Origin of the sequence: Saccharothrix obliqua (genome assembly GCF_019375475.1) — a bacterium.
GTDB classification, from domain to species: domain Bacteria; phylum Actinomycetota; class Actinomycetes; order Mycobacteriales; family Pseudonocardiaceae; genus Actinosynnema; species Actinosynnema obliqua.
Window position 1 is genome coordinate 1 of record NZ_JAHXGQ010000007.1, and the last position, 57,671, is coordinate 57,671.

Below are 57,671 nucleotides of genomic sequence, written 5' to 3' on the forward strand. Positions count from 1 at the left end.
TTACTGGCTATTCGGCACGCTGTTGAGTTCTCAAGGAACACGCGCTCATCATCACTCACCGCTCGCGCGGCTCGATCCGAGGCTTGTGCTTCAGAAAGTTGTTGGTGAAACCAGACGCCCTGGCCGGAGCGGCCACTCGGTGGCCTCGGCTGGGTCTTCCCGTTTCGCGGTCACCCACTCTACCACACTGGGCGGGAGCTTGGTTCGTGACCTGCCGCGCTCCGTTCCGGTTTTCCCGGCCCGTTCCGCGCTGGCAGAGAGAAAGTTACACGCACCCGACGTGGAGGTCAAATCGGGGGCGCAGGGCGGCCGCACGGGCTGAAACCGCAGGTCAGCAGCCCGTGCAGCACTCGCCACCACGCTATCCGACCCACCCTGCGCACAACAGTGTGACCGCGATCACACCCGAACGCGCACGCCGGCCGTGTTCCGCTTGCCGCGACGCACCACGAGCCACGTCCCGTGCAGCAGGTCGGCGGGGGCGGGCCGCCACTCCTCGTCGGTCACCTTCACGTTGTTCACGTACGCGCCGCCCTCCTTGACGGTGCGCCGCGCCGCGCCCTTGCTGTCCGCCAGCCCGGAGACCACCAGCAGGTCCACGACGGTCGGCCCGTCCGCCAGGACGACCTCGCCGGTCGGCGCCTCCGCCATGGCCGCCCGCAGCGTCGCCTCGTCCAGCTCCCGCAGCTCGCCCCGCCCGAACAGGGCCTGGCTCGCCGCGATCACCTGCCGCGTCTCGTGCTCGCCGTGCACCAGGTTGGTGAACTCCTCGGCGAGCCGCTTCTGCGCGGCGCGCAGGTGCGGCGCCTCGGCGGTCTGCCGCTCCAGCTCCGCGATCTCCTCGCGCGTCAGGAACGTGAACAGGCGCAGGTAGCGCACGACGTCCGCGTCGCCGACGTTCACGAAGAACTGGTACCAGGCGTACGGCGAGGTCATCTCCGGGTCGAGCCACACGTTGCCGCCGCCGGTGGACTTGCCGAACTTGCGCCCCTCGGAGTCGGTGACCAGCGGCGCGGTCAACGCGTGCACCGACCGGCCGTCGACCTTCCGCACGAGGTCCACGCCGCCGACGATGTTGCCCCACTGGTCGGAGCCGCCCACCTGGAGCCGCGTGCCGTACTCGCGGCTGAGCCGCAGGTAGTCGTGCGACTGGAGCAGCAGGTAGCTGAACTCGGTGTACGACATGCCGTCGCCGTCGAGGCGCCGCTTGACCGTGTCCCGGGCCAGCATCACGTTGACCGAGAAGTGCTTGCCGACGTCGCGGAGGAAGTCGAGCACGGACAGGCCCCTGGTCCACTCCAGGTTGTTGACCACGATCGCGCCGGTGTCACCGCCGAACTCCACGAACCGCTCCAGCTGGCCGCGGATGCGGTCCGCCCACTCGGCGACGGTGTCCAGCGGGTTGAGGGCGCGCTCGGCGCTGTCGCGGGGGTCGCCGATCGTGCCGGTCGCGCCGCCCGCCAGGACGATGGGCCGGTGCCCGGCCCGCTGGAAGCGCCGCAGCATGAGCAGCGGGACGAGGTTGCCGGCGTGCAGGCTGGGCGCGGTCGGGTCGAACCCGGCATAGAGGGTGAGCGGACCCGCGTCGAGATCCCCGCGGAGGGCGTCGAGGTCGGTGGACTGCGCGATCAGGCCGCGCCAGGACAGCTCGTCGAGGATGTGCTCACTCACGGGGAGCCATTCTCCCCTACCTGGTCAAAGCGGTTTCCGGCGGTGCGGCGGCGGTGGGGCCCGGCACGGCCGGCGCTACCCAGGGTCACCGCAAGATTCACTCGGGTGAGGAAAAATCGCCCCGGTGGCCAATTGTCGTGGAGCGCCGAGGACGCCACGTTGGCGTGGTGGCGAGCGACTTGCAGAAGCGGAAGAGCGCCATCGTGTTCCGCGCGATGGACGCCAACGACGACGGTTACCTGGAACGAGCGGACTTCGAGGCGCTCACCGAGCGGTGGGCGGGCATCCGCGACGGCGACGGCACGCGCCTGCGCGAGCTGGTGATGAACTGGTGGGACACGCTGCGCTCGGCGTCGGACGAGAACCGGGACGACCGGGTCACGTTCGACGAGCTGCTGTCCGTGGTGGACAACCTGGGCACCATGCTGGACCTGGTGGTGGCCACGGCGGAGTCCATGTTCGAGGCGGTGGACGAGGACGGCGACGGGGAGATCTCGGCCCCCGAGTACGGCCGGTTGATCCGGGCGTGGACGGGGGCGGACACGCCGACCGACGCCGTCTTCGCCCGGCTCGACCTGGACGGCGACGGGCACATCTCGAAGGGCGAGTTCGCCCGGCACTGGGTGGAGTTCTGGGCGGGTGACGACGAGGACGCGCCGGGCACCCACGTGTTCGGCGAGGTCTAGCCGACGCGGGTGCGGCGCGTCCCCCGGCGGTAGGTGCTCACGGCGGGTGAGTCGACCCAGAACCGCCACGGCACGTCCACGGCGACGGCGACGCCCACGCGCGGCCCGGTGCGGATCTCGGTCACCGGGTCGCCCGCGAGCAGCCGCACCGAGGAGTCGGGCGAGGTCAGGTCGACGCCGTTGTGCGCGCGGTCGAGGCCCAGCACGCTGGTGAGGCGTGCCGGGCCCTTGGCGAGTTCGGCGGTGCTGCGGGCGGAGGGGCGGCGCAGGCGCGCCAGCTCCTCCCCCGCGACCACCTCGCCCGCGCGCAGCAGCACGGCGCCGGGCACGCCGTCGGTCAGGCAGACGACGTTGGCGCAGAAGTGCATCCCGTACACGAAGTACACGTACAGGTGACCTGCCGGACCGAACATGACGTCGTTGCGCGGGGTGCGGCCCCGGTAGCAGTGCGACGCCGGGTCGTCGCCACCGCGGTACGCCTCGACCTCCACGACCCGGACGCCGACCACCCCGTCGGGCGTGGTGCTCTCGATCACCGAGCCGAGCAGCAGCCGTGCGGCGTCGACGGGGTCGATCGACAGCTCCTGCTCGGTGAGCAGGTCACCCACGGCGGGCCGACCGGGCCTTGGCGCGCAACCGCGTGAGCTGTTCGGCGACGCGGGCGGGCGCGGTGCCGCCGTGCCCGTCCCTGGACGCGATGGAGCCCGCCACGGTCAGCACGTCGCGCACCTCGGGCTTGAGGTGCGGCGAGATGCCCTGGAACTCGTCGTCGGTGAGCGCGTCGAGGCCGACGCCGCGTGCTTCGGCGACGCGCACGCACTCGCCCGCGGCCTCGTGCGCGACGCGGAACGGCACGCCCTGGCGGACCAGCCACTCGGCGATGTCGGTGGCGAGGGTGAACCCGGCGGGGGCGACCTCGGCCATCCGGTCGGTGTCGAACCGCATCGTGGCGATCATGCCGGTGAGCGCGGGCAGGAGGAGTTCGAGCTGCTCGACGGAGTCGAACAGGGGCTCCTTGTCCTCCTGGAGGTCGCGGTTGTAGGCCAGCGGCTGGGCCTTGAGGGTGGCCAGCAGGCCGGTGAGGTTGCCGATGAGGCGGCCCGCCTTGCCGCGGGTCAGCTCGGCGACGTCGGGGTTCTTCTTCTGCGGCATGATCGAGCTGCCGGTGGCCCAGGCGTCGTCCAGGACGGCGAACCGGAACTCGGCCGTGGTCCAGATGATCACCTCTTCGGCGATCCGGGACAGGTCGACGCCGATCATGGCCAGCACGAACGCGATCTCGGCCGCGAAGTCGCGGGACGCGGTGCCGTCGATGGAGTTCTCGACGGACGCGGTGAAGCCGAGTTCGGCGGCGACGGCGGCGGGGTCGAGGCCGAGCGAGGACCCGGCCAGCGCGCCGGCGCCGTAGGGCGAGGAGTCGGCACGCGCGTCCCAGTCACGCAGGCGGTCCACGTCGCGCAGCAGGGCCTGGCCGTGCGCGAGGAGGTGGTGCGCGAGCAGCACGGGCTGGGCGGACTGGAGGTGCGTGCGGCCGGGCATGACGGCGGCGGGGTGCGCGGCGGCCTGGTCGGCGAGGGCGTCGACCACGTCCAGCACGCCCTCGGCGAGGCGGCGCGCGGCGTCACGCAGCCACATCCGGAACAGGGCGGCGACCTGGTCGTTGCGGGACCGGCCGGCGCGGAGCTTGCCGCCCAGCTCGGGGCCCGCGCGCTCGATGAGGCCGCGTTCGAGGGCGGTGTGGACGTCCTCGTCGGCGAGCACGGGCGTGAACGCGCCGGACGCCACGTCGGCGTCCAGGGCGTCCAGCGCGGCGAGCATCCGGTCCAGTTCGTCCGCCGTGAGCAGGCCGGCGCGGTGGAGGACGCGGGCGTGCGCGCGGGAGCCCCTGATGTCGTAGGGGGCGAGTCGCCAGTCGAAGTGGGTCGACGCCGACAGCAGGGCCATGGCGTCGGCCGGTCCGCTGGCGAACCGCCCGCCCCAGAGTGCAGTCACTTGTCCGGATTCCTGTTCGCGGCGGCCCAGGCCGCCCTGGTCGTGGGTTGCGGGTTCGGCACGCGCGGTGGTCGACGCGACCGCGCCGGGGAGCTTCGCACACGGCGCGGGTCCGGCCGTCGCCGGGGCGGGGGTCAGTCGCCCTCGGCCAGTGCGGACACGCGGGCCGCCAGCTCGGCGCCGGTGAGCGGTTCGCGGGCGACCACGAGGATGGTGTCGTCGCCCGCGATGGTGCCGACGATGTCGTGCAGCGCGGCCCGGTCCAGGGCGCTGGCCAGGAACTGCGCCGCGCCCGGCGGCGTGCGCAGCACGGCGAGGTTGGCCGAGGAGTCGACCGACACCAGCAGCTCGGCGAGGACCCGCTCCAGCCGGGAGGTGCCGCCCTGCACGCCGCGCACGGGGCTGCCGTCCTCGGGGATCACGTAGACCGGCGCGCCGCCGTCCGCGCCGCGCAGCTTGACCGCGCCGAGTTCGTCCAGGTCGCGCGACAGCGTGGCCTGGGTGACCTCGATGCCCTCCGCGGCCAGGGTCTTCGCCAGCTCGGACTGGCTGCGGATGGCGCGCTGCCGCACGAGTTCGACGATGCGGGCCTGGCGGGCGGTGCGGGTCACCGCGAGTGCTCCAGCAGCCACACCAACAACGCCTTCTGGGCGTGCAGGCGGTTCTCGGCCTCGTCCCACACGGCGCTGTCCGGGCCGTCCAGCACCTCGTCGGTGATCTCCCAGCCGCGGTGCGCGGGCAGGCAGTGCAGCACGGTGGTGCGCACGCCGGTGGCGGCGACGAGGTCGGCGTTGACCTGGTACGGCCGGAACGGGCCGACGCGGTCGCGGCCGTCGTTCTCCTGGCCCATGGACGTCCAGGTGTCGGTCACCAGCACGTCCGCGCCGTCCACGGCGGCCTTCGGGTCGGTGATCACCTCGACGCCGCCGCCGGTGTCGGCGGCGCGCTTGCGGGCGTCGTCGAGGACCCACGGCGCGGGCAGGAAGTGCTCGGGCGCGGCGATGCGGACGTTCATGCCCGCGGTGACGCCGCCGAGCAGGATCGAGTTGGACATGTTGTTCGCGCCGTCACCGAGGTAGGTGACGGTGAGGCCGGCGAGCCCGCCGTGCACGCGCCGGATGGTCTGGAGGTCGGCGAGCACCTGGCACGGGTGGAACTCGTCGGTGAGCGCGTTGATGACCGGGATGCGCGACACGGACGCCATGGCCTCGATGCGCTTCTGCGCGAACGTCCGCCACACCACGGCGTCCACGTACCCGGACAGGATGCGGGAGGTGTCCTCGATGGTCTCCTCGCGGCCGAGCTGCATGGAGCGGCCGTCTATGATCACCGGGTTCCCGCCGAGCTGGGCGATGCCGACCTCGAACGACAACCGGGTGCGGGTGGAGTTCTTCTCGAAGATCACCGCGACCGACTTCGGCCCGGCGAGCGGTTTCGGGCTGAACCGGTCGGCCTTGAACTCGTCGGCGAGGTCGAGCACCGCGGTCTGCTCGTCGGGTGACAGGTCGTCGTCGCGCAGGAAGTGCCGCACCATGGCTCAGGACTCCTCGGCCGGGGACAGGAACGACGGGAGGTCCGCCACCAGCCGGTGGGCGTCCTCTTCCGCCAGCACCAGCGGCGGCGCCAGCCGCAGCACGTCGGGTTGGATGGGGTTGACCAGGTAGCCGGCCCGCCGCGCGGCCGCCGCGGCCTTCGCCGAGACCGCCTCGCGCAGCGTGATGCCGAGCAGCAGGCCGGCTCCCCGCACACCGGTGACCAGCGGGTGCCCGAGGGCCTCCACCCCGGCGGCGATCTCCTTGCCGACGGCGGCGGCGTGCTCCAGCAGGCCGTCCGCCGCGATGGTGTCGAGCACGGCGAGCGCGGCGGCGCAGCACACCGGGTTGCCGCCGAAGGTGGTGCCGTGGTGACCGGGTTCGAACAGGTCCTTGGCCGGGCCGAAGGCGAGGCACGCGCCCAGCGGCAGCCCGCCGCCGAGGCCCTTGGCCAGCGTCATCACGTCCGGCGTGATGCCGACCTGCTGGAAGGCGAACCAGCTGCCGAGCCGGCCGACGCCGGTCTGCACCTCGTCCAGCACGAGCAGCGCGCCGTGCCGGGCGGTGATCTCGCGGGCGGCCTGGAGGTAGCCCTCCGGTGGCACCACCACGCCCTGCTCGCCCTGCACGGGTTCCACGATGAACGCGGCGGTCTCGTCGTCCACGGCGGCGGCCAGCGCCGCCACGTCGCCGTACGGCACGTGCCGCACGCCCGGCACCAGCGGTTCGAACGGGGTGCGCTTGCCGGGTTGGCCGGTGAGCGCGAGCGCGCCCATGGTGCGGCCGTGGAAACCGCCCTCGGTGGCGACGACCTTGGTGCGGCCGGTGCGCCGGGTGAGCTTGAACGCGGCCTCGTTGGCCTCCGCGCCGGAGTTGCAGAACACCACGCGGCCGTCGAGGCCCGCGAGGTCGAGCAGGCGTTCGGCGAGCTTGAGCGCGGGCTCGTTGATGTAGAGGTTGGAGGTGTGGCCGAGCTTGCCGATCTGCGTGGTGACGGCGGCGACGACGGCGGGGTGCGCGTGGCCGAGCGCGTTCACCGCGATGCCGGTCACCAGGTCCAGGTAGCGGTTGCCGTCGGTGTCCCAGACGTACGCGCCCTCGCCGCGGTCCAGGGTGAGGTCCGGGGTGCCGTAGTTGTTCATCATCGCGGCCTGCCACCGCTGCTGGTCGCTCATCAGCCATTCACCCCATCGGTCGCGTGCGGGGTCACCATGGTGCCGACCCCTTCGGACGTGAAAACCTCTAGCAGCACGGAGTGCGCCAGCCTGCCGTCGATGACGTGCGCCTCCGGCACGCCGCCGCGGACCGCGCGCAGGCACGCCTCCATCTTCGGGACCATGCCGCTGTCCAGGCGCGGCAGCAGTTCCTCCAGGGCGTCCGCCCCGATCCGGTGCAGCAGCGAGCCGCGGTCGGGCCAGTCCGCGTAGAGGCCCTCGACGTCGGTGAGGACCACCAGCTTCCGGGCCCGCAGCGCGACCGCGACCGCGCCGGCGGCCGTGTCGGCGTTGACGTTGTGCACCACGCCGTCCGCGTCGGGCGCGACGGTGGACACGACCGGGATGCGGCCCGCCGCGACGATGTCCAGCACGGCCTCCGGGTTGACGCCCACGATGTCGCCGACCAGGCCGATGTCCACGGGTTCGCCGTCCACCAGCGCGGGGCGGCGGACGGCGGTCAGCAGGTGGGCGTCCTCGCCGGACAGGCCGACCGCGTACGGGCCGTGGCCGTTGATCAGGCCGACGAGTTCGCGCTGCACCTGGCCGACCAGCACCATGCGCACCACGTCCATCGCCTCGGGCGTGGTCACCCGCAGGCCGCCGCGGAACTCGCTCTCGATGCCGAGCCTGCCCAGCATGGCCGCGATCTGCGGTCCGCCGCCGTGCACCACGACCGGGTGCAGGCCGGCGAGCTTCAGGAACACCATGTCCTGCGTGAACGCCCGCTTGAGCCGGTCGTCCACCATGGCGTTGCCGCCGTACTTGATGACGACCGTCGCGCCCCGGAAGCGTTGCAGCCACGGCAGCGCCTCGATCAGCACCTCCGCTTTGGCCCGGGCGTTCACGAGCTGTACGCGCTGTTCTCTTCGACGTAGCCGTGCGACAGGTCGGTGGTGAGCACGGTGGCCTCGCCGGCGCCGAGGTTCAGGTCCACCACGATCGCCACCTCGGGCCCGGACAGGTCGGCCTCGCTCCGGTCGGCGGCCTTGTGGCCGTCCCGGAACAGGGTGACGCCGTTGATCGTGATGCCCAGCGCGTGCTGGTCGACGGTGGCGGGCGCGCGGCCGACGGCCATCGCGACGCGGCCCCAGTTGGGGTCGGAGCCGAACAGGGCGGTCTTGACGAGGTTGTCCTCGGCGACGGTGCGGGCGACCGCGACGGCGTCCGCCTCGGACCCCGCACCGCGCACGGTGATCGCGACCCGCTTGGTGACGCCCTCCGCGTCGCCCTGCAACTGCCGCACCAGGTCGCCCGCCACGGCGGTGAGCACGGCCGCGAACTCCTCCGGCGCGGGCGCGACGCCGGACGCGCCGGACGCCAGCACCAGCACGGTGTCGTTGGTGGAGGTGCCGCCGTCGACGTCGAGCCGGTCGTAGGTCCGCGCCGTGGTGGCGCGCAGCGCCTGGTCGAGGGTGTCGCCGTCGACGACCGCGTCGGTGGTGATGACGCTGAGCATGGTGGCCATGTTCGGCGCGAGCATCCCCGCGCCCTTGACGAACCCGCCGACCGACCAGCCGCCGGGGTGCGCGAGCCACGCCTGCTTGGGGTGCGTGTCGGTGGTCATCACGGCGGTGGCGGCGGCCAGGCCGGCCTCGTCCGTGGCGGCCAGTTCCGCGGCGGCGACCTCGACGCCCGCCGTCAGGCGGTCCATGGGCAGGCGTTCGCCGATGAGGCCGGTGGAGCACACGGCGACCTCGATCGCGCCGACGCCCAGCACCTCGGCCACCTTCTCGGCGGTGGCGTGCGTGTCCTGGAAGCCCTCCGGCCCGGTGCACGCGTTCGCGCCGCCGGAGTTGAGCACGACGGCGGTCAGCTTGCGCTCCTTGAGCACCTGCTGGGACCACAGCACGGGCGCGGCCTTGACCTGGTTGGTGGTGAACACGCCGGCGGCGGCCTGCCCCGGGCCGTCGTTGACGACCAGCGCGAGGTCCGGCGCGCCGGACTCCTTGATGCCGGCGGCCACGCCCGCGGCCCGGAAGCCCTTGGGCGCGGTGACGCCGCGCTCGCGCGTCGGTGCGGTGGGACGGTCGGTCGTCACGGGGCAACTCCAACGGTGGACAGGCCGGTGGTCTCCGGCAGGCCGAGGGCGAGGTTCATGCACTGCACCGCGGCGCCCGCGGTGCCCTTCGCCAGGTTGTCCACCGCCGCCACGACCACCAGGCGGTCCAGGTCGGGGTCGACGGTGACCTGGAGCTGCACCGCGTTCGAGCCGAGCACCGCGCCCGTGGTCGGCCAGTGGCCTTCCGGCAGCAGGTGCGCGAACGGCTCGTCGGCGTAGGCCCGCTGGTAGGCGGCGCGGACGTCGGCCGCGGTCGTGCCGGGGGTGAGCGCGGCGGTGCACGTGGCGAGGATGCCGCGCGGCAGCGGCGCGAGGACCGGCGTGAACGACACCCGCACGGGCGTGCCGGCGGCGCCGGACAGGTTCTGGATGATCTCGGGGGTGTGCCGGTGCGCGCCGCCGACGCCGTACGCGCTGAGCGAGCCCATGACCTCGGAGCCGAGCAGGTTCGGCTTGAGCGACCTCCCCGCGCCGGACGCGCCGGACACGGCGACCACGGTGACGTCGGGCTCGACCAGGCCCATGGCGGGCGCGAGGGCGAGGGACGCGACGGTCGGGTAGCAGCCGGGCACGGCGACGCGGCGCGCGCCCACCAGCTTCTCCCGGTGGCCGGGCAGCTCGGGCAGGCCGTAGGGCCAGCTGCCCGCGTGCGGGCCGCCGTACCAGCGCGTCCAGGCGTCCGGGTCGGTGAGGCGGTGGTCCGCGCCGCAGTCCACCACGAGCGTGTCGGCGTCGAGCCGCGCGGCGATCTCGGCGGAGTGGCCATGCGGGAGGGCGAGGAAGACCACGTCGTGGCCCGCGAGCCGGTCGGGGGTGGTCTCCTCCAGCACCCGGTCGGCCAGGGGCAGCAGGTGCGGCTGGTGCGCGTGCAGCGGCGTGCCCGCGTTGCCGCCCGCGGTGAGCGCGCCGATCTCCACGTCCGGGTGACCGAGCAGCAGTCTCAGCAGCTCTCCCCCGGCGTACCCGCTGGCTCCCGCGACCGCGATCCGAACCGTCATGCGGATAAGTATGCACGGTGATGCAAAGTCACTCAAACGCATTCCCGAAGCGTGATCGGACACACGACGTCGTTCGCCGTTAGCTTGGGCGGCATGCGTGCGGTGATCTTCGACTGGCGGGGCACCCTGGTGCTCGCGCCGACGTTCCGGCGGTGGGCGACCGCCGCGCTGCGCCGGTCGGGCCGCGACGAGACCGCGGCGGCCGACCTCGCCGCCGTGCTCGCCGGGTTGCCGGCGCCGCCGCCGGAGGCCGACGCGGACCCCGTGCTGCACCGGGCGTCCTACTACGGGGCGTTCGCCGCGGCCGGGTTGCCCGACGAACTGGCCGACGCGCTCTACGCGGTCGAATCCGACCCGGCGTTCACGCCGTTCGCGGACGACGCCGCCGCGACCCTGCACGCGCTGCACGACCGGGGCGTGCGCGTCGGCGTGCTCAGCGACATCCACTTCGACATCCGCCCGGCGTTCGCCGGGCTGCCGGTGGACGCGTTCACGCTGTCGTGCGAAACCGGTCTGGTGAAACCCGACCCGGCGGCCTTCCACGCGGCGCTGGCCGCGCTCGACGTCGAGCCCGACGAGGCGCTGGTGGTCGGCGACCGCGCGAGCCACGACGGCGCGGCGGTGGAGGTCGGGATGACCGCCCTGCTCGTGCCGCCGCTGCTGGACGTCGCCGAGCGCCGCCTGCACCGGGTGACGGACCTGGTGGGCCCTAACCGCGGGTGGCGCGGCCCGAGTAGGTGAGCGGGAAGACGGAGTCCTGGCAGGCGTCCGGCACGTCCGGCGAGATCCGCACGACCATCTCCACCTCCACCGAACCCTCCGGCGGGATGGTCACCGGCCGCTCCATCGGCACCACCGTCAGCACCCCGGACGGGCAGTCCGGCACGCGGTTGTGCGCCGCGTCCTGCGGTTGGCCGGGCACGGCCTGGAGGGTGATCACCACGATGTCCACGTGGTTCGGGTTCGACAACCGCACCAGCCGCGCGCCCTCGGCGCCGGGCGTCAGCTCGACCGGCGCGCCGGAGATGTCGTCGATCACGAACGGCTCCAGGTCCGCGACGCCCGCCTCGCCGTTGCTCACCGCGTAGGCCATCGGGGGCAACTGGGGTTCCGGCCACGTCAGGTGCATCGCGGCGACCACGGCGGCGCCCACGCCCAGGATCGTCATCGCGACGGCGACTTCCATCCGCGGTCCCAAGCTACGCATGAGGCAACCTCGCTACGACTGCTGCATCAGGCGGTGGGTTCGCCGCTAGCTCCCCGCCGGACCGGCGACCAGACTCGCCCGGCGGTTCATCGCTTCGCCCCTCGGCCCCAACGGGCCGCGAAGCCAATCTTGGAGAACGTTCAACCTCGGCGCAAGAACCAAGCAGACCCGGAAAGACAGGTACAAAGACCTCTTGACACATCACACCGGGCGACTTGAACAGCACGTTCCCATTAGGTCGGACACCGAGTGTTTCACTCGGCCGGACGAACCCCGGGCCCGCACCACTGCGGACCCGGGGCCGCTCGTCAGCCCCTGAGCACCGCGCCGAACCGCTCCGCCGCCTCGGCGACGGCCGCGTCACGCGCCGCCGTGGCCTCCTCGACGGTCAGCGTGCGGTCCGGTGCGCGGAACCGCAGCGCGTAGGCCAGCGACCGCCTGCCCTCGCCGACCTGGTCGCCCGCGTACACGTCGAACAGCCGCAGGTCCTCCAGCAGCTCGCCGCCACCGGCGCGCAACGCACGCGCCACCTGCTCGGCGGGCACCGAGGCGGGCACCACGACGGCCACGTCCAGCAGCACCGGCGGGTACGGCGACACGACCGGCGCCGGCCGGTGGTCGTCCAGCGGCAACGCGTCGAGGTCCAGCTCGAACGCCACCGACCGCTTCGGCAGGCCCAGCGCCTCCACGACCTTCGGGTGCAGCTCGCCCGCGTGGCCGACCGGCCAGTCGCCCACCCGCAGCTCGGCGCACCGGCCCGGGTGCCACGGCGCGAGCGCCGACGCCACGGCGGTCAGCTCCACGCCGTACGCCCGGCCGACCAGCCGCGCGGCCTCCACCGCGTCCGCCCAGTCCGCGGGCCGGCCCCTGCCCCACCAGCCCGCCTGCTCGCGCAGGCCGGTCAGCACACCCGCCACGTGCACGGGCTGCTGCGGCAGCGCGGCCACCAACGCGGCGACCTGCTCGTCCGACGGCCGCGCACCGGTGCCGACCTCGGGCACGGGCACCTGCTCGGCACGCGGCAGGGTCACCTGCGCCACGGTGTACAACGCGACGTCCTTCGCCCCACGCGCCAGGTTGCGCTGCAAGGTCTCCAACAGCCCCGGCACGAGCGTGGTGGCCAACGCGTGCTTCTCCGCCTCCAACGGGTTGAGCACGCTCAGCACGCGTCGGCGCACGTCGTCCGCGGGCAGCCCGAACGCGTCGAACACCGCGGGCGAGACGAACGGGAACGGCTTGACCTCGACGAAACCGTGCTCGGCCAGCGCGCGCGACACGGTCCGCCGCCGCCGCTGCCGCTCGGTCAGGCCGCGACCGGCGGGCACGGGCGGCAGCGTGGACGGGATCGTGTCGTAGCCCTCCAGCCGCAGCACCTCCTCCACCAGGTCCGCGGGCTGGGTGAGGTCCGACCGCCAGGTCGGCGGCACGGCGGTGACCATGGTCGAGCCGTCGTCGCCGGTGGTGACCTCCACCTGGCAGCCGATCTGGCCCAGCCGCCGCGCCGTGACGCCCCGCGCGTACCGCACGCCCGCCACCCGGTCGGGCAGGTCGATCGGCATCGTCACCGGCGACGGCAGGGTCGGCGCGCCCACGTCCGTGCGACCGGGCTTGATGCTGCCGTCGCCGAACATGTGCAGCAGCCGGGCCGCGCGCTCCAGCGCCACCGGCGCCAGCGCGGGGTCCACGGTGCGCTCGAACCGCTTGGCCGCCTCGGAGGGCAGCTTGTGCCGCCGCACGGTCCGCGCGATCGACGGCGGGTCCCAGTGCGCGGCCTCCAGCAGGATGTCCGTGCTGGTGTCGCGGACCTCGGTGGACGCGCCGCCCATCACGCCCGCCAGCGAGATCACGCCGCTGTCGTCGGCGATCACCACGTCGTCCGGGTCCAGCGCGCGCACCGCGTCGTCCAGCGTGGTCAGCTTCTCCCCCGCCGCCGCGCGCCGCACCACGAGCCCGCCGCGCACGGCGGAGGCGTCGAACGCGTGCAGCGGCTGGCCGAGTTCCAGCATCACGTAGTTGGTCACGTCCACCGGCAGCGAGATGGCGCGGATGCCCGCGAGCATCAGCCGCCGCCGCATCCACCACGGGGTCGGCGCGGTCGGGTCGACGCCGGTCACGCGGCGGGCCACGAACCGGGAGCAGCCCGACGCCGCCTCCACGTGCACGGGCAGCACCTCGCCCTCGGCCTCGGGGATCTCGGCCAGGCCGGGGTCGCCGAACGGCACGTCGAACGCGCACGCCAGCTCACGGGCCAGGCCGCGCACCGAGAACGCGTAACCGCGGTCCGGGGTGGGCGCGACCTCGATGACCGTGTCGCCCAGGCCGAGCAGCTCCACGGCGTCGTCACCGGGCTGCGCGGTGCCGCTGGGCAGCACCAGGATGCCCAGGTGGTCGTCGCCCAGGCCCAGCTCGCGGGGCGAGCAGATCATGCCCTGGCTGAGCCGGCCGTAGGTCTTGCGCTCGGCGATCGCGAAGTCACCGGGCAGCACCGCGCCGGGCAGCGCCACGACCACCGTGTCGCCCTCGACGAAGTTCGTCGCACCGCAGACGATGCCGTTGACCTGGTCCGGACCGACCTCGACGCGGCAGTGGCGGATCGGCTTCTTGAAGCCGGTCAGCTCCTCGATCTCCACCACGCGGCCCGCCACCAGCGGTCCGGTGACCGCGCCGAGCCGGTGGACGTCCTCCACCTCCAGGCCGATCCGCACGAACGCCTCGGCGATCTCGTCGGGCGTCGGGGGCTCGCGGAACTCCAGGTTCTCGACCAGCCAGGTAACCGGGATACGCACCGGTCATGCCTCCGTTCCGAACGGCTGGGTGAAGCGGACGTCGCCCTCGACCATGTCCCGCATGTCGGGCAGGCCGTTGCGGAACTGGAGGGCGCGCTCCAGGCCCATGCCGAAGGCGAACCCGGAGTACACCTCCGGGTCGACGCCGCAGTTGCGCAGCACGTTGGGGTTGACCATGCCGCAGCCGCCCCACTCGACCCAGCCCGCGCCGCCCTTCTTCTCCGGGAACCACACGTCCACCTCGGCGGACGGCTCGGTGAAGGGGAAGAAGCTGGGCCGCAGGCGGGTGCGGGACTGCTCGCCGAACATGGCGCGCGCGAACGCGTCGAGCGTGCCCTTGAGGTGGCCCATGGTCAGCCCCTTGTCCACGGCCAGGCCCTCGACCTGGTGGAACACCGGGGTGTGGGTCGCGTCCAGCTCGTCGGTGCGGAACGTGCGGCCGGGGCACACCACGTAGACGGGCGGCTCGCGGTCCAGCAGCGTGCGCGCCTGCACGGGGCTGGTGTGGGTGCGCAGCACCAGGCCGGAGTCCTGGGGCGCCACGTAGAACGTGTCCTGCATGGTGCGCGCCGGGTGGTCCTTGCCGAAGTTCAACGCGTCGAAGTTGAACCACTCGACTTCCACCTCGGGGCCCTCGGCGACCTCGTAGCCCATGGCCACGAACACGTCGCCGACGCGCTCCGCGAGCGTGGTGATCGGGTGCCGCGCGCCGCGCGGCACGCGGTCCCACGGCAGCGTGACGTCCACCGACTCCTCGCGCAGCACCCGCTCGTCGCGCTCGGCCTGGAGCACGGCGCGGCGCTCCTCGAACGCGAGCTTCACCGCGTTCTGCGCCTCGTTCACCCGCTTGCCCGCCTCGGCCTTCGCCGCGGGCGGCAGCGCGCCGATCTCGCGGCGCGCCAGCGGCACGGGGGCGCGGTCGCCCAGGTGGCCCGGCTTGGCGGCGGCCAGCTCGTCGAGGTCGGCCGCCCGTGCGAACGCCTCCCGCGCCTGCGCCACCGCCTGGTCGAGCGCCTCCGGTGAGAGCGCCGCGACCTGCTTCGGGTCGTACGGGTCGTTGGCTCCGGACATCGTTGGTGGACAGCTCCCGTCGCGTGCCGTGTGGAAGCCACCCCGCGATGGGTGCGGAGCGGCGGGTCGATCCTAGGTGATCCGGCCCGGCGGGGAGCGACCGCCGGCGGGCGGCGCCCGGCTCCGTGACGTCGGCGGAGGTCGGTGACCTCCGGCGAACCCGCGTCCAGCGGAATTGTCGGTGGTGGCCGGCAGAGTGTGGGCACGAGCCGCCGACCCGGCGGGCGGACCGCCGAAAACCGGGTCCGCCGCCGCCGGCGCAAGCCTAGAATCGATCGTCTTACGCGACCCGACCCGAGGTGACTTCCACTCCCATGGCACACACCTTCGGTGTCGACCTGCGCGGGATCATCGACCTGCTCAGCCACCACCTCTACAGCAGCCCGCGCGTGTACGCGCGGGAACTGCTCCAGAACGCGGTGGACGCGATCACCGCCCGCCGCGCGCTCCAACCGGACGCGCCCGGCGAGGTGGTGGTCGAGCCGGTCGACTCCGGCGGGGACGGCACCCTGCGCATTTCCGACACCGGCATCGGCCTGACCGAGCGCGAGGTGCACGACCTGCTGTCGACCCTCGGCCGCACCTCCAAGCGGGACGACCTGGGTTTCGCCCGGCGCGGCTTCCTCGGCCAGTTCGGCGTCGGCCTGCTGTCGGCGTTCCTGGTGGCCGACCGCATCCGGCTGGTGTCCCGGTCGGCGCGGGGCGGTCCGGCCGTGCGCTGGACCGCGGACGCGGCGGGCAACTACGAGGTCGAGGTGGACGACTCGGCGCGGGCCGAGGTCGGCACCACCATCGAGCTGGTGCCCTCCCGCGACGCCGAGCACTGGCTGGAGCGCGACGTGGTGCGCGCCCTGGTCGCCGAGTACGGCGAGCTGCTGCCGGTGCGGGTGGTGGTCGCGGGCGAGGTGCTGACCGCCGAGGAGCCGCCGTGGACGGCGGACGCCCTGGCGTACGGGGAGCGCGTGCTCGGCGTGCGGCCGTTCGACGCGATCCCGGTCGAGGTGCCGACCGTGGGGCTGACCGGTGTGGCGTACGTGCTGCCCGGCGGCGTGCACCCCGGCGCGCGCCAGTCGCACCGCGTGTACCTGAAGCGGATGCTGGTCGGCGACGCCATCGAGGGCCTGCTGCCGGAGTGGGCGTACTTCGTGCGCTGCGTGGTCGACTCCTCGGCGCTGCGCCCCACCGCCAGCCGCGAGGCGCTGTACCAGGACGAGACGCTGCTCGCGGTGCGCGAGGAGCTGGGCAGGCAGGTCCGGGACTGGCTGGTGCGGCTGGACGCGACCGACCCGGAGCGCACGGCGGCCCTGCTGGACGCGCACCACCTGGGCATCAAGTCGCTGGCGCGGGTGGACGACGAGATGCTGCGGCTGGTCGAGCGGTGGCTGCCGTTCGAGACCACCGACGGCGCGCAGTCGCTGCGCCAGTTCCAGCGCAAGCACGGCGCGGTCGCGTACGTGCCGGACGTGGACGAGTTCCGCCAGCTCGCGCCGGTCGCGCACGCCCAGGGCATGGGCCTGCTCAACGCGGGTTACGCCTACGACGCGGAGATCATGGACCGCCTGGTCGCGCTGGACGGCCCGGCGGCGGCGCGGCGGGTCGCGCCGACCGAGGTGCTGGCCGCGCTCGGCGACCCGGAGCCGGACGTGGAGCGCGCGCTGCGCGACCGGCTGGCGCAGGCGAAGGACGTGCTGGAGCGGCACGACTGCGAGGCCGTGCCGCGTGATTTCGACCCGGGCTCGCTGCCCGCGCTGCTGGTCACCAACGTGGAGGGCGAGCGCAGGCGCGACGTGGAGGAGGTCGGCGAGCAGGCCGACCCGCTGTGGGCCGAATTGCTGGGCAGCCTGGCCGCGTCCGGCTCCGGCGCGGCGCGGCGGCTGGTGCTCAACTGCCGCAACCCGCTGGTGCGGCGGCTGGCCGGGCTCACCGACCCGGCGCTGGTGGAGCTGACGGTGGAATCGCTGTACGTGCACGCCCTGCTCCAGGCGCGGCGGCCGATGCGACCGAAGGACACGGCGGCGTTGAACCGCTCCTTCCTGGAACTGCTGGACCGAGCCGTCGGGGGGCACGCGTGAGCGAGGAGAAGAGCGCCGCCGAGCAGCAGTTCGTGGAGGCGTACCACCTGCCGGAGGGCATGGCGCGGCACGAGGCGCTGGAACGCGCGGCCCGCGCCGCCGACGCGGCGGACCACCTGCCGCTGGCGGTGAGTTGCCGCATCGCCCTCATCCGCTCCGCCTACGACCTGGGCCGCTACGACCTGATGCTGGCGCCGTTCGCGTGGTGCGGCACGGCGGAGCGGCGTGACCCGACGGCGTTCGACGAGTGGGAGACGCACAGCTACGACTGGGCGCACAAGTGGATCGTCAGCGGCCTGATCGCCGACCCGCGGTTCTCGCTCGACCAGATCCGGTCGTTCGTGGACCAGCTCGCGGACCGCTACCAGCGGCACGGGTTCTCCATGCAGCCGGTGCACGGCGCGCGTGCCGACCTGGCCGAGCACGTCGGCGACGAGGCCGGCTACCGCGAGCACTTCGCCCGCTACCTGGCGACCGACCGCGGCCCGATGTCGGACTGCGCGGCGTGCGTGGTCGAGGAGCAGGCCGGTCACCTGATCCGGCAGGGCCGGTACGCCGAGGCCGTCGCGCACGCCGAGCACCAGCTCGACGAGGACACCGGCTGCGCCACCCAGCCGCAGGGCATCCTGACCACGCTCACGCCCGCGTTCGTCGCGCTGGGCGACCTGGACCGGGCCCGGCACGCGCACACCGTGGCGCACCGGCTGGTCCGGGACGACCGGTACGGCGGCTACCTGGACGACCACCTGGTGTTCTGCGCGACGTCGGGCAACGTGCGGCGTGGCGTGGAGCTGCTCCAGCGGCAGCTGCACCGCGTGCACCACTCCCCCTCGCCCGCGCAGGCCATGCGCTTCGCGGCGGGCGGCGCGCTGCTGCTCGGCCGGGTCGACCAGCCGGTCGAGTTCGCCGTGCCGCACGACGGGCGCACCGAGGTGCTGACCGGGCCCGAGCTGCGCGAGCTGCTGACCGGCCGCGCGCTGGAGATCGCGGCCCGGTTCGACCAGCGCAACGGGTCGGACGCGGTGAGCCGCCGCATCCGGGCGACGCTCGCGCTGCCCGACACCGCGCACGTGCCGCTGGCCGTGCCCGTCGCCGCGCCCGAGCCCGAGCCGGTGGCGGAGGAGGTCGTCGTGGGCGACCCGGTCGAGCTGGCGCGCGAGATGGGCGCGGCGTTCGACGCGGGCGACTTCATCACCGGCATCCGGCTGCTCGGGTCGCTGCCCGCGGACCTCGACCCGCTGCTGCCGGACGGCCTCGCGGCGGTCGTCGCGGCCCGGCGCGCGCTGGTCGGGCGGCAGGGGCGCCCGGTGGACGAGGTGCTGGCCGAGCTGGACGACGCCGTGGCGCGGCTGGTCGCGGCGGGCGAGGCCGACCTGGCCAACCGGTTCCGGTGCCGGGGCGCGGTGCTCCGCGCCGAGGCCACCGGGCCCGAGGTCGGGCTCGCGGTGGCGCGGGAGTGCCTGGCCGAGGCCGACCGGTCGGGCGGCGCGCACACGCGCGTGCTGACCCGGCTGCTGCTGGCCGACCTGCTGGCCGACGTCGACGAGTACGACGAGCAGGGCGAGCTGGTGCGCGCCGCCGTCGTGCTGGCCGACGCGGAGGCGCCCGAGCTGGCGTCGCGGGCGCGCAGCGACCTGGCACAGCACCTGGCCACCGTCGGCGCGCTGGACGAGGCCGCCGAACTGCTCGCCGAGGTGCTGGTGGACGCGCCGCCGTCGGTGCGGTTCGACGCGCTGCGGCTGCGGCTGAAGATCGAGACGGTGCAGGGCTCGCCGGCCGCGCCGGGCACGGCGGCCGAGTTCGTGACGGCGTTCGACGCGCCGCGCGGCCCGTGGACGGCGGAGGCGCACCGGCAGCGGGTGGCGTCCGTGGAGCGACTCGGGATCGAGGAGCACCACCTGGAGGAGCTGCGCGCGGCCATCGCGATCGGGCACGAGCTGGGCGTGCCGGAGGACGTGGCGAAGGCGTGCCACGCGCTGGCCGGCGGGTACCTGAAGGCGGGCCGGTTCGTGGAGGCCGCCGAGGCGCTGGAGGAGGCGGTCCGCGTCATCGAGGGGCACGACGTGCCCTACGAGGTCGTGGTGCCGGTGCGGTACCGGCTGGCGCAGGCGTGCTCGCGGCTGGACGAGAACGACGCGGCGCGGCGGCACCTGGAGGTCGCCCTGCCGCTGGTGCCGGACGACGAGCCGTGGCGGCGTGCCCTCGTGCTGGACGTGCTGGGCGGCGTGCTGCGGCGGCTGGACGAGCCCGCCGACGCGGCCCGGTCGTACGCCGACGCGGCCCGCGCGTGGCAGCTCGTGCCCGACGAGGCGGAAGCCGCCGGTTCGTGGGTCGAGTCGGCCGCGGCGTTGCCGAAGGAGGCGGGCGAGGAGTGCCGCGTGGCGCTGGCCGAGGCCGAGGCGTTGCTGCCGGCCGTGGCCGACGAGGACCACCGGACGCACCTGTCGGCGCGGATGGCCGCGATCCGGGCGTTCCAGCACTACCAGGCGGGTGAGTTCGCGGAGGCCGTCGAGCACAACGGCGTGGCCGAGGAGCTGGCCGCCCGGCTGGGCGACGTGGACTGGCAGGCGTTCCTCGCCCAACGGGGCGCGCGCTTCCTGCTGGAGTCCGGGGACGCCACGAACGCCGAGACCGAAGCCCGCCGAGCCGCCACCCTGCTCACCGACACCACGCCGCTCCAGATCGTCGGCGACACGGCCAACGTGCTGGAGGAGTCGTTGCGGGCGCAGGAGAAGCCCACGTCGGGCGACCCGCTGGTCCGCGCGTTGAACGCCCGGCTGGAGGACTGAGCACCCCGCGGGTGGCCCACCCCGGGCCACCCGCGGCGGACCTCCACGCGGTCGCGACCCCGGCGGGCATCGGCGACCACCGTCCGCCGGTGGCGACTTCGGGCACCGCTCCGCCGGGCTCGCACGGACGCCCCTGGCCGCGGCTTCCGCGCGCCCTGGCCGCGCCGTGCACCGGCGCGACTTCGACGCGGGACCACGACCCGCGCGCGAGCCGCGTGGCCCCGCCGCGACCTCAGCCCGGCGTGCGCTGGGCGCGAGCCGAGGTGTAGAGGCAGATGGCGGCCGCGGTGGCGAGGTTCAGGCTTTCCGCCGCGCCGTAGATGGGGACCTTGAGGGCGGTGTCCAGGTCGGCCACCACCTCGTCCGGCAGGCCGTGGGCCTCGCTGCCGAACACCCACGCGGTCGGTCGGCCCAGGTCGCCTCGCAGGTCGGCGGCGACCAGGTCCTCCTCGGCGTAGCCGTCGGCGGCGACCAGGCGCAGGCCCGCGGCGCGGCAGGCGGCGAACACGTCGTCCGCCGAGCGGGACCGGGAGATCGGCAGGTGGAACACGCTGCCGGTGGAGGCGCGGACGCACTTGCCGTTGTGCGGGTCGACCGCGTCACCCGCGAACACCACGGCGTCGGCGCCGGCCGCGTCGGCGACGCGCACCACCGTGCCCGCGTTGCCGGGGTCCGACACGCCGTGCAGCACCGCCACCAGCCGGGCGCCCGCCAGGTCGAGCGGGACGTCCAGCAGGTCGCACACGGCGACGACGCCCTGCGGCGTGACGGTCTCGGACAACCCGGCCGCCGCCTTGTCCGTGACGGAGCTGACCGGGACCCCCGCGGCTTCGGCGGAGCGGAGCAGTTCCGGGTTCCGGTCGGCCGCGACGGCGGTGGTGAACAGCTCGTGCACCCGTCCCCGACCGGCCGCCGCCCAGGCCAGCGCCTCGCGCACGGCCTGCGCGCCCTCGGCGAGGAAGCGCCCGGCGCGGTCCCGGCCGGACCGCCTGGTCAGGTGCCGAGCAGCAACGACCCGGGGGGTCCGTTCGGTGAACGGAGCCGCCCCGGGTCGTGGTGCGATGCTCAGGCCTTGTCCTCGACCGGCGCGTTGACGTCGGCGGGCAGCGCCGCCTTCGCCAGCTCGACCAGCGCAGTGAACGCGCCCGGGTCGCTGACGGCGAGTTCGGCCAGGATCTTGCGGTCCACCTCGATCTCGGCGAGGCGCAGGCCCTGGATGAACCGGTTGTACGTCATCCCGTTCGCGCGGACACCGGCGTTGATGCGCTGGATCCACAGCTTGCGGAAGTCGCCCTTGCGCGCGCGGCGGTCGCGGTACGCGTAGTTGAGCGAGTGGAGCACCTGCTCCTTGGCCTTGCGGTACAGCCTCGAACGCTGGCCGCGGTAGCCGCTGGCGAGCTCAAGGGTGGTACGGCGCTTCTTCTGGGCGTTCACGGCCCTTTTGACGCGTGCCACGGGTCCATCCTGTCGATCTCGTGGGGCTGGTCCAGCCCCGGGTGTTCACGGGGGAGAAGGCGGGGATCAGATGCCGAGCAGCTTCTTGATCCGCGGCACGTCGTTCTTGGCGACCTCGGTCGTGCCGCTGAGGCGACGGGTGAGCTTGCTGGACTTCTTCTCCAGCAGGTGGCGCTTGCCCGCCTTCTCGCGCACGATCTTGCCGCTGCCGGTGACCTTCACGCGCTTGGAGGTCCCGCTGTGGCTCTTGTTCTTCGGCATTTCCGTCCTCGTCTCGTGCAGCCACCGGGGATGGGGCGGCCGTGCTTGCTCCCGGCCCGGGGCCGGGAGGTCACTCTTCGACAGACTCCGCCGGTGCGTCGCCGCTCTCGTGCTTCACCGGGCGGGTCTTCGTGGTCTTGTGCGGCGCCAACACCATGATCATGTTGCGGCCGTCCTGCTTGGGGTTCGACTCGACGAAGCCCAGCTCCGCGACGTCCTCCGCCAACCTCTGGAGCAGCCGGTAACCCAGCTCCGGCCGGGACTGCTCGCGGCCCCGGAACATGATGGTCACCTTGACCTTGTTCCCGTGCGACAGGAAGCGGGCCACGTGGCCCTTCTTCGTCTGGTAGTCGTGCGGGTCGATCTTCGGCCGGAGCTTCTGCTCCTTGATGACCGTGAGCTGCTGGTTCCGGCGCGACTCGCGGGCCTTCTGCGCGCTCTCGTACTTGAACTTGCCGTAGTCCATGAGCTTGCAGACCGGCGGCCGAGCCTGCGCGGCGACCTCGACGAGGTCGAGATCCGCTTCCTGCGCGAGTCGGAGCGCGTCCTCGATGCGAACGATCCCGACCTGCTCGCCGTTCGGCCCGACCAGACGAACCTCGGGCACGCGGATGCGGTCGTTGATGCGCGGCTCGGTGCTGGCGGGGGCACCTCGGTTCGAGGGACTTGTCATTCACGTCCTTTGTGACTCGTTGTGCGCCAAAGACAAGAGGCCCCACGCCTGCCCGGCGTGAGGCCCGCTTCCGACCGATCGCACAACGAAAGGGCGCAGTCCACCCGTTCGAGGTGACCGGACCCGGCCACCTGGGACGGTGGGACGCGGGTGGGAGCGGGGCTCCACTTGCCGTCCCCACAGGTGTGGGGACTGGTCGCGGGGAGATACTAGCAGATGGCCTTGTCAACCCCCGAACCGGCGACCCGGCACGCGCGGTTGCGAGAATGGCTCCCGTGACCGACCTGCCTTCGAACAACGTCCGCGAGCTGTCCGATGTTCCCAGCGTCGAGGTGATCAGCAAGGCCGCCGTCATGCTGCTCTCGGCGGCGGCCGAACGCCTCGGCCTGGCCGACGAGGACCCGGACAACAGCCCCCACCGCGACCTCGACGAGGCCCGCCGCCTGATCACCGCCCTGGCCGGCCTGGTGACCGCCGCGGTCGAGTACCTGGGCCCCCACGCCGGCCCCCTGCGGGAGGGCCTCCAGTCCGTGCAGCGCGCCTTCCGCGAGGCGTCCGCCGTGCCGGACGAGCCCGGCCAGGGGCCGGGCGAGAAGTACACCGGCCCGGTCTACTGACGCGCACCGAACCGCCCTATCCCGCCACACGCCCGCTATCTATCAGGAAGCCTGCCTGATGGATACGCCGGCAGCCCGTCCCCCGCGCCGCCCGGCCGCAACCGCCTCGCCCCGCGATCTCGCGGTGCGGACGGCGGGCGAGCGAGCGCGGCGCGGGCGGCGGCCGAACCGCCCCCGCGATCCGCGGTGCGCACGGGACAACCCGGGGCCGCGGGTTGGCCGCGCGAGCGACACGAGCCAGGTCCCGCCCACCGCAACCGCGCCCCGCGATCCGCGGCGCAGCGCGGCGCGGGGGCCAACCGCCCGACCCGCAGGCGGGTCTCCACCCGGCGCGAGCCACCGACCGCCGGACCTCCGCGCCCCGCGGTGCGGGCGCGACAACGCGGACCCGCGGGCCGATCGCGAGCAGCGTGACGCGAGTGGCGACCGCCCCGGCCCGCGGGCGGGTCTTCCCCGGCACTCGGCACTCGGCACTCGGCACTCGGCACTCGGCACTCGGCACTCGGCACTCGGCACTCGGCGGAAGCGTGGATCAACCGCGCCCGGAGCGGAACATCGGGTGTGATCAGGTCTCGGGTGGAATTCGCCGGTAGCCGCCATCCTCCGACCACCCGCCCCTGCGCTCGTGATGCGCCCAGACGAGCACATCACGAGTGAGGACGACGAATGACACGATTATGCTTGCGTCGGTTCTCAACTCGGGGTACGCCACCACACCGGTCGGCACCCGCGGGGCCCGAGCCTTGGCGGTGTACCAGGCATCCACCGGGTGGTGGACACGCCGACGACCACGTGGCCCCCCGGAGGCGGTGACGGGTCGACCCAAGTCGCCCGACCATGAGAATTGCTCACTTTCAACGGATTACCGAATCGGCGGTCAGCCACTCACCCACCAAATTGATCACAACGTGTGGATCACCCACGCCCGATGGCCACGTTGTGTCAACAATTCGGCTGGAATTACCCTGATCAGGTCCTCTTGCGGGTATCAAATGTGTTTGTGGGAACGGGCGGCGGCTGCCTACGCTTCACCCAGTTCGCGCGAACCCACCATCAAACACCCGTGTGAGGGAGACCCGCCATGGGAGAGTCAAGCGCGTCCTGGAGACGGTTGACGGCGATCGGGGCCGGTGCGGTCCTGGTGGCCGCGGCAACGGTGGGTCCGGCCCACGCGCAACCCACCATCGCCGGCGCCGCGGACGCGATCGCGGACCGGTTCATCGTGGTGCTGAAGGACAACGGGCGGGCCGACGCGGTCGTGGACCGCGCGCCCGGCCGGGTCACGCACCGCTACCGGGCGGCGCTGAACGGGTTCGCCGCCACCATGGGCGAGGACGAGGCGAGGCGGCTCGCCGCCGACCCGGACGTCGCCCTGGTGGCGCGGGACCGGGTGTTCCGGGCGGCCGTCGACCAGTTCGACCCGCCGTGGGGGCTGGACCGCGTCGACCAGCGGGACCTGCCGCTGAACCAGCGGTTCACCGAGGCCGACTCCGGCTCGGGCGTGCACGTCTACGTCCTCGACAGCGGCATCCGCACGACGCACGCCGACTTCGGGGGTCGGGCGACCTTCGACTACAACGGCCTCGACAACGTGAACTCCGACTGCAACGGCCACGGCACGCACGTGGCGGGCACGGTCGGCGGCACGACGCACGGCGTCGCCAAGCAGGTCCGGCTGCACGCCGTGAAGGTGCTCGACTGCGAGGGCACGGGCACGCTCTCGTCCGTGATCGCCGGCGTGGACTGGGTGACCGCGAACCACGTGCGCCCGGCGGTGGCGAACATGAGCCTCAGCGGCGGCGGGGACGCGCTGGTCGACGCGGCCGTGCAGCGGTCCATCGACGCGGGCGTCACGTACGCGGTGGCGGCGGGCAACCACCGCTCCAACGCGTGCGAGCTGTCCCCCGCCCGGATCCCCGACGCGCTCACGGTCGCCGCGTCGGACGCCGCGGACCGGCGTGCGGTGTTCTCCAACCGGGGCCCCTGCGTGGACCTCTTCGCGCCGGGCACGTCGGTGAAGTCCACCTGGAACACCGGCGACTACGCGACGGCTTACCTGGACGGCACGTCGATGGCCTCGCCGCACGTGGCGGGCGCGGCGGCGCTGCACCTGTCGGCGCACCCGGACGACTCGCCGGCGGCGGTGCGCGCGGCACTCGTCGGCAACGCCACGCCGGGCCGGGTCGCGGACGCGGCCGAAACGCCGAACCGGTTGCTGTTCACCGGTGTGCCGACGCCCGCGACGCCGGGCGAGGACCGGATCACGCGTGGCGAGCGGCTCACGCCGGGGCAGAGCAAGCGGTCCCCGAACGGCGCGTTCCGGCTGACCATGCAGACCGACGGGAACCTGGTGCAGTACACGGCGTACGGCGAAGCGCTGTGGTCGACGGGCACGTGGGGCACTGACGCCGCGTACGCGATCCTCCAGCCGGACGGCAACTTCGTCCTCTACTCCGCGGCGGGCGTGCCGCGGTGGGACACCCGGACCTGGGGCACCGCCGCCGAGCGGTTCGAGGTGCAGGACGACTCGAACCTCGTGCTCTACGGCCCGTCCCGCCAGGTCTTCTGGGCCCGCTGGTCGTGACCTCGCAGTCCGCGCACGGCTAGTTCCCGCGCGGACAACGCGGCGATGACGAGCGGGTCGCGCCGCCGCCAGCCCTCGGCCGGGTCGCCGTCGAAGCGGGCGAGTTCCCGCAGCGGCAACGAGTTCAACGCGCGCAGCGCCAGCAGGTCGTGGCGGCCGGTGTCGCGCAGGACGCGGGCGGCGGTGGCGCCGCGGGCGTAACGCACCCGCAGCGGCAGCCAGGTGACGAGCAGGAACGCCACCGGCACGGCGATCAGCGCGACGGCCAGCCACCAGGCGGTGGTCTCGACGACCTCGGCCTGGTGGCGGCCCGCGTCGACCAGCGTCCCGCCCGCGTCGCGCCCCCGGTCCAGGGCCTCGGCGAGCCGCCCGCCGACCAGGGGCACGTCGCGGGCCTTCGCGGCGGCGTCGGAGAACGTGTCGCGCAGCCCGTCGCCCGCGCCGGCCAGCTTGTCGCCGGGCACGCGCAGCGCCCGCACGGTGTCCCGCGCGGTGAGCGCGACGACCACCCAGAACACCACCCACACCACCGCCGCCAGGTCGGCGAGCACCTGCCGCCACAGCCTGCCGGGCCGGTCCGCGTACCACTTCATGTGGCAAGCAATACCAGGCACGCCGCGGATCGGGCGCGATCACTAGGGTCGGACCGGTGGGGACGACGTTCGGCGATCTGCTGCGCGCACACCGGCGGCGGGCGCGGTTGACCCAGGAGGAGCTGGCGGACGGCTCCGGGGTCAGCGTTCGCGCCATCAGCGACATGGAACGCGGTCGGGCCAGAGGGCCGCAGCGGCGCACGGTGGAGGCGCTGGCCGGGGTGCTCGCCCTGGCGCCGGCGGAACTGGACGCGCTGGCCGCCGCCGCCAAGCGGGGCCGGGCGCGGCGGCAACCGGAGGTCGCGCCGTGCGCGCTGCCGCCCGACGTGAGCGACCTGACCGGCCGGGACCACGCGCTGGCCGCGCTGGGCGAGGTGGTGGCCGGCCCGGGCGCGACGTCCGTGGTCGTGGTGCACGGCCCGCCGGGCGCGGGCAAGACGTCGCTCGCGGTGCGTGCCGGCTACCGGTTCGGGCCGCGGTTCGCCGACGGCTGCTTCTTCTTCGACCTGCGCGGCATGGACACCCGGCCGGTGCACCCGGCGGAGGTGGTGCACCGGGTGCTGCTGGCGCTGGGCGTGCAGCGCCCGCCGGGCAGCGAGGCGGAGCGCTCCGACCTGTACCGGGAACTGCTGCGCACCCGTTCCACCATGCTGGTGCTGGACAACGCGGCGGACGAGGCGCAGGTGCGCCCGCTGCTCGCGACGGGCCGGGGTTCGCTGGTGCTGGTGACCTCCCGGCAGGTGCTGGGCGGGCTGGCGGCGGTGGCGCGGCTGGGGCTGGACGTGCTGGACCGCGACGCGTCGGTGGCGTTGCTGGGCGCGATCGCCGGACCGGCGCGGGTGGCCGCCGAGCGGGGCGCGGCGCAGGAGGTGGCCCGGTTGTGCGGGCACCTGCCGCTGGCGCTGCGGATCGCGGGCAACCGGCTCGCGGGGCGTCCGAAGTGGACGGTCGGGCACCTGGCGGGCCAGCTCGCCGACGAGCGCCGCAGGCTCACCGCCCTCACCTCGGGCGACCTCCAGGTGCGCACCGCGTTCGAGATGTCCTACCGGCAGCTCGCGGCCAAGGCGGCGTCGTTGTTCCGGCGGCTGTCGGTCGTGCCCGGCGCGACGTTCACGCCGGACCTCGCGGCCGTCGTGGCGGGCGTGGACCGGCACGAGGCCGAGGACACGCTGGAGGAGCTGGTCGACGCGAGCCTGCTGGACACCGCGGAAACCCCGGGCCGGTACGCGTTCCACGACCTGATCCGGGTGTTCGCCGGTGAACGGCTCGTCGACGAGGAGCCCGACCACGACGACACGCGGCGGCGGCTGGTGTCCTGGCTGATCGGCACGGCGGTGGCGGCGGCGGGCTTCTTCGGCCCGGACGCGCGTGCCACGCCCACGGGTTCCTTGCGGGACAAGGACGACGCGGGCGCGTGGCTGGCCGCGGAGACGGGCAACTGGCTCGGCGCGTTGCGGTGGGCGGGCGCGCACGGGATGCACCGCGCGGTGCTGGACCTGGCGACCGCCGTGCACTGGTACTCCGACCAGCGCGGGCGTGGCGAGACGTGGGCCGAGGTGTTCACCGCGGGTGTCGCGGCGGCCCGCGCCCTGGGCAGCGTGCGGGACGAGGCGGTGCAGCTCAACTTCCTCACCTGGACGCGGTGCGTGCTGCTGCGCGATCCCGAGCGGGCGCTGGCGCTGCACGCCGACGCGTGGCGGGCCGCCGTGGCGGCGGGCGACGTGAAGGAGCAGGCGTGGGCGGTGCACTACCGGGCCGCGTCGGAGATGCGGGCGGGTGACCTGGACTCGGCGCGGGACAGCGCGATCCGCGCGCGGGAGCTGTTCCGCGCCGCGGACTACCCGCTGGGCGAGCAGATCTCCTCGTCCTGCCTGGGTCTCGTGCTGCACGCGCTGCACCGGTACGAGGAGGCCGCGGCGGTGCACCGGGCCCTGCTGGAGACCGTGCGCGCGGGCCGGCTCGACCTGTCGCCGGTGATGGCCGACGAGATGCAGGCGAGCCTGCTGGTGCGCACCGCGGAGAGCCTGGCGGAACTCGGGCGGTGGGCGGAGGTGCGGGTGGCGGCGACCGAGGCCCTGCACCACGCGGTCGCCGCCACCGCACCCGGCAGCGCCTGCGACGCCCGGTACCTGCTCGGACTCGCCCGGTACCGGCTCGGCGACGCGGTGGGGGCGCGTGCCGACCTGGTCGCGGCGGCTGCCTCGGTGGACGAGCGCCGCCCCCACCGCGCGTCCGCGGTGCTGGGCCTGCTCGCCGACGTGCTCGACGAACTCGGCGACCCGGCCGCGGCGGTGCGGTGCCGGGAGCGGGCCGCCGGATCGCGGTCAGCCGATCGGTGACGCGTTCCTGGCCATCGCCGCCTGGTCCTTCCGTGCCGATCCGGTGGGGTTGCCACCAAGTCAACCGCCGGACGCCCCCGGGCACCACGCAGAACAACCGGCAGAAGTACACCGGTCACCCGCGTGCGCCGGGGGCGGCCACGCCGACCGGGTCAGTCGCCCACCACGGCGAGGGCGTCGATCTCCACCAGCAGGCCCGCCGGCAGGCCCACGTACACCGTGGTGCGGGCCGGGTACGGGAGCTGGGTGACGACCTCGTTGTAGGCGTCGTTCATCTCGCCGAAGTGGGCGGCGTCGGTCAGGTAGACGCGCATCATCAGCACGTCGTCCAGCGACGCGCCGCCCGCTTCCAGCACGGCGACGATGTTCGCCAGCGCCTGCTTGGTCTGCTCCGCGACGGTCTCGCCGACGATCTCGCCGGTCGCCGGGTCGAACCCGACCTGGCCCGCCACCTGGAGCACGTTGCCCTTGCGGACGCCCTGGGAGAACGACGCCACCGGGGTCGGGGCGTTCGCGGTGCGGATCTCGGTCTTGGCCATGCGCACTCCTGTGTCGTGTCGCCCCGCCCTGGTTGGCGGGGACGCGTCGGGTTTCCTCTTCCGCGTGGCGCGGGAGGCCGTCAGTCCCGCGGGGTCCAGCCGCACTCGACGGAGGCCGCGCGGGCGGTGGCCCGGAGGTCGGGCAGGTGGCCCAGCAGGCCGTCGAAGTCGAGCAGCACCTTGGGCACCGACATGGACACCGCCGCCACGACCTCGCCGCGCGCGCCGCGGATGGGCGCGGCGATGCAGTGGATGAAGTCCTCGTGCTCGGCGTTGTCCACGGCGTAGCCGCGTTCGCGGACGCGGTCCAGCTCCGCCAGGTAGGCGGCGGGCGTGGTGATGGTGTTCGCGGTCAGCGGCGGGTAGTCGAGGGATTCGGCGATCTCGCGGCGGCGCGGCTCGGGCAGGTCGGACAGCAGGACCTTGGCGACGGCCGTGCAGTGCAGCGGCGCGCGCCTGCCGATGCGGGAGTACATCCGCATCGGGTGGGTGCTGTCGTACTTGTCGATGTAGATCACCTCGCCGCCCTCGTAGGAGGCCAGGTGCACGGTGTAACCCAAGCGGGCGTTGAGGTCGCGCAACGCGTTCTCGGCCGCGCGCCGCACGTCGCGCTCCTCCAGGGCCCGGTTGGCGAGGTCGAACAGGGCCGCGCCCAACCGGTAGTGGTGCACGCCGTCACGCCGCACGAAGTGGTGCGACTCCAGCGTGCGCAGCAGCCTGAGCGCGGTCGACTTGTGCACCCCGATCACGGCGGACAGCTCGTCCAGCGTGCGGGCGCCCTTGGCCAACTCGCCCATCAGGGTCAGCGCCCGGTCCAGGCTCTGGCTCATCCAGTTCTCCTCAGGTGCGCGGCGGCCCACGTCGCCGGGTCCGCGTCCAGCAGCGGCCCGGTCACTTCGGCGGGCAGCGGTTCACCCACATCTTCGCTGGTGAGCAGGCAAGCGGCGGCCTGGAGGTGCCCGGCACGCAGTCGGCGCGTCGGCGGCAGGCCCGCGAGGTGGGCGGCGAGGTAGCCCGCGGCGAAGCCGTCACCCGCGCCGACCGGTTCCACGACGTCGACGCGCAACGCCTCCTGGTAGGTGAAGACGCCGTCCTCGACGAGGGTCACGCCCCGCGCGCCCTCCTTGACGACGATGGTCCGCGGCGTGGGCAGCAGGGCACGCAGCTTGGCCGGGTCGCCGGTGCCCCACACGGCCTCGGCCTCGTCCGCGCCGGCCAGCACGACGTCGGCCGCGTCGGCGAGTTCGAGCAGCACGGTCGGGTCCCGGTCGGCCCACAGCGCGGGCCGCCAGTTGAGGTCGAACGACACCAGGTGGTCGCGCGGCCGGGACAGGGCCGCGCGCAACAGGTCCAGGCAGCTCTCGGACAACGCGGCGGTGATGCCGCTGACGTGCAGCAGCGCCACGTCGGTGAAGTCGACCCGGCGCAACGCGTCGGGCCCGAGGGCGGACGCCGCGGAACCACGCCGGTAGTAGCGGACGGGACTGCCCGCCGCGTCGGCTTCCTTCACGTAGAGACCGGTGGGCCGGGTCGGGTCCACCCGCACCCCGGACACGTCGACGCCCGCGCCGCGCACGAAGTCCAGCACGGCGCCGCCGAACGCGTCGGCGCCCACCGCGCCCACCCACCGGCTGCGCAGCCCCAGCCGCGCCAGGTGGATGGCCACGTTGGACTCGGCCCCGCCGACGGCGCGGGTCCAGGTGCGCACGTCGCGCACCGGTCCCGGTTCGGCGGGCACCAGCACCACCATGGTCTCGCCCAGGCACACCACGCCGCCCGTTAGGTCGAACCGCATCCGCTCCTCCGAGCCCTTTGATTGACGAGGCGGCAGCCGAATGTTACACAACTCATCATCACATCGCGCAATAGCCGTTGCGAACTACGCAACGTGAGGAGCGAGACAGTGGACATCGACCGGGACGCCGTGGCCGCGATCCGCGCGGAGCGCGTGGACTGGCGCTTCAAGAGCCTGCCCGCGAACGCGTTCGGCGCGACCGTCGGCGAGGTCGCCGACCGCGGGCTGGACCTGTTCGCCGACGGGTTCGTCGGACCGCTGGTGGTGCTGGACGCCACCGCGCTGGAGCACAACATCGCCACCATGGCGGCGTGGTGCGCCGAGCGCGGCGTCCTGCTGGCGCCGCACGGCAAGACGACCATGGCTCCGCAGTTGTTCACCCGGCAGCTCGACCGCGGCGCGTGGGGCATCACCGCCGCCAACACCGGCCAACTGCGCGTGTACCGGGCGTTCGGGGTGGGCCGGGTGTTGTTCGCCAACCAGCTCGTCGACCCGGCCGGGCTCGCCTGGACCGCCGCCGAACTCGCCCGCGACCCGGAGTTCGAGTTCAGCTGCTGGGTCGACTCGGTCGCCGGCGTGGCGCGGATGACCGAGCTGCTGGGCGAGGTCGAGCGGCCGGTGGACGTGCTGGTGGAACTCGGCGCGCCCGGCGGCCGGACCGGCGCGCGTGACCACGCCACCGCCATCGAGGTCGCGCGGGCCGCCGCCGCCAGCCCCGCGCTGCGGCTGGTCGGCGTCGCCGGGTACGAGGGCGCGCTCGCCCACGACGCGTCCGAGGCGGCGTTGTCCGCCGTGGACGAGTACCTGGAGGACCTGCGCGAACTGGTCGTGGAGATCAAGGACCTGTACGAGGTGGACGTCCCGCTGGTCACCGGCGGCGGCAGCGCCTACTTCGACCAGGTGGCGACGGCGTTGCGCGGGCCGTGGCCGTTCACCGTGCGGCCGGTGCTGCGCAGCGGCGCCTACATCACCCACGACGACGGCTTCTACCGCGGCATCTCGCCGTTCGGCCGGGTCGCGGGCGAGCAGCCGTTCCGGTCCGCGTTGCGGGCGTGGGCGCAGGTCACCTCCCGGCCGGAACCCGGTCTGGCGCTGCTCACCATGGGCAAGCGCGACGCGTCGTTCGACGAGGGCCTGCCGGTGCCCCGGGTGTGGCGCGGGCGTGACGGCGTGACGCGGCCCGTCGAGGCGACCGTGACCGCGCTCAACGACCAGCACACGTTCCTCTCGCTGCCCGCGGGCTCGCCGGTCGAGGTCGGCGACTGGATCGGCCTCGGCCTGTCCCACCCCTGCACGGTGTTCGACAAGTGGCAACTCATCCCGGTGGTCAACGGCGCCGACGGCACCACCGTGGTGGACCTGGTGCGCACGTACTTCTAGAAAGGACGGCGGCGTGGACATCGTCTTCAAGGGCGCGCTCGTGGTGGACGGCACGGGTTCGCCCGGCTACCGGGCGGACGTGGGCGTGCGTGACGGCCGGATCGCCGGGATCGGGTCGGTGGGCGGGCGGCGGGAGGTCGACGCCGCCGGGCTCGTGCTCGCACCCGGTTTCATCGACATGCACTCGCACTCCGACCTGCGACTGCTGGCCGAACCCGACCACCTGGCCAAGGTCTCGCAGGGCGTCACCACCGAGGTGCTCGGCCAGGACGGGCTGTCCTACGCGCCCGTCGACGACGAGGTGCTGGCCGCGCTGCGCGCCCAGCTCGCCGGCTGGAACGGCGACCCGGACGGGTTCGCCTGGGACTGGCGGTCCGTCGGCGAGTACCTGGACCGGCTCGACCGCGGCATCGCCGTGAACGCCGCCTACCTGGTGCCGCAGGGCACGCTGCGGATGCTGTGCGTCGGCTGGGACGACCGGCCCGCCACCCCCGCCGAGCTGGACCGGATGCGCGAGGTGCTGGCGCGGTCCCTGGCCGAGGGCGCGGTCGGCATGTCGTCCGGCCTCACCTACACGCCCGGCATGTACGCGGGGTCGGCCGAGCTGACCGCGCTGTGCCGGGTGGTCGCCGAGCACGGCGGCTTCTACAGCCCCCACCACCGCAGCTACGGCGCGGGCGCGCTGGAGGCGTACGCGGAGATGGTGGAGGTGACGCGGGCGGCGGGCTGCCCCCTGCACCTCGCGCACGCCACGATGAACTTCGAGGTGAACCGGGGACGCGCGGGCGACCTGCTGGCGCTGCTGGACGACGCGATCGCGGCGGGCGCGGACATCACCCTGGACACCTACCCGTACCTGCCGGGCGCGACCTACCTGTCCGCGCTGCTGCCGAGCTGGGCGGGCGAGGGCGGACCGGACGCCACCCTCGCCCGGCTGACCGACCCGGACGACCGCGAGCGCATCCGCGTCGAGCTGGAGGAGACCGGGTCCGACGGCTGCCACGGCGTGCCCGTCGACTGGACGACCATCGAGATCAACGGCGTGCGCCGCGCCGACCACGCCCACCTGGTGGGCCGCAGCGTGGCCGAGTCGGCACGCGTCGCGGGCAGACCGCCCGCCGAGCTGTACTTCGACGTCCTGGTCGCCGAGCGGCTGGGCACCTCGTGCCTGATGCACGTCGGCCACGAGGAGAACGTGCAGGCGATCATGCGGCACCCGGCGCACACCGGCGGCAGCGACGGGCTGCTGGTCGGCGACCGGCCGCACCCGCGCGCGTGGGGCACGTTCCCCCGCTACCTGGCCCGGTACGTGCGTGAACTGGGCGTGCTGAGCCTGGAGGACTGCGTCGCGCACCTGACCGGCCGCGCCGCCAAGCGCCTGCGGCTCGCCGACCGCGGCCTGGTCCGCGAGGGCTACGCGGCCGACCTCGTGCTGTTCGACCCGCACGAGGTGGCCGACACCGCGACGTTCGACCAGCCGCGCCAAGCCGCCAACGGCATCCCCTACGTGCTCGTCAACGGCGTGCCCGTGATCGACGACGGCAGGCGCACCGACGCCCTGCCCGGCCACTCCCTGCGCAACCACCGGAGCCGACCTTGATGGACTGGCTACAGCACTCCACCGGCGGACTGCTGACGCTGTCCGGCTTGAGCATCGCCCTGCTCCTGCTGCTGATCATCCGGCTGCGGGTCGAGCCCTTCATCGCGCTGCTGGTGGTCGGCCTGCTGCTCGCGCTGGCCGCGGGCCTGCCGGTCGAGCAGCTGGTGGGCTCGGCGCAGAAGGCGTCGGGATCGCTGCTGGAGACCGGGTTCGGCGGCATCCTCGGCCACGTCGCCGTGATCATCGGCCTCGGCACCCTGCTGGGCTCCGTCCTGGAGGCGTCCGGCGGCGCGGCCGTCCTGACCCGCACGTTGCTGCGCCTGGCGGGTGAGCGGCGCGCGCCGCTCGCCATGGGCCTGGCGGGGCTGATCTTCGGCGTGCCGGTGTTCTTCGACATCGGCATCTTCGTCCTCGCGCCGCTGGTCTACACGGCGGCCAAGGCGGGTGGGCGGTCCATCGTCCTCTACGCCCTGCCGCTGCTGGCGGGCCTGTCCGTGATGCACGCGTTCATGCCGCCCCACCCCGGGCCGGTGGCGGCGGCCGGGTTGCTCGGCGTGTCGCTGGGCTGGGTGATCGTGATGGCGTTGGCCGTCGGCATCCCGGCGTGGTTCGTCGGCGGCGTGCTGTTCTCGACGTGGATCGGCAAGCGGGTCGTGGTGCCGCCGCCGGAGGAGATGCTGGCCGCCGCCGAGAAGGCCCGCACCGACCGCGCCGAACCACCGCTGTCGCTGGTGCTGGGGATCATCGCCGTGCCGCTGGTGCTGATCCTCGCGGGCACGTTCGGCAGCATCCTGCTGCCCAAGGGCTCCACCGTGCTGTCGGTGTTCACGTTCTTCGGCACACCCGCCGTGGCGTTGACCATCGCGGTGCTGCTCGCCTTCTGGCTGCTGGGCTTCCGGCGCGGCATGAGCCGGGCGGCGGTCGCGGACCTCGCCGCGGGCGCGTTGCGGCCGGTGGCGATGATCCTGCTGGTGGTCGGCGCGGGCGGGTTCTTCGGCGCGGTGCTGTCGGCGACCGGCGTGGGCAAGGTGCTCGCGGGCGAACTGGCCGACCTCGGCCTGCCGGTGATCGCGTTGTCCTACGTGATCAGCTGCGCGCTGCGCATCGCGCAGGGCTCGGCGACCGTGGCGATCGTGACCACCACCGGCATCGTCGCACCCGTCATCGCGGGCCTGGGCTACTCGCAGCCGCAGCTCGCGCTGGTCGTGATGGCGATCTCGGCCGGCTCGATCATCGCCTCGCACGTCAACGACGGCGGCTTCTGGATCGTCTCCCGCTACTTCGGCCTGTCGGTCAAGGAGACGCTCAAGACGTGGACGGTGCTGGAGACCGTGCTGTCCGTGGTGGGCTTCGCGGTGGCGGCGCTGCTCAGCCTCGTGGTCTGAGCCTCAGGACCGCGGTGGCAGCGGGAAGCTCGCGAGGACGCGCTCGGCGGGGATCTCGCCGACGTACTGCCGGCACGCGCACGGGGCGGTGAACCCGCCCACGTACTTGTTCCTGGCCTTGGTCGTGGCGTGGCACCCGCCGTGCTCGTCGTGGAAGGACAGGGCGTGCCGGCAGCCCTCGCAGACCGCGGGCGGCGGGCCGAGCCGCGCGGACCGGCGGCGGCCGGTCAGGTGGCCGAGACCGAAGCCGACCAGGGCGATGACCGCCCCGGCGACCAGCGTGACGGGGTCCATCGCGGGTCCCATTCCGTTGTCGTGGCGTGTCGGGCCAATCTACGCCGGACGCGGGCTGTCAGGCTTCCCGGGCGGCGCGGAACCCCGCCAGGTACGTGCGGAGCCCGCGCTGCCCGTGCCGCATCATCACACCGTGGTTGGCCTTCATGAACGGCCGGCCGACCAGCGCGAGCCTGCGCAGCAACGCCTTGCGCACCACGACCTGCTGCTCGTACACCAGCCGCGAACCCGCGCCGTCCCGCGACACCAGCCAGCTCGCCACGCCCTCCAGGTCGCCGACCAGGTCGGCGCGCAACAACCCCGCCGCGGGCTCCTTCGCGTTGTGCCACGTCTGGAACACCAGCTCGTACGGCAGCAGCGACCGGCACCGCAGCTCCGCGCCGTCCGCCGCGATCCGCCGCGCCGCGCGGACCTCCGGCCACCACAGCGGGTAGCTGCCGAGGTCCGCCAGCACGTGGAACGCCTCGTCCGGCGGGCAGTCGACCCGCCAGACGCTGCGGAAGCGGTAGGAGTTCAGCATGGTCCGAATGCTCGCCCACACCGCCCGCCCGCACCAGGGCGCCGATCGGGCGACGTCACCCCGCGACGGCGGTCTCCGTGCCGAGCACCGCGCGCAGGAAGCCGCCGGTGTAGCTCTCCTCGACCGCCGCCACGTCCTCCGGCGTGCCCTCGGCGACCACCGTGCCACCGCCGGAACCGCCCTCCGGCCCCATGTCGACCAACCAGTCCGACGTCTTGACGACGTCCAGGTTGTGCTCGATCACGATCACCGTGTTGCCCTTGTCCACCAAGCCGTTGATGACGCCGAGCAGCTTGCGGATGTCCTCGAAGTGCAGGCCCGTGGTCGGCTCGTCCAGGATGTAGACGGTCTTGCCGGTGGAGCGCTTCTGGAGTTCCGAGGCGAGCTTCACGCGTTGCGCCTCGCCACCGGACAGCGTCGGCGCGGGCTGACCCAGCCGCACGTAGCCCAGGCCGACGTCGACCAGGGTGCGCAGGTGCCGGTGGATGGCGTTGATCGGCTCGAAGAACGCCGCCGCCTCCTCGATCGGCATGTCCAGCACCTCGGCGATGGTCTTGCCCTTGTAGTGCACCTCCAGGGTTTCCCGGTTGTACCGGGCGCCCTTGCACACCTCGCACGGGACGTACACGTCCGGCAGGAAGTTCATCTCGATCTTGATGGTGCCGTCGCCCGCGCACGCCTCGCAGCGCCCGCCCTTGACGTTGAACGAGAACCGGCCCGGCTGGTAGCCGCGGACCTTCGCCTCGGTGGTCGCCGCGAACAGCTTGCGGATGTGGTCGAACACGCCGGTGTAGGTGGCCGCGTTCGAGCGCGGGGTGCGGCCGATCGGCGACTGGTCCACCTGCACCAGCTTGTCGACGTGCTCCAGGCCCTTGATCCGGGTGTGCCGACCGGGCACCTGGCGCGCGCCGTTGAGCTTGTTCGCCAGCACCGTCGCCAGGATGTCGTTGACCAGGGTCGACTTGCCGGACCCGGACACGCCGGTCACCGACACCAGGCAGCCCAGCGGGAACGACACGTCGATGCCGCGCAGGTTGTGCTCACGCGCGCCGACCACGGTCAGCTGCCGCTTCTTGTCGACCTTGCGGCGGGTGGCGGGCATCGGGATCTGCTTGCGGCCCGACAGGTACGCGCCGGTGACCGACTCCTGGTTGGCCAGCAGCTCCCGGTACGGGCCGCTGTGCACGACCTTCCCGCCGTGCTCGCCCGCGCCGGGGCCGATGTCGACCACCCAGTCCGACGTGCGGATGGTGTCCTCGTCGTGCTCCACCACGATCAGCGTGTTGCCCAGGTCGCGCAGCCTGGTCAGGGTCTCGATCAGGCGGTGGTTGTCCCGCTGGTGCAGGCCGATCGACGGCTCGTCCAGCACGTACAGCACGCCCACCAGGCCGGAGCCGATCTGCGTGGCCAGCCGGATGCGCTGCGCCTCGCCGCCGGACAGCGTCGCCGACGCCCGGTCCAGCGACAGGTAGTTCAGGCCCACGTCGAGCAGGAAGTGCAGGCGGGCCTGGATCTCCTTGAGCACCGCGCCCGCGATCATCGCCTCGCGCTTGGCCAGCTTCAGGCCGTCGAGGAACTCGGAGCACTCGGCCACCGACATGGCGCACACCTCGGCGATGGACTTGTCGCCCTTGCGCGCGTGGTGCAGCGTGACGGCCAGGATCTCCGGCTTGAGGCGCGTGCCCTGGCACGCGGGGCACGGCACCTCCCGCATGTAGCCCTCGTACTTCTCCCGCATGACCTCGGACTCGGTCTGCTCCTGCCGCCGTTCCAGGAACGGCACCACGCCCTCGTAGTTGGCGTAGTAGGAGCGCTCGCGGCCGTACCGGTTCTTGTAGCGGACGTTCACCTGCTCCGGCGCGCCGTGCAGGATCGCCTTCTGCGCCTTCGCGGGCAGCCGCCGCCACGGCGTGTCCATCCGGAAGCCGATCGCCAGCGACAACGCCTCCAGCAGCCGCGCGAAGTATTCGGCGGTCTGCCCGCTCGACCACGGCGCGATCGCGCCCTCGGCGAGGGACAGCTCGTCGTCCGGGACGACCAGCTCCGGGTCGACCTCCTTGCGCACGCCGATGCCGGTGCACGTGGGGCACGCGCCGTAGGGCGAGTTGAACGAGAACGACCGGGGCTCCAGGTCCTCGATCGCCAGCGGGTGGCCGTTCGGGCAGGCCAGGTTCTCGGAGAAGCCGCGGACGCGGCCCGGGTCGTCCTCGGGGACGTCCACGAACTCCAGCTCGACCAGGCCGTCGGCCAGGCGCAGCGCCGTCTCCACCGAGTCGGTCAGCCGCTGCTTCGCGCTCGCCTTCACGCTCAGCCGGTCGATGACCACCGCGATGTCGTGCTTCTCCTGCTTCTTGAGCTTCGGCACCTCGCCCAGGGCGTGCACGACGCCGTCCACCTTCGCCCGCGAGTAGCCCTGCGTCTGGAGCGTGGCGAACAGGTCGACGTACTCGCCCTTGCGGCCCCGGATGACGGGCGCGAGCACCTGGAACTTGGTGCCCGCCGGCATCGCGAGCACCTGGTCGACGATCTGCTGCGGCGTCTGCTTGGCGATGGCCTCGCCGCACGTCGGGCAGTGCGCCTTGCCCGCGCGGGCGTAGAGCAGGCGCAGGTAGTCGTAGACCTCGGTGATCGTGCCGACGGTCGAGCGCGGGTTGCGGCTGGTCGACTTCTGGTCGATGGAGACCGCGGGCGACAGGCCCTCGATGAAGTCGACGTCCGGTTTGTCCATCTGGCCGAGGAACTGCCGGGCGTACGCGGACAGCGACTCCACGTAGCGGCGCTGGCCCTCGGCGAAGATCGTGTCGAACGCGAGGCTGGACTTGCCGGAGCCGGACAGCCCGGTGAACACGATGAGGCTGTCCCTCGGCAGGTCGAGGTCCACGCCCCGCAGGTTGTGCTCGCGCGCGCCGCGAACGACAAGGCGGTCAGCCACAGCGGTTCCCTTCAAGTGTTTCGACCGGACCCGAACAGGCGTTCGAAAAGCGTACTCCGGCGGACGGGGCGGCCTGTGCCGGGTGGGCGCGTGCCGCGGCGGGACGGACGCCCGCGACCCGGGCGAGCGCGCCGGGATCGTGCGCCATCGGCTCTACCGGTCGGTAGTGAACGCCCCTACGCTGGCACGATAGGCCATTCGGCCGCAGACGTCGGGGATGAGGTGCCATGAGCTTCGCTGATGCCGCACAGGTCCGGTCCGCCGGTACGAGCGTACCCGCGCCGCGCGAGCAGTCCGCCGCGGTGCAGGACGCCGTGACCGGTCTCGCCGAGGTGGAACGCGCCACACAGGCGCTGTACGAGGCGGTCGCGGAGCTGGACCAGGCCGCGCTGCGCGGGCCGAGCCTGCTGCCCGGCTGGAGCCGGGCCCACGTGGTGACCCACCTCGCCCGCAACGCCGACGGCCTGGTCAACCTGCTGACCTGGGCGAAGACCGGCGTCGAGCACCCGATGTACCCGAGCGCCGCCGACCGGGAGGCCGACATCGAGGAGGGCGCGGGCCGGCTGCCCCAGCTGCTGCGCGCCGACCTGGACGCGGCGTGCCAGCGGTTCGCGACCGCCGCCCGCGAGCTGCCGCCCACCGCGTGGGAGGCGGAGGTCGCGCACCCGCGCAACGGGCCGTTCCTGGCGCACCGCGTCCCGTGGCTGCGGCTGTGCGAGGTGTGGTTCCACCTGGTCGACCTCGACCGCGGCACCGGCTTCGACGACCTGCCCGAGCACCTGGTGGAGGGTTTCGTGGACACCGCGGTCGGGCAGTACGCCGACCGCGCGGACGTGCCCGACGCGCGGATCGACGTCACCCTGCCGGACGGCCGTCAGCGGAGCTGGGCGTTGACCGCCGCGAGTGAATCACCCGTCGTGGGCGGTTCCGCGGCGGACGTGCTCGGGTGGTTGACCGGTCGCCACAGCGGCGCGCGGCTCAGCGGCACCGCGCCGACGCTGCCCAGGTGGCTCTGAGCCGAGCGCAGGCGGGCGGCGAGCAGCAGGCGCAGCAGCAGCGGCCGTGAACCGGTGGTGAGCGCGCGGTGCGCGGGGCGTTCCACGAACCGGGTGAGCAGCCAGCCGAGCAGCACCGCGACACCCAGGAACGCGGTGAGCTGCACCCACGGCCCGCCGCCCGCCACCGCGGCCATCACCACGTAGCCGATCTCCTGGTGCACCAGGTACACCCCGTAGGAGATGCCGGCGAGCCACTTCACGGGCCGCCGGACGAGCCGCACGGGGCGGACGTCCCAGTCGGGGCCCTTGGCGCACGCGGCGACCAGCAGCAGCGTCACGCCCAGCGCCGCGGTCGACACCGGGTCGTCGCTGTGCACGCCCTGCGCCACCAGGACCGCGGCGAGGAGAGCGGTGAGGTGCCCCGTGCCCAACCGGTTCTTCGACCACAGCCAGATCCCGACGCCCGCCGAGAACAGTTGAGCGCGGTGCATCCCGAGGCCGTCGTAGACGGTGCGGACGAGACCGGGCTCCTCCGTCCAGATCCGCACGACCAGCGGTCCGAGCGCGATCGCCCACAGCAACGCCCGCAGCCGGGCGCCGCGCACCCGGGAGACCAGGAACGCGCCCGCCACGAAGCCGATCACCTGCACCGGCAGGGTCCAGTACGAGAAGTCGACCAGGCGCACCTCGGGGAACCAGTTCTGGAGCATGAGGACGTTGACCACGAGGTCGCGGGGTTCGAGTTCGCTCCACCCCTCGGGGGCCAGCCGGGTGAGCACCAGGTACGTCATCGTCGCCGCCGCGGCGTACGCGGGCAGGAGGCGGGCGAGGCGGTTGCGCAGGAAGCGCGCGGGCTCGCCCTTCGCCAGCGAGGCGCAGGCGAAGAAGGCCGAGATGACGACCAGCGTGCTGGCCCCCATCTCCAGGGAGACGGTGAACGCGGGGGCGCCGATTTCGCGGTGCACGGACGGCCCCGCGTGGGTCGCGTGCTGGAGCAGCACCACGGTCACCGCGAGGACGCGCAGGACGTCCCAGTTGATCCGGCGAGGAGTTGGCACGAGAGCGATATACCCAGTTCAGCGCGTATTCAAAGGAGGTCGTCGGACGGGCCTTGATCGTTACTAAGCCTATTGGACCAACCTGTAGGGATCCTGAAGGGTGCCTCGTCGACTAGCGTCAACGGCCGTGGACGTACTTGAGGACTACACGGGCCACGTCGAGCCCGACGGCCCGGCTACCCGCCGCACGCTGGACGAACTGACCATCACCAAGCTCTCCGTCGGCCCGATGGACAACAACGCCTACCTGTTGGTGTGCGGGAAGACGAACGAGGCCCTGTTGATCGACGCGGCGGCCGACCCGACGCGGATCTCGGACCTCATCGGCCACGACCGTGAGCGCCCACGCCTGAAGACGGTCGTCACCACCCACCGCCACCCGGACCACTGGGGCGCGCTGGGCGCCGTGGCGGGCGCCAACGGCTCGAACACCGTCGCCCACCCGTTGGACGCCGAGGTCCTCCCCGTCCCGCCGGACCAGCTGGTCGAGCACGGGGACACCGTGGTGGTCGGCGAGGTCCCGCTGACCGTGATCCACCTGCGCGGCCACACGCCGGGCTCGATCGCCCTCCTGTACCGCGGACCGGGCGGCCGGGCGCACCTCTTCACCGGCGACTCCCTGTTCCCCGGTGGCGTGGGGAAGACCAACTCGCCGGAGGACTTCACGTCCTTGTTCGACGACGTGAAGTCGCGGATCTTCGACGAACTGCCCGACGACACGTGGTTCTACCCGGGCCACGGCGACGACTCGACCCTGGGCGCCGAACGCCCTCACCTGGACGAGTGGCGCTCGCGCGGTTGGTGAATTGAAGCTTCCGGGCCGTCTGAGACATCAGGCGGCCCGTTTCGCTGTCGTGGCAGCCGAACCTCGGCGAACGACTCCTGTTCCCCCCGGTCTTCGGCGTTGCTGGCACAGGGCGGCAGCCCGCGTGCGGACGCGCCACCGCGCGGCCCCAAACCCGGATGACATTCCCCGTGGGGTGGAACGCGGAGCTTGATCGCCCGCGCAACACCCACTCGGCGAGGTTCGTCGATCGATCGAACCCGGATACCCTGGTCGCCCTTACCGGCGCACGCACCGACCCTCGGAGTGCTCGTGGTCGCCACCACATCGCCCCGCATGACGGTCCAGTACCACACCGAGGCTTTTCAGCCAGGCGGACAAGATCACCGCCCAGAAACGCCCCGTATGCGCGATCGATAATGCGCCGCTACGGGTGGCGCTCGGTTGCGTAGCCCACTTCCCCACTCGAACCGGGCACTTGCGGCTGAGCGCTTTCGCTCCCGCCGAGGACGACCCCGACGCGATCTCACTGGACATGCGGGTGGACCAACTCGTCCTCGCCTACTACCTCACGGAGATACTCGACGGTTGGCGGGAAACCTCCGACGAAGGATTCGCTGACGGCACGTTCGTGTCAACGTCGTGGAGCGAGGCGATGAGCCTTCGCGATTGGCAGGGAGCCTTCTCCGAAACAGAGAACCAGTAGCACCCAGCCGCTTTCGCACACCGTCCGGTAGCACCCCGCCGCGATTCGGTCGCCCTACGTGACACACCACCCCAGCCAGTCGCCCGGTTCGAGCGAATCCACTGGGCCAACCCGGTCCTCCCGGGCACGCAACACCCGAAGCGCCCGCCCAACGTGCAGTAGCTTGGCCCGCACCCCCGACACCGCGAGGAGCGCCGATGACAGATCCGTTGGCCGAGGTGCAGCGCCTGGTGAACGACTGGGAACGTGACGAGAAGGCGGTCCGCTACCGGGCGATGCGCCAAGAGGTCGAGCGCATCGCACTCACCGCGTCAGCCGCGAACGGCGCCGTGAGCGTGACCGTCGGGCACAACGGCATCCCCACCTGCGGAACCATGACCGACGCCGTCCACCACCTACCCCCACCCCAAATCGCCGCCGCCGTCACGGAGGCGATGGGCACGGCGCAAGCCGGCTACCCGGCCGAGCTGACCAGGATCGCCAGGCGGATGTCCGGCGGCTAAATGCACGCGCATTCGGCGTAACGGCTGTGTTAGACAGCCGATCATGGATCGACAGAAACTCAGCGCTCTGGCACACGCCGACCACCCGATCGCCGCGCCGCTAGCCGACCCCGCGGTGGACGACCTGATCGACCGCGCGGTCCGCCCCGGCGCGCACGTGCTCGACCTCGGGTGCGGCGAAGGGGCGTGGCTGTTGCGCGTGCTCAACCGGCGGCCGGGGGTCACGGCCGTCGGGGTTGACCTCTCCGGCGAGGGCTTCGACCGCACTCGCGCGGCGGCGGAGGCGGCCGGGGTCGCGGATCGGCTCGAACTCCTCCGGCAGGACGTCACCCGGTACGAGGCGGCACGGCCCGCCGATGTCGTGCTCAGCATCGGCGCGGCTTACGCGTTCGGCGGTCTGCTGCCCGCGTTGGCCGCCGCACGCGGGTACCTCGCCGATGACGGCGTCGTGCTGCTCGGCGACTGCTTCTGGGAACGCGAGCCGGACCCGGACCTGCGCGCGCAACTGGAGGACGGCCCGCAGAAGTACGCCGACCTGCCCACCACGGTCTCCCAGGTGGTGGCCGACGGGTGGACGCCGGTGCACGGGCACGTCAGCACCCTGGCGGAGTGGGACGCCTACGAGTGGAGCTGGACGGGGTCGGTCGCGCGTTGGGCCCTCGACCACCGCGACGACCCGGACGTCGAATCCGCCCTCCGCACCGCGAACGCCCACCGCGACCTGTGGCTTGGCGGCTACCGGGGCGTGCTCGGCTTCGTCACGCTGGTGCTGCGCCCCACCGTCGCACCGCGGTAACCGGTTGCCTTGGCGCGGTAAGGTTCTGCCGTGCCTGCTTCGGACTGGTCACGCCGCCACTAGCGGCGGCGTGAGACACCTCTTCGCTCCGCCGCGTCAGCGAGTCCATCGCCGGTGCGGCCCGATCAGGCTGCCCGGCTCCGTTTTCGCGGTTCGGAGCCTGTGTGCGTTTTCCCGTTGTGACAGCGGTTCTGCTGTCGTCGTTGTCGTTTCCGCTGACCATCACCGGGGCGTCGGTCGCGTTGCCGTCGCTCACCGCCGAACTGGGTGCTTCGCCCACGCAGGCGCAGTGGGTGGTGACCGGCTACAACCTCTGCTTCGCCGCGTTCCTGGCGTTCGGCGGGTCGTTGGCGGATGTGCTGGGCCGGCGGCGGTGGTACGTCGCCGGAGTGGGTTTGTTCCTCGTCGGCAGCGTGTTCTGCCTGCTGGCCGGGGATGTCGCGTTGCTCGTCGTCGCACGGCTGGTCGCCGGCACGGGCGCGGCGATCGCCACCGCGACCGGGCAATCGTTGCTGGCGGCGGTGTTCGACGGGGATCGGCGGACGCGCGTGTTCGGCGCGTTGGGGACGGTCCTCGGGATCGGGTTGGCGTTCGGGCCGACCGCGTCCGGGTTGCTGGTCGATTCCCTCGGCTGGCGGGCGGTGTTCGGGGCGCCGGCCGTGCTCGCCGGGCTGGCGCTGCTGCTGTGCCCCGCGCTGCCCGCCGTCGCGGGCGTCGGACGTCGGGTCGACTGGGCCGGCGGCGCGTTGTTCACGGTCGGCCTGGGCGCGTTGATCTGGTTGTTCGTCGAGGGACCCGGCTTGCCGCCGGCGGTCGTGGTGGCGGTGGCCGTCGTGGTTTTGTTGTGCGGCGCGGTGTTCGTCCGGGTGGAACGGCGACCGGACCCGATGTTCGACCTGGAGCTGTTGCGGCACCGGGGTTTTCGCGGCTACTCACTGGTGGCGGCGGCGATGATGGGACTGCTCGTGCCGCTGCTGGTGCACCTGCCGTCGTACCTGATCGACGTGATCGGCTTGGACGCCGCGGAAACCGGGCTGTGGATGCTGATGCTGACCGCGCCGTCGGTGCTGCTCCCCGGTCCGGGCGCGGCGATCGCACGCCGGTCGCCGCTCGTGCTCTCGGTGGGCGCGGTCGTGGTGAGTTCGACGGGCGTGGTGGCGTTGGTGGTGATCGGGCCGGACGTCGCGCCGTGGGCGTTGCTCGTGCCGTTGGTGCTGATCGGCACGGGGGTCGGCCTGACCACCGGCGTGGTCGACGGGTTGGCGATCTCCCGTGCGCCGCAAGGCAAAGCGGGCACGGCGGCCGGGTTGTTCAACACGGCGCGACTCGCCGCGGAAACGGTCGCGCTGGCCACGGCGGGTTCGGCTTTGGCTTACCTGACGGCGGAAAGCGGTTCCACGGTCGCGTTGCGCGTCGTGGTGGTGGCTTTGGGCTGCACCGGTTTCCTGGCCGCGCTCGCCGCCGCCCGGCTCTTGCGCCCGTCATGAAGCACCGTACGCCTCGGTCGCGGCACGCACCGCCGCCACGCACGCCGCGACCGCCGGGTGCCCCGACGCCGACCGCAGGTAGGCGATGCGGGTGCGGCGGCGGATCGGCAGCGGTGTCAGGTGGACGCCGCCCGGTGGGGCGTCCAGGGCCAGGCGCGGCACCAGGGACACGCCCTGCCCGGCGGCGACCAGTGCCAGCACGGTGGCGAAGTCGTCGGCGTGGTGGCGGGCGCGGGGCGTGAAACCCGTCGCGCGGCACACCCGTTCGGTGACCGCGTGGCACAGCGTGCCGGGGGTCGCGAGGACCCACGGCGCGGCGCGGACGTCGGCGAGCGAGGCGGCGGGCGTGGACGTGGCGAGGAAGACCTCTTCCTCCAGCAGCGGCACGCCCGCCAGCGCCGGGTCCGGGTCCACCGGTGCGACGTCGTAGTCCTGGAGCAGGCCCACGTCGAGGCGCCGGTCGTGCAGCGCGGCCGGGACGTCCACCGGGTCCAGTTCGGTGACCATCAGCTCCAGGCCGGGGTGGCGGCGGCCCAGGTCGACCAGCGCGGACGGCAGCAACGCGCGCACGGCGGTCGGGAACGCGCCGATGCGCAGCGGCCCGGTCAGGCCGGTGGCGAGCGCGGCCAGTGCGGATGACGCGCGGTCCAGGGCGTCCAGCACTTCGTGCGCGTGCGCGACCAGGACGCGTCCCGCGGCGGTGAGCGACACGCGTCGTCCGGTGCGTTCCAGCAGCGGCACGCCTGCTTCGCGCTCCAAAGTGGACAGTTGTTGGGAGACGGCGGACGGTGTGTAGGCGTGTGTCTGCGCGACGGCGGCGATGGTGCCGAGGCGGGACAGTTCGTGCAGCAGGCGCAGTCGGCGCACATCGAGCATCAGGTGAGCTTACGTTTCACGTCAGGAACGTTCACTGGACCTGGTGGTCATGTCGGGTGAGGCTGGCGGTATGACGCTTTCCGGAGTTTTCGTCCCGCTGGTCACCCCGTTCGATGAGGCGGGTGCCGTCGCCGTCGACGCGTTGGATCGGCTCGCGCGCGAGGTCTTGGACGACGGCGCGACCGGGCTGGTCGCGCTCGGCACCACCGGTGAACCGGCCGCGCTCACCGACGCCGAGCGGCGCACTGTGCTTGACGTGGTGGGTCGGGTGTGCCGTGAGCGATCCGCGCCACTGCTGGTCGGCGCGAACACCCGGGCCGAGCTGGTGGCGCTCGCGGACTCCGGCGCCACTGCCGCGTTGTGCGCCGTGCCCGCGTTCCTCCGGCCCGGGGAGGACGGCGTGGTCGCGCACTTCGCCACGCTGACCGGCCCCGTGCCGCTGGTCGTCTACCACGTCCCGTACCGGACCGGTCAACCGTTGTCGGCCGGCGCGATCCGGCGGCTGGCGGCGCTGCCGGGGGTGGTCGGGATCAAGCACGCGGTCGGTTCGGTGGACGCGGACACCATGGACCTGCTGACCAACCCGCCCGCCGACTTCGCGGTACTCGGCGGCGACGACGTGTTCATCTCGCCGATGCTGGCGCTGGGCGCACACGGCGGCATCCTGGCGTCCGCTCACTTCGCCACCCGTCGGTTCGCCGATCTGGTCGACGCTTGGCACACCGACCCGCCGCGTGCCCGAGCCTTGAGCGCTCCCCTCACCGCCGGGGCCGCCGCCCTGTTCGCCGCGCCGAACCCGACCCTGGTGAAGGCAGTGCTCCACGCCCGGGGCCGCATCCCCACCCCTGCCGTCCGCCTGCCGCTGCTGGCACCGGACCCGACGCTGGTGGACGCCGCGGTTCGCGCTTGGTGAGGCCCCGCCACTCTCGTCACTCGGTCGCCATCGCACCCGATCTGACCAGTGGTTGCACGGTCCAAGGTGCGCAACCCTGACCAAGGCAGAGTGCGCCCCCTCACCACTCCCCTGTTCAGCTCGTTCGGGTGAAGCGTCATGTGCAGGACAACCTGGTGACGGGTTCAGAGCATGAGCCTAAATAAGGCGGAGGCGGCCAGGCGGACCCCCAGTGGCGAGCCACCCGGCGACCCGACGCACTCCCCCACCGACGAGAAGGGACCCGATGATCACGACACGAACCAGGGAAGCCGCCTTGCGGAGTCACCCCCACCTACGCCCTCGCACCCGACGAGCCACGGCCCGTCCGGTCCAGAAGCCGGCAGCGGCTCCAGCCCAGCTGTCTATTAACCGGTTCGGCACCCATCGGCCAAGCGGCCGTGCGTGCCCGTCGGCAGTGGACCGGACGCCGCGTCCAGCCGGGTATGTTGCCCGGCGTGGGTGACGGCGTGGTGGAGATCTACACCGACGGGGCGTGCAGCGGAAATCCCGGCCCCGGCGGCTGGGGCGCGGTGTTGCGCTACGGGCGGCACGAGAAGGACCTGTACGGAGGGGACGCAGGCCCGACGACCAACAACCGGATGGAGCTGATGGCGCCGATCCAGGCGTTGGAGAGCCTCACCCGGCCGTCGGTGGTGCGGATCTACACGGACAGCACGTACGTCCGGAACGGGATCTTGTCGTGGATGGCGAAGTGGAAGGCCAACGGCTGGCTGACGAGCGCCAAGCAGCCGGTGAAGAACGCTGACCTGTGGCGGAGGTTGGATGACGCCGTCGCGCCGCATCAGGTGGAGTGGCATTGGGTGAAGGGGCACGCGGGCAACGTGGACAACGAGCGGGCCGACCAGTTGGCCGTCCGCGGGGTTCGGGAGGTCGCCGGACGGTGAGTGGGTTCAGAGCCAACCGTTGTCGTGGGCGGTGGTGAAGGCGTCTCGGCGGTTGGTTGCGCCTAGCTTCACTACGGCGGCGGAGAGGTAGTTGCGCACGGTTCCGCTGGACAAGCCCAGGCGGTGGGCTATCTCGGTTACCGGGGTGTCGTACTCGGCCTGTCTCAGCACTTCCAGCTCCCGCGGCGTCAGGGGGCAGGGTGGTGGGAGTAGGGCATTCGCCGCGATCGCCGGGTCGACGTAGTGGCCGCCCGCGTGCACTCGGCGGATCACGTCGGCCAGGGCTCCTGCGGTCGTGCCCTTGGGCAGGAGGCCCTTGGCGCCGGTGGCCAGGGCTCGGTGCGGGTGGGGTGGTTTGCCCTGGCCGGTCAGGACTACGACGGCGCAGGTGGGCAAGGCTTGGGACAGGGTGGCTGCTACCGCGAAGCCGTCGTGGTCCGGCATTGTGGCGTCTACTACCGCCACGTCTGGGCGGGTGGTCAGGGCCGCGGTGATCGTGGACTCGCCGTTGGCGGTCATTGCCACGACTTCCAGGTCGATTTCCAGGCGCAGCAGGGCGGCTAGCGCCACTCGGACCAGGTCCTCGTCGTCGGCTATCAGCACCCTGATCACGCCGACCTCCTCCGGGTGCCTGGCCGTGGAACCCGTTGGCTCGGCCCTGGTGGGTGGAGCCGACTGGATGGGGTGGTGGCCGGGGTCGGAGTTGATGGTGCATCACGGGGGGCTTGAGCGGACCGTTCTGTTGCGCCTCTGGGAGCCGCATTGTGTGGATTGGCATCTGGGGTGGACGCGCGGGGGTGCAGGCAGAGCGGGGCGGGAGAAGGGCGGGGTGGGAACGGGCGCGAGGAGGCGGAGGAGGGACGGGCGGCGAGGGGCGAACTGTGAGGAGCGGGCTGTGAGGGACGGCGTGGGTGGGCGGAGGTGGAGGGGCGGAGCTAGTGGAAGGCGGTGGCTAGGCGGCGCATTCCCTCCTCGATTTGGGGCACCGTGTTGGTGGTGAACGACAGGCGCATTGTGGAGGGGTTGGGGGTCGTGGCGTAGAAGGGTGCCCCTGGCACGAAGGCGACGTCTTGCGCCAGCGCCTTGGGCAGCAGTTCGCCCGTGTCCACGCCGTCGGGTAGTTCGACCCACACGAACATCCCGCCATCCGGGTCGCTCCAGCTCGCGCCGGGCGGCAGTGTGCTGGGCAACGCCCTGATCATCGCGTCCCGGCGTTCGCGGTACGCGGCGCGGAGGCCGGCGATGTGCCGGCCGATGTCGCCGGCACCCAGGTACACCGCCGCGGCGGCCTGGTCGATGGTGGAGGTGTGCAGGTCTGCCGCCTGTTTGACGATCACCAGGGAGCGCAGGAGTTCGGCCGGGCCGCGTAGCCAGCCCAGGCGTAGGCCGGGTGCGCCGATCTTCGAGAAGCTCCCCACGTGCAGCACGCGCTCGCTGTGCGCGGCCAGGGGTGGGAGGGGGTTGCCGCGGTAGCGCAATTCGCTGTACGGGTCGTCCTCCACCACCCACAGGCCGTGGCGGTCGGCTAGGGCGGCTACCCGGGCGCGGCGGTCGGCGGTCAGGGTTCGGCCGGTGGGGTTGGCGAAGGTGGGCACCAGGTACAGCATCGTCGGCCGTTCTCGCTTGACCACCTCGGCCAGCGCATCGGGGTCGATGCCGTGGTTGTCGCCGGGCACCGGGACCACGCGGGCCCCGGCCAGGCGGAACGCCTGGAGTGCCGCCAGGTAGGTGGGTTCCTCGACCGCCACCACCGAACCCGGCTCCAGGAGCGCGGTGACGGCCAGGGTGAGGGCCTGTTGCGAACCTGTGGTGACGACGAGGTCTTCGGCCCCGGTGGGCAGGCCGCGGTCGGTCAGCCGCTCGGCCACCCGGGCTCGCAGGTCGGGGTCGCCCTCGGTGGGCGCGTACTGGAGGGTGCGACGACTGAGGGCCTGGTCGAACGCGGTGCGCAGGGCCTCGACGTCGAACAGCTCGGGCGCGGGCAGGCCGCCCGCGAAGGAGATGACCTCGGGGCGAGCTGTGAGGGCGAGCAGGTCGCGGACCGGGGAGCTGCCGACGCGGTTGGTTTTGGACATGTCGGTTCCTTGGTGATGGATAACTGCGGACCGGGACGACCCGGATGACTGGGACCACTGGGATACCGGGACGACTGTGCGGGGCAGAGGGGAGGACGGTGGGAATGAGGGGGGAAGAGGGAGGCGCGGGCAGGGGCGGTGGAGGCAGGGGCGCGGGAGCGGGCGGTGTGGGGAGGGGCGCGGGGCTGCGGGAGGTGGGACGCGGCAGGCGCCGGAAGCGGCGGGCCCGGGAACGGGGAGCGCCCGAGGGGGCGGGGAGCGCGGTCGTGGCGCGCGAGGCCCACCGGGAGGGTGACGGTGGTCCGAACATCCTATGTCGGCCGTAGCGAAGGGCTAGTGGCGGCAGACGGTGGGCGGGTGGCGGCGGGTGGGTGGCGGCGGACGCCGGGTGGTGGCTGGTGACGGGTGGCGGGCGGCAGGCGGGTGGCAGGCGGCAGGCGGCAGGCGGCAAGTGACGGGTGGCGGGTGGCGGGTGGCGGGTGGCGGGACAGTAGGGGGGCGTTCCCGAGAGAGGTGGGTCGGGTATTCGGGGCCAGGGTCGCGACCGGGTGGGGACGATCTTGGTGGGGTCCGGCAATGCATTTCGGAAGGCACGTCGTTGATTCGGACGGCGGTGTCCGGGCGGCCGTCCGGCTCGCCGCCATTCACAGTTATTACCCCGTCGCCGCCTATGTCACCGCTGGTCATCGCACGCATACGGTCGGTCTAACATGACGCTATAACCGGTTCGGTATATCCCTTTTAACCCAATTGGGTGGTACGACTCTTCGTGACCAAAGACACCCTGTGCGCGAGTAATCGCGTGTCTTTCGGAAACGAGGAACCTTGCGAATCAAGAGGTTGATCCCCGCGCTCGCAGCCGCCCTGCTGTCGCTGCTCGCGCTGGCCCCGTCCGGTCAGGCGGCGCCGGTCGCCGCGGACGGTGGCGTCACGCCGTACATCATCGGCGGCGGCTACGCGTCGAACGCCCCCTGGGCGGCTCGGCTGTTCTCCAACGGTCGCCAGACCTGCTCCGCGACCATCATCGCCCCGACCTGGATCCTCACCGCCAAGCACTGCGTGAGCGGCGGCGGGTTGTCGTTCCGGATCGGCAGCCTGGACCAGACGTCCGGCGGCACGACGGCCAACGGCGCGCAGACCTACACGCACTCCTCCGACCTCGCGCTGGTCCGCCTGGACCGCTCGGTCTCGGGCACCTACGCCCGGCTCGCCGCGTCCTCGCCGGGCGCCGGCACGTCGGTGCAGGTCTACGGCTGGGGCGCGACGTCCCGCTGCGGTTCCGAGATCAACTGCCAGTCGCAGCTGCTGAAGGTCGCCAACGTCACCGTGTCCGGCTCGTGCACCGACGCCTACGGCGGCACCGCGGTGTGCGCCCGCCGCGGCAACGGCATCACCGCCGGTGGTGACTCGGGCGGCCCGATGATGTACAACGGCCAGCAGATCGGTGTGGCCTCCACCAGCGACCGGCAGACCACCACGGCGTACACCAACGTCACCCGGTACCGCTCCTGGATCCAGTCCATCGCCGGGGTCTGATCCCCGCGAACAGCCCGCCCGGCCCCTCCGCGGGTCCGGGCGGGTGCTCCCACCACGAACGGCGCACGGCCCGGACTCCTCCGGGCCGTGCGCCGTTTTTCGGGTCAGCCGCGTCGGCGGCGGGCGACCAGGGCCAGCAACGCGGTGCCGCCGATCAGCAGCAGCCAGCCGATCAGGACGGCCCAGCCGAGGTCCCCGCCGGTGCGGGCTAGGCCGTCGCCGTCGTCACGCGGGCCGGGGCGGGTGGTCACGCCGGAGTCGGTGGCCGAGCTGCCGTCCGCCGCACTGCTGGACGTCCTGCTCGTGGTCACGCCCGTCGTGGTGACGCCGGTGGTCGTCGTGCCGGTGGTGGTGACGCCGGTCGTGGTCGACGACGTCGTGCCGCTGGTGGCGGAACCGGTCGTGGTCGGTTCCGTCGTGGTCGGCTCCGTCGTCGTCGGCTCGGTCGTGGTGGTCGTCGGCTCCGTGGTGGTGGTGGTCGGCTCGGTGGTCGTGGTCGGCTCCGTTGTCGTGGTGGGCACCGTCGTGGTGGGCACGGTCGTGGTCGTCGTGGTGGTGGTCGTGGTCGGCTCGGTGGTGGTGGTCGTCGGCTCCGTGGTCGTGGTGGGCTCGGTGGTCGTGGTCGGCTCCGTCGTCGTCGTCGTTGTCGTGGTGGTGGTGGTCGGCACGGTCGTTGTCGTGGTGGTGGTAGTAGTCGTGGTGGTAGTGGTCGTGGTCGTCGTGGTGGTGGGCGCCGCGCAGGTGGGCAGGTCGCCGTTGAACGGGTACGCGTGGAACTCCTGGCCGCCGTTGCTGGACGCGCCGTGGGTCAGGGAGCCGGCGGAGTAGAAGCGGCCGTTCACGCCGGGTGAGGCGACCGTCGTCATGCTCGCCCCGTTGCCGACCAGGACGCTGCCCTGGAACTGGCCGCTGCCGGCGATGCCGACCTGGGACGCGTCCGGGAAGTTCCACAGCAGCCGCTCGCGCAGCAGGTTGAACGGGTTGTCGTCGGTCAGCGTGCCGCTGTAGCTGTTGATGACCCGGACGTCGCCGATCATGTTGATCAGCACGGTCGCGCCGTCGGGGATGTTGGCGAACTCGATGCCCTGCTGGGCGAGGTTCGCGCCGGCGATGTCGAAGTCCACGTTGAACACCTGGATCGGGGACCGGCCGTCGCCGGTGAACAACGTCCGGTAGCCCTCGTTGACGGCGGTGCCGGTGGCGGGCGCGGTCTTGTAGCACTGGCTGGCGGTGGTGAGTTGCAGCTCCAGGTTCCGGTACGGGTCGAACGCGTTGGGGTCCGGGCGGTCGGTGCCGGTGATGGTCCCGGACAGCGGGCCCGCGTGGTGCACGACGCCGCCTTCGGCGAGGAGCTGCTGGCCCGGCGCGATGGTCACGCCGCCGTCGGTGACGAGGAAGTCGGACCCGTCCGGCGGCGGCACGCGGGAGCCGACGCCGACGATGCCGATGTTGTAGATCGGCGATCCGCCGGACGCCTTGTTCTGGTCGAAGTTGCCGCCGACCACCACGCGGCCCTCGGCCTCGGCCGCCGCGAAGCGGACCAGGTAGTCGCCGCCGACGAACACGTTGATGCCGTCGTCGCGCCCGGCGAAGTCGCCGTTGTTGATCGGCGGGAACTTGCCGGGGCACTGCGGCCCGACGCACGGCCCGAGGCCGCCCGGCAGCGGGGCGGCCGCGCCGATCCCGTGGCACACGAGAGCGGTGATTAGGGCCGCCGCGCCGAACAGGCCGAGCAGGTGGATGCGGGTGCGCGACATGCGGTCGATGCTGCGGGGAGCCGCTCCGCTCGCGCGCGCGCAAAACCCCGGAGGTAACCCTCCCGGGGAAGCAGAACCCCCTGTCCGGGTGGTTTTCAGCCGAACTCGGCGCGGACGCCGAGCAACCGCACGGCGCGGTCCAGGTCGAGCCCGGCCAGGGCGGTGAGCGCGCCGTCCTCGATCGCCGCCGCGTCGGTCGCGGGCGCGGGCAGCGGCACGCCTCGGGTGGTGGTGCGGAAGGGTGCGAACCGGACCTTGACGGCGACGCGCACCGCGGGCCGCCCTTCGGCGCGGACGTCCTCGGCGACGCGTCGCGCGAGCAGCCGCACCTGCGTGCGGATCTCGTCGGCGCTGGTCAGGTCCTGTTGGAAGGTGGTTTCGCGGGACCGGGAACGCGCGACGCGCGGTGTGCCGCGGACGGTCGGGTCGCCCGCGCCGAGCGCGAGGTCCCGCAGGTGCGGTCCGGTGGCGGGGCCGAACCGGGTGGCCAGTGCCGCCGGGTCGGCGCGGGCGAGGTCGGCGACGGTGCGGATGTCGAGTTCGGCGAGTTTCGCGGCGGTCCGGCCGCCGACGCCCCAGAGCGCGGTCACCGGCCGCTCCGCCATCACGGCCACCCAGTTGTCCCTGGTGAGGCGGTAGACGCCGGCGGGTTTGGCGAAACCGGTGGCGAGTTTCGCGCGCAGCTTGTTGTCGCCGACGCCGACGGAGCAGGACAGGCCGGTGCGCTCGGCGACGGCCGCCCGCACGCGTGCCGCGAACGCCTCGGGGTCGGTGGTGCGGACGCCGAGGAACGCCTCGTCCCACCCGATGACCTCCACTTCGGCGGGCAGTTCCCGCAACGCGGCCATGACCCGCGCGGACACCGCCTCGTAGGCGGGCGGGTCGGTGGGCAGGAACACCGCGTCGGGGCACTTGCGGGCCGCGAGCTTCAACGGCATCCCGGAGTGGACGCCGAACGCGCGGGCCTCGTAGGAGGCGGTGGCCACGACGGCGCGGCGGGTCGGGTCGCCGGCGCCGCCGACGACCACCGGCCTGCCGCGCAGCTCGGGTCGGCGCGCGACCTCGACCGCCGCGATGAACTGGTCGAGGTCCACGTGCAGGACCCAGTCCTGTTCGGACACCGGCCCAGTATGGGCGCGCGGGTGACGTCGACGGCGGGTGCGCGACGTGACACGATCGGGGTGTGGAGGAGCGTGACCGCGACGAGACCGGCCGGGCCCGCAACGCACGTCCGCGGGACGGGTTGGGCCGTCCCCTGCCGTACGGGGCGGCCGGGGTGGAGCGCCAGCCGGAGGGCGTGGTGCGCCCGCCCGAGGTGGCGTTGGCGGAGGCGCAGCGGTTGTTGGACGACGGCAAGCCGTTCCACGCGCACGAGGTGCTGGAGGACGCGTGGAAGTCCGCGCCGGTGGAGGAGCGGGAGCTGTGGCGCGGGTTGGCGCAGCTCGCGGTGGGCCTCACGCACCTGGCGCGGGGCAACGCGAAGGGCGGCCGGAGCCTGCTGGCGCGGGGCGCGGACAACATCGAGCCGTTCCGGGACGCCGCGCCGCACGGGGTGGACGTGGTGGGGCTGGTGGCGTGGGCGCGGACCGCGACGCCGTCGCCGCCGCGCCTGGTGGGTCCGTGAAGTTGCGCCGAACGCACCGCTTGGGGTGTGCCGGGGCCGGGTAGGGACAGGGGCACCTACTCATCGGCACCTGACCCATCCGCACCTGACCCATCCGGGAGGCACCAGTGTTCGCGATCATCGCCGCGGTCGTCTTCGGACTCGCCCTGCTGCTGGATCTCGCCAACGCGTCGTTGGGCTCCGTCCTGGACGGCGGCACGCTCGTCACGGCGGGGTTGTTGTGCGTGGCGCTGCACCTGGCCGGGGTGGGCGCGGGCACGCGCACGTTCTCGTTCCGCCGTCGCCGCCGTTGAGACGCCCGAATCGTCCTGTCCGCGCCCGTGGGGCGGATATGCTCCGCCGGTGATCAGGGTGCTGCGCGATTTCTCCACCGGCGTCGGGTTGTTGGCCAAGGGCTTCGGGCTGGTGTTCCGGTCGCCGAAGCTGTTGCTGGTCGGCGCGATCCCGGCGGTGATCACCACGGTGCTGCTGATCGGCAGCCTGGTGGCGCTGGGCGTGTGGATCGACGACATCGCCGCGTGGGTCACGCCGTTCGCCGACGACTGGAACGACGCCGCGCGTTCCGCGACGCGCCTCGCGGCGGGTGTGTCGATCGTCGGCGGGTACGTCGCGGTGGGCCTGCTGTTGTTCTCCGCGATCACGCTGGTGATCGGCGGGCCGTTCTACGAGCACATCGCGGAAACGGTGGAGGACGAGCACCTGGGTGGTGTGCCCGAGGCGCAGCGGGTGACGTGGGGCCGGGCCGCCGTGATCGGCATCCGGGACGGCCTGCTGCTGGTCGGGTTGGCCGTGCTGTGCGCGGTGCCGCTGTTCGCCGCCGGGTTCATCCCGGTCGTCGGGCAGACGGTGGTGCCGGTGATCGCGGTGTGCGTCAACGCGACCCTGCTCGGCATCGAACTCACCGCCATCCCGTTCACCCGCCGGGGCCTGGACCTGAAGGTGCGTCGCCGGGTGCTGCGGAAGCGGCGCGCGGTGACGCTCGGTTTCGCCGTGCCCGCCTACCTGCTGTGCCTGATCCCGTTGGCGGCGCTCGTCGTGTTCCCGGCGGCGATGGCGGGCGGCACGGTCCTCGCGCACCGCCTGCTGCACGACGACATCGCCTGAGCGGCGGTCAGCCGAACGACACCCACGCGCGTTCCGCGAGGTCGTCGGCCCGGTTCACCCGGACGCCCGCCGCGGACACCGTCCACAGGTCGTCGCCGACGAACAACGCCCGCCGCACGAGCGCGTCGTGTGGTCCGCCGGCCGTGTGGCGCACGGTGCCGATCTCGGTGAACGCGTTGTCCCGCAACCGGAGCAGCAGCACGCCGCTCGTCGTGCCGGTCGACACCGGCACCACCACGAGGTCGCGCCGGGCCCAGTGGAGGAACGCGTGCGGGTCGTACTCGACCTCGGAGGTCGCGCCCGGCAGGTGGTGCGCGGCGACGCGGCGCGGCGCGGTCGGGTCGGCCACGTCGAACAACGACACCTGCGTGCCCTGCGTCCGGCCCTGGTCGGTGGCCTCCTGGCCGACGCCGATCAGCTTCCCGTCGCCCACCGGGTGCAGGTACGCGGAGTAGCCGGTGATCTTCAGCTCGCCCGTCCGGCGTGGTCGTGCCGGGTCGGACAGGTCCAGCACGTAGAGGGGGTCGGTCCGGCGGAACGTCACCACGTAGCCCGTGTCGCCCGCGAACCGGACGCCGTGGATGCGCTCCCCCACGCCCAGCCCGTCCACGCGGCCGACCTCCACCAGGCGCGTGCCGTCGCGCTTCAGCGCGGTCACCGCGCTCTGCGACGCGGGCGGCTGCTCGGGGACGCCCGGCGCGTCGAACGACGTGGTCGCCACCCGCAGGTGGCCGTCGTGCTCGGACAGGGCGTACTGGTTCAGCGGCGCGCCGCGCACCGAGCCGGACGCGACGTGGCGGGGCCGGTCCGCGCCGGTGATGTCGAACTGGTAAATCACGGTGTTGTCGGGCGGCGCGGCCGTCCGGTTCGCGTTCGGCGCGAGGTGGTGGTCGTCCGCGACGTAGAGCGAAGTGCCGGTGCTGTAGACGGTGTCGCCGTCGGCGAGGACGGACACCGCGTCGCCGCTGCCGAGTTCGCCGGGGAAGTCGAACGTGAGCACGGTCAGCAGGGACGTGCCGGAGTGCTGCTCGGGGTGGCTGATCCGGTCGCACGGCACGAGTCGGCCGGTCGAGCGCGACCCGTCGGCGGCGGTCAGCTCGTACGACGGGAGCCACGCGTCGATCGGGGACGTGGCGACCACCTCCCGGTTGCGGGCCGCCGCCTGGTCCTCGGGCACGTCCACCGCCGGGTACACCCACGGCAGGTGTGGCGCGGACTGCACCACGACGCGCACCACGTCGCCGATCTGCCGGGCGTCGAGGTGGCGTCCGGCCACGCGCAGCGACCCGACGACCGCCGGCGGCCCGGCCAGGTCCACCAAAGTCAGCGTCGCGCCGTTCTCGGGCACGAACCCGTCGGACGTGAATCCACGCTCCAGCGCCATGTTCGAGTCGGAGACCACCAGCACGCGGTCGCCGTGCAGCAGCAGCTTCGACGCGTAGCCGCCGGGCAGTTCGAGGGAGCCGGTGAGCGCGCGGGAC

50 protein-coding genes and 1 pseudogene (1 of these 51 running past the window's edge) are annotated in these 57,671 nt (G+C 73.0%); 21 read left to right on the top strand and 30 right to left on the bottom strand.

From position 1 onward, the window contains the following. Nucleotides 1-399: 399 nt before the first annotated feature. Nucleotides 400-1,671, bottom strand: a complete 1,272-nt coding sequence (gene tyrS, locus KZQ38_RS21910; RefSeq protein WP_219444036.1) for a tyrosine--tRNA ligase — start codon at nt 1,669-1,671, stop codon at nt 400-402. A gap of 167 nt (nt 1,672-1,838) precedes the next feature. On the opposite strand from tyrS, the gene KZQ38_RS21915 reads away from it, so the two are divergent. Then, nucleotides 1,839-2,357: an EF-hand domain-containing protein gene (locus KZQ38_RS21915; RefSeq protein WP_219444038.1), complete on the top strand. Its 519-nt coding sequence runs from the start codon at nt 1,839-1,841 to the stop codon at nt 2,355-2,357. Here the strand turns inward: KZQ38_RS21915 and KZQ38_RS21920 are convergent. From KZQ38_RS21920 to argC, 8 genes are all read right to left on the bottom strand, one after another. After that, on the bottom strand, nt 2,354-2,956 hold the full coding sequence (locus KZQ38_RS21920; protein WP_257901982.1) for a DNA-3-methyladenine glycosylase: 603 nt from the start codon (nt 2,954-2,956) through the stop codon (nt 2,354-2,356). The two genes, KZQ38_RS21915 and KZQ38_RS21920, sit on opposite strands and share 4 nt — an antisense overlap. Nucleotide 2,957: 1 nt before the next feature. Further along, nucleotides 2,958-4,301 (bottom strand): argininosuccinate lyase, encoded by a 1,344-nt coding sequence (argH, locus tag KZQ38_RS21925; protein ID WP_372452275.1) that lies wholly within the window; start codon nt 4,299-4,301, stop codon nt 2,958-2,960. 182 nt (nt 4,302-4,483) lie between these two features. Then, nucleotides 4,484-4,960 (bottom strand): arginine repressor, encoded by a 477-nt coding sequence (locus KZQ38_RS21930; RefSeq protein WP_219444041.1) that lies wholly within the window; start codon nt 4,958-4,960, stop codon nt 4,484-4,486. Beyond that, complete coding sequence (gene argF / locus KZQ38_RS21935) at nt 4,957-5,883, bottom strand: ornithine carbamoyltransferase (protein ID WP_219444043.1); 927 nt, start codon at nt 5,881-5,883, stop codon at nt 4,957-4,959. The genes KZQ38_RS21930 and argF overlap by 4 nt, the downstream gene beginning before the upstream one ends. Before the next feature lie 3 nt (nt 5,884-5,886). After that, the gene (locus KZQ38_RS21940) at nt 5,887-7,056 is read right to left on the bottom strand and encodes an acetylornithine transaminase (protein ID WP_219444045.1); all 1,170 of its coding nucleotides are present in this window, start codon (nt 7,054-7,056) and stop codon (nt 5,887-5,889) included. After that, nucleotides 7,056-7,943 (bottom strand): acetylglutamate kinase, encoded by an 888-nt coding sequence (gene argB, locus KZQ38_RS21945; RefSeq protein WP_219444047.1) that lies wholly within the window; start codon nt 7,941-7,943, stop codon nt 7,056-7,058. Before argB ends, KZQ38_RS21940 begins: the two co-directional genes overlap by 1 nt. Next, complete coding sequence (gene argJ / locus KZQ38_RS21950; protein WP_219444049.1) at nt 7,940-9,136, bottom strand: bifunctional glutamate N-acetyltransferase/amino-acid acetyltransferase ArgJ; 1,197 nt, start codon at nt 9,134-9,136, stop codon at nt 7,940-7,942. The genes argB and argJ overlap by 4 nt, the downstream gene beginning before the upstream one ends. Beyond that, entirely contained in the window at nt 9,133-10,155 is a 1,023-nt protein-coding gene (gene argC, locus KZQ38_RS21955; protein WP_219444050.1) for an N-acetyl-gamma-glutamyl-phosphate reductase, read from the bottom strand. Before argC ends, argJ begins: the two co-directional genes overlap by 4 nt. 93 nt (nt 10,156-10,248) lie before the next feature. Here argC and KZQ38_RS21960 point away from each other — a divergent pair, with 93 nt between their 5' ends. After that, a complete protein-coding gene (locus KZQ38_RS21960; protein ID WP_219444051.1) occupies nt 10,249-10,896 on the top strand; it encodes an HAD family hydrolase in 648 nt (215 codons plus the stop codon). On the opposite strand, the gene KZQ38_RS21965 is transcribed toward KZQ38_RS21960, so the two are convergent. The 3 genes from KZQ38_RS21965 to pheS all read right to left on the bottom strand — a co-directional run bounded on the left by KZQ38_RS21965 (nt 10,865) and on the right by pheS (nt 15,219). Next, a complete protein-coding gene (locus KZQ38_RS21965) occupies nt 10,865-11,362 on the bottom strand; it encodes a hypothetical protein (protein WP_219444052.1) in 498 nt (165 codons plus the stop codon). The genes KZQ38_RS21960 and KZQ38_RS21965 overlap by 32 nt on opposite strands. A gap of 308 nt (nt 11,363-11,670) precedes the next feature. Then, nucleotides 11,671-14,148, bottom strand: a complete 2,478-nt coding sequence (pheT, locus tag KZQ38_RS21970; RefSeq protein ID WP_219444053.1) for a phenylalanine--tRNA ligase subunit beta — start codon at nt 14,146-14,148, stop codon at nt 11,671-11,673. Nucleotides 14,149-14,151: 3 nt separating this feature from the next. Continuing rightward, entirely contained in the window at nt 14,152-15,219 is a 1,068-nt protein-coding gene (pheS, locus tag KZQ38_RS21975) for a phenylalanine--tRNA ligase subunit alpha (RefSeq protein WP_219444054.1), read from the bottom strand. A gap of 314 nt (nt 15,220-15,533) precedes the next feature. Here pheS and KZQ38_RS21980 point away from each other — a divergent pair, with 314 nt between their 5' ends. Together KZQ38_RS21980 and KZQ38_RS21985 are read left to right on the top strand one after the other, a co-directional pair. After that, nucleotides 15,534-17,291, top strand: a complete 1,758-nt coding sequence (locus KZQ38_RS21980; protein ID WP_219444055.1) for an HSP90 family protein — start codon at nt 15,534-15,536, stop codon at nt 17,289-17,291. After that, nucleotides 17,288-20,080, top strand: coding sequence for an amino acid adenylation domain-containing protein (locus tag KZQ38_RS21985; protein WP_219444056.1), 2,793 nt, complete (start codon nt 17,288-17,290; stop codon nt 20,078-20,080). Before KZQ38_RS21980 ends, KZQ38_RS21985 begins: the two co-directional genes overlap by 4 nt. A gap of 232 nt (nt 20,081-20,312) precedes the next feature. Here the strand turns inward: KZQ38_RS21985 and KZQ38_RS21990 are convergent, their stop codons facing one another. The 4 genes from KZQ38_RS21990 to infC all read right to left on the bottom strand — a co-directional run bounded on the left by KZQ38_RS21990 (nt 20,313) and on the right by infC (nt 22,469). Continuing rightward, complete coding sequence (locus KZQ38_RS21990; protein ID WP_219444639.1) at nt 20,313-21,149, bottom strand: TrmH family RNA methyltransferase; 837 nt, start codon at nt 21,147-21,149, stop codon at nt 20,313-20,315. Then, nucleotides 21,146-21,535: a 50S ribosomal protein L20 gene (rplT, locus tag KZQ38_RS21995; RefSeq protein WP_121227296.1), complete on the bottom strand. Its 390-nt coding sequence runs from the start codon at nt 21,533-21,535 to the stop codon at nt 21,146-21,148. Before rplT ends, KZQ38_RS21990 begins: the two co-directional genes overlap by 4 nt. Nucleotides 21,536-21,601: 66 nt before the next feature. Then, nucleotides 21,602-21,796 carry a 50S ribosomal protein L35 gene (rpmI, locus tag KZQ38_RS22000; RefSeq protein WP_219444057.1) on the bottom strand — a complete coding sequence of 65 codons (195 nt, stop codon included), beginning with the start codon at nt 21,794-21,796 and terminating at the stop codon, nt 21,602-21,604. Between the two features lie 70 nt (nt 21,797-21,866). Next, nucleotides 21,867-22,469, bottom strand: a complete 603-nt coding sequence (infC, locus tag KZQ38_RS22005) for a translation initiation factor IF-3 (protein WP_219444059.1) — start codon at nt 22,467-22,469, stop codon at nt 21,867-21,869. 266 nt (nt 22,470-22,735) lie between these two features. Between infC and KZQ38_RS22010 the strand changes: the two genes are divergently transcribed. After that, nucleotides 22,736-23,086 carry a DUF1844 domain-containing protein gene (locus tag KZQ38_RS22010; RefSeq protein WP_219444061.1) on the top strand — a complete coding sequence of 117 codons (351 nt, stop codon included), beginning with the start codon at nt 22,736-22,738 and terminating at the stop codon, nt 23,084-23,086. Between the two features lie 1,111 nt (nt 23,087-24,197). Further along, nucleotides 24,198-25,670: a S8 family serine peptidase gene (locus KZQ38_RS22015; RefSeq protein WP_257901963.1), complete on the top strand. Its 1,473-nt coding sequence runs from the start codon at nt 24,198-24,200 to the stop codon at nt 25,668-25,670. Here KZQ38_RS22015 and KZQ38_RS22020 read toward each other — a convergent pair. Next, complete coding sequence (locus tag KZQ38_RS22020; RefSeq protein ID WP_219444065.1) at nt 25,628-26,263, bottom strand: hypothetical protein; 636 nt, start codon at nt 26,261-26,263, stop codon at nt 25,628-25,630. The genes KZQ38_RS22015 and KZQ38_RS22020 overlap by 43 nt on opposite strands. Before the next feature lie 56 nt (nt 26,264-26,319). On the opposite strand from KZQ38_RS22020, the gene KZQ38_RS22025 reads away from it, so the two are divergent. After that, nucleotides 26,320-28,602 carry an XRE family transcriptional regulator gene (locus KZQ38_RS22025; protein ID WP_219444067.1) on the top strand — a complete coding sequence of 761 codons (2,283 nt, stop codon included), beginning with the start codon at nt 26,320-26,322 and terminating at the stop codon, nt 28,600-28,602. Between the two features lie 152 nt (nt 28,603-28,754). Here the strand turns inward: KZQ38_RS22025 and KZQ38_RS22030 are convergent, their stop codons facing one another. The 3 genes from KZQ38_RS22030 to KZQ38_RS22040 form a co-directional block, all read right to left on the bottom strand. Then, on the bottom strand, nt 28,755-29,141 hold the full coding sequence (locus KZQ38_RS22030) for a RidA family protein (protein WP_219444069.1): 387 nt from the start codon (nt 29,139-29,141) through the stop codon (nt 28,755-28,757). An 80-nt stretch (nt 29,142-29,221) separates the two neighbouring features. Beyond that, entirely contained in the window at nt 29,222-29,971 is a 750-nt protein-coding gene (locus KZQ38_RS22035; protein ID WP_219444071.1) for an IclR family transcriptional regulator, read from the bottom strand. After that, entirely contained in the window at nt 29,968-30,936 is a 969-nt protein-coding gene (locus KZQ38_RS22040) for a sugar kinase (RefSeq protein ID WP_219444073.1), read from the bottom strand. Before KZQ38_RS22040 ends, KZQ38_RS22035 begins: the two co-directional genes overlap by 4 nt. Nucleotides 30,937-31,029: 93 nt before the next feature. Between KZQ38_RS22040 and KZQ38_RS22045 the strand changes: the two genes are divergently transcribed. The 3 genes from KZQ38_RS22045 to KZQ38_RS22055 are packed head-to-tail and all read left to right on the top strand — an operon-like array spanning nt 31,030 to nt 35,301. Further along, the gene (locus tag KZQ38_RS22045) at nt 31,030-32,316 is read left to right on the top strand and encodes an amino acid deaminase (RefSeq protein ID WP_308258523.1); all 1,287 of its coding nucleotides are present in this window, start codon (nt 31,030-31,032) and stop codon (nt 32,314-32,316) included. Nucleotides 32,317-32,329: 13 nt separating this feature from the next. Then, nucleotides 32,330-33,916, top strand: coding sequence for an N-acyl-D-amino-acid deacylase family protein (locus KZQ38_RS22050; RefSeq protein ID WP_219444075.1), 1,587 nt, complete (start codon nt 32,330-32,332; stop codon nt 33,914-33,916). Continuing rightward, nucleotides 33,913-35,301: a GntP family permease gene (locus tag KZQ38_RS22055; protein ID WP_219444076.1), complete on the top strand. Its 1,389-nt coding sequence runs from the start codon at nt 33,913-33,915 to the stop codon at nt 35,299-35,301. The genes KZQ38_RS22050 and KZQ38_RS22055 overlap by 4 nt, the downstream gene beginning before the upstream one ends. A 3-nt stretch (nt 35,302-35,304) precedes the next feature. Here KZQ38_RS22055 and KZQ38_RS22060 read toward each other — a convergent pair whose 3' ends face one another. From KZQ38_RS22060 to uvrA, 3 genes are read right to left on the bottom strand one after another with little or no spacing between them, the layout of a single operon-like run. Further along, on the bottom strand, nt 35,305-35,595 hold the full coding sequence (locus KZQ38_RS22060) for a hypothetical protein (RefSeq protein WP_219444078.1): 291 nt from the start codon (nt 35,593-35,595) through the stop codon (nt 35,305-35,307). 58 nt (nt 35,596-35,653) lie between these two features. Beyond that, the gene (locus KZQ38_RS22065; protein WP_219444080.1) at nt 35,654-36,115 is read right to left on the bottom strand and encodes an SRPBCC family protein; all 462 of its coding nucleotides are present in this window, start codon (nt 36,113-36,115) and stop codon (nt 35,654-35,656) included. A 55-nt stretch (nt 36,116-36,170) separates the two neighbouring features. Further along, the gene (gene uvrA, locus KZQ38_RS22070; protein ID WP_219444082.1) at nt 36,171-39,047 is read right to left on the bottom strand and encodes an excinuclease ABC subunit UvrA; all 2,877 of its coding nucleotides are present in this window, start codon (nt 39,045-39,047) and stop codon (nt 36,171-36,173) included. A 227-nt stretch (nt 39,048-39,274) separates the two neighbouring features. Between uvrA and KZQ38_RS22075 the strand changes: the two genes are divergently transcribed. Beyond that, entirely contained in the window at nt 39,275-40,063 is a 789-nt protein-coding gene (locus tag KZQ38_RS22075) for a maleylpyruvate isomerase family mycothiol-dependent enzyme (protein ID WP_219444084.1), read from the top strand. A gap of 101 nt (nt 40,064-40,164) precedes the next feature. Here the strand turns inward: KZQ38_RS22075 and KZQ38_RS36360 are convergent. After that, a pseudogene (locus tag KZQ38_RS36360) lies at nt 40,165-41,103 on the bottom strand (acyltransferase family protein); the annotation flags it as partial. Nucleotides 41,104-41,230: 127 nt separating this feature from the next. Here KZQ38_RS36360 and KZQ38_RS22080 point away from each other — a divergent pair. The 4 genes from KZQ38_RS22080 (at nt 41,231) to KZQ38_RS22095 (ending at nt 45,379) form a co-directional block, all read left to right on the top strand. Beyond that, on the top strand, nt 41,231-41,908 hold the full coding sequence (locus KZQ38_RS22080; RefSeq protein ID WP_219444086.1) for an MBL fold metallo-hydrolase: 678 nt from the start codon (nt 41,231-41,233) through the stop codon (nt 41,906-41,908). 882 nt (nt 41,909-42,790) lie between these two features. Beyond that, complete coding sequence (locus KZQ38_RS22085; protein ID WP_219444088.1) at nt 42,791-43,096, top strand: hypothetical protein; 306 nt, start codon at nt 42,791-42,793, stop codon at nt 43,094-43,096. A 43-nt stretch (nt 43,097-43,139) separates the two neighbouring features. Next, on the top strand, nt 43,140-43,892 hold the full coding sequence (locus tag KZQ38_RS22090) for an SAM-dependent methyltransferase (protein ID WP_219444090.1): 753 nt from the start codon (nt 43,140-43,142) through the stop codon (nt 43,890-43,892). Between the two features lie 179 nt (nt 43,893-44,071). Then, nucleotides 44,072-45,379, top strand: coding sequence for an MFS transporter (locus KZQ38_RS22095; protein ID WP_308258524.1), 1,308 nt, complete (start codon nt 44,072-44,074; stop codon nt 45,377-45,379). Here the strand turns inward: KZQ38_RS22095 and KZQ38_RS22100 are convergent. Then, a complete protein-coding gene (locus KZQ38_RS22100) occupies nt 45,374-46,255 on the bottom strand; it encodes a LysR family transcriptional regulator (protein WP_219444094.1) in 882 nt (293 codons plus the stop codon). The genes KZQ38_RS22095 and KZQ38_RS22100 overlap by 6 nt on opposite strands. Nucleotides 46,256-46,325: 70 nt before the next feature. Here KZQ38_RS22100 and KZQ38_RS22105 point away from each other — a divergent pair, with 70 nt between their 5' ends. Together KZQ38_RS22105 and rnhA are read left to right on the top strand one after the other, a co-directional pair. Continuing rightward, nucleotides 46,326-47,168 (top strand): dihydrodipicolinate synthase family protein, encoded by an 843-nt coding sequence (locus KZQ38_RS22105; RefSeq protein WP_219444096.1) that lies wholly within the window; start codon nt 46,326-46,328, stop codon nt 47,166-47,168. 464 nt (nt 47,169-47,632) lie between these two features. After that, complete coding sequence (gene rnhA, locus KZQ38_RS22110) at nt 47,633-48,094, top strand: ribonuclease HI (protein ID WP_219444098.1); 462 nt, start codon at nt 47,633-47,635, stop codon at nt 48,092-48,094. A gap of 6 nt (nt 48,095-48,100) precedes the next feature. On the opposite strand, the gene KZQ38_RS22115 is transcribed toward rnhA, so the two are convergent. Both KZQ38_RS22115 and KZQ38_RS22120 read right to left on the bottom strand, forming a co-directional pair. Further along, a complete protein-coding gene (locus tag KZQ38_RS22115; RefSeq protein WP_219444100.1) occupies nt 48,101-48,706 on the bottom strand; it encodes a response regulator transcription factor in 606 nt (201 codons plus the stop codon). A 323-nt stretch (nt 48,707-49,029) separates the two neighbouring features. Then, nucleotides 49,030-50,169, bottom strand: a complete 1,140-nt coding sequence (locus KZQ38_RS22120; protein WP_219444102.1) for an aminotransferase-like domain-containing protein — start codon at nt 50,167-50,169, stop codon at nt 49,030-49,032. Nucleotides 50,170-50,994: 825 nt separating this feature from the next. Here KZQ38_RS22120 and KZQ38_RS22125 point away from each other — a divergent pair. After that, the gene (locus KZQ38_RS22125; RefSeq protein ID WP_219444104.1) at nt 50,995-51,705 is read left to right on the top strand and encodes a S1 family peptidase; all 711 of its coding nucleotides are present in this window, start codon (nt 50,995-50,997) and stop codon (nt 51,703-51,705) included. Nucleotides 51,706-51,809: 104 nt separating this feature from the next. Here the strand turns inward: KZQ38_RS22125 and KZQ38_RS22130 are convergent, their stop codons facing one another. Next, nucleotides 51,810-53,462, bottom strand: a complete 1,653-nt coding sequence (locus tag KZQ38_RS22130; protein WP_219444106.1) for a choice-of-anchor A family protein — start codon at nt 53,460-53,462, stop codon at nt 51,810-51,812. A 95-nt stretch (nt 53,463-53,557) separates the two neighbouring features. After that, nucleotides 53,558-54,583, bottom strand: coding sequence for a DNA polymerase IV (locus KZQ38_RS22135; RefSeq protein ID WP_219444108.1), 1,026 nt, complete (start codon nt 54,581-54,583; stop codon nt 53,558-53,560). A 62-nt stretch (nt 54,584-54,645) separates the two neighbouring features. On the opposite strand from KZQ38_RS22135, the gene KZQ38_RS22140 reads away from it, so the two are divergent. From KZQ38_RS22140 to KZQ38_RS22150, 3 genes are all read left to right on the top strand, one after another. Next, nucleotides 54,646-55,086 carry a DUF309 domain-containing protein gene (locus tag KZQ38_RS22140; protein WP_219444110.1) on the top strand — a complete coding sequence of 147 codons (441 nt, stop codon included), beginning with the start codon at nt 54,646-54,648 and terminating at the stop codon, nt 55,084-55,086. Nucleotides 55,087-55,193: 107 nt separating this feature from the next. After that, nucleotides 55,194-55,379 carry a hypothetical protein gene (locus tag KZQ38_RS22145; RefSeq protein ID WP_219444112.1) on the top strand — a complete coding sequence of 62 codons (186 nt, stop codon included), beginning with the start codon at nt 55,194-55,196 and terminating at the stop codon, nt 55,377-55,379. Nucleotides 55,380-55,437: 58 nt separating this feature from the next. Then, a complete protein-coding gene (locus KZQ38_RS22150) occupies nt 55,438-56,190 on the top strand; it encodes an EI24 domain-containing protein (protein ID WP_219444643.1) in 753 nt (250 codons plus the stop codon). A 7-nt stretch (nt 56,191-56,197) separates the two neighbouring features. Here the strand turns inward: KZQ38_RS22150 and KZQ38_RS22155 are convergent, their stop codons facing one another. Continuing rightward, nucleotides 56,198-57,671 carry the 3' portion of a beta-propeller domain-containing protein gene (locus KZQ38_RS22155; RefSeq protein ID WP_219444113.1) on the bottom strand. It continues 401 nt past the right edge of the window, so the window shows 1,474 of its 1,875 coding nt (coding positions 402-1,875); its start codon lies off the right edge, out of view; it ends in the stop codon at nt 56,198-56,200.

Coding starts and splice junctions, on each gene's coding strand:
- KZQ38_RS22040 (WP_219444073.1), bottom strand. CDS start 30,936: ATGCGGTTCGACCTAACGGGCGGCGTGGTGTGCCTGGGCGAGACCATG.
- argF (WP_219444043.1), bottom strand. CDS start 5,883: ATGGTGCGGCACTTCCTGCGCGACGACGACCTGTCACCCGACGAGCAG.
- KZQ38_RS22020 (WP_219444065.1), bottom strand. CDS start 26,263: ATGAAGTGGTACGCGGACCGGCCCGGCAGGCTGTGGCGGCAGGTGCTC.
- KZQ38_RS22075 (WP_219444084.1), top strand. CDS start 39,275: ATGAGCTTCGCTGATGCCGCACAGGTCCGGTCCGCCGGTACGAGCGTA.
- KZQ38_RS22060 (WP_219444078.1), bottom strand. CDS start 35,595: ATGGACCCCGTCACGCTGGTCGCCGGGGCGGTCATCGCCCTGGTCGGC.
- KZQ38_RS22065 (WP_219444080.1), bottom strand. CDS start 36,115: ATGCTGAACTCCTACCGCTTCCGCAGCGTCTGGCGGGTCGACTGCCCG.
- KZQ38_RS22105 (WP_219444096.1), top strand. CDS start 46,326: ATGACGCTTTCCGGAGTTTTCGTCCCGCTGGTCACCCCGTTCGATGAG.
- KZQ38_RS22130 (WP_219444106.1), bottom strand. CDS start 53,462: ATGTCGCGCACCCGCATCCACCTGCTCGGCCTGTTCGGCGCGGCGGCC.
- pheS (WP_219444054.1), bottom strand. CDS start 15,219: ATGTCCGGAGCCAACGACCCGTACGACCCGAAGCAGGTCGCGGCGCTC.
- KZQ38_RS21940 (WP_219444045.1), bottom strand. CDS start 7,056: ATGAGCGACCAGCAGCGGTGGCAGGCCGCGATGATGAACAACTACGGC.
- KZQ38_RS22100 (WP_219444094.1), bottom strand. CDS start 46,255: ATGCTCGATGTGCGCCGACTGCGCCTGCTGCACGAACTGTCCCGCCTC.
- KZQ38_RS22030 (WP_219444069.1), bottom strand. CDS start 29,141: ATGGCCAAGACCGAGATCCGCACCGCGAACGCCCCGACCCCGGTGGCG.
- KZQ38_RS22010 (WP_219444061.1), top strand. CDS start 22,736: ATGGCTCCCGTGACCGACCTGCCTTCGAACAACGTCCGCGAGCTGTCC.
- argC (WP_219444050.1), bottom strand. CDS start 10,155: ATGACGGTTCGGATCGCGGTCGCGGGAGCCAGCGGGTACGCCGGGGGA.
- KZQ38_RS22120 (WP_219444102.1), bottom strand. CDS start 50,169: ATGTCCAAAACCAACCGCGTCGGCAGCTCCCCGGTCCGCGACCTGCTC.
- KZQ38_RS22090 (WP_219444090.1), top strand. CDS start 43,140: ATGGATCGACAGAAACTCAGCGCTCTGGCACACGCCGACCACCCGATC.
- KZQ38_RS21965 (WP_219444052.1), bottom strand. CDS start 11,362: ATGCGTAGCTTGGGACCGCGGATGGAAGTCGCCGTCGCGATGACGATC.
- argH (WP_372452275.1), bottom strand. CDS start 4,301: ATGGCCCTGCTGTCGGCGTCGACCCACTTCGACTGGCGACTCGCCCCC.
- KZQ38_RS22085 (WP_219444088.1), top strand. CDS start 42,791: ATGACAGATCCGTTGGCCGAGGTGCAGCGCCTGGTGAACGACTGGGAA.
- KZQ38_RS21960 (WP_219444051.1), top strand. CDS start 10,249: ATGCGTGCGGTGATCTTCGACTGGCGGGGCACCCTGGTGCTCGCGCCG.
- KZQ38_RS22035 (WP_219444071.1), bottom strand. CDS start 29,971: ATGAGCCAGAGCCTGGACCGGGCGCTGACCCTGATGGGCGAGTTGGCC.
- KZQ38_RS21980 (WP_219444055.1), top strand. CDS start 15,534: ATGGCACACACCTTCGGTGTCGACCTGCGCGGGATCATCGACCTGCTC.
- rnhA (WP_219444098.1), top strand. CDS start 47,633: ATGTTGCCCGGCGTGGGTGACGGCGTGGTGGAGATCTACACCGACGGG.
- infC (WP_219444059.1), bottom strand. CDS start 22,469: ATGACAAGTCCCTCGAACCGAGGTGCCCCCGCCAGCACCGAGCCGCGC.
- rpmI (WP_219444057.1), bottom strand. CDS start 21,796: ATGCCGAAGAACAAGAGCCACAGCGGGACCTCCAAGCGCGTGAAGGTC.